General features: G+C 70.9%; 59 protein-coding genes (1 of these 59 running past the window's edge). 36 read left to right on the forward strand and 23 right to left on the reverse strand.

The genetic code is table 11. The features are described from left to right. The first annotated feature begins 436 nt into the window (after positions 1-436). The 6 genes from ACWF7A_RS24210 to ACWF7A_RS24235 all read left to right on the forward strand — a co-directional run bounded on the left by ACWF7A_RS24210 (position 437) and on the right by ACWF7A_RS24235 (position 6798). Positions 437-718, forward strand: a complete 282-nt coding sequence (locus tag ACWF7A_RS24210; protein WP_452252749.1) for a metal-sensitive transcriptional regulator — start codon at positions 437-439, stop codon at positions 716-718. Positions 719-735: 17 nt separating this feature from the next. Next, positions 736-1578: a hypothetical protein gene (locus ACWF7A_RS24215; protein WP_452252750.1), complete on the forward strand. Its 843-nt coding sequence runs from the start codon at positions 736-738 to the stop codon at positions 1576-1578. Beyond that, positions 1568-3769: a heavy metal translocating P-type ATPase gene (locus ACWF7A_RS24220; protein ID WP_452252751.1), complete on the forward strand. Its 2202-nt coding sequence runs from the start codon at positions 1568-1570 to the stop codon at positions 3767-3769. The genes ACWF7A_RS24215 and ACWF7A_RS24220 overlap by 11 nt, the downstream gene beginning before the upstream one ends. 62 nt (positions 3770-3831) lie before the next feature. Then, positions 3832-4692: an SGNH/GDSL hydrolase family protein gene (locus ACWF7A_RS24225; protein WP_452252752.1), complete on the forward strand. Its 861-nt coding sequence runs from the start codon at positions 3832-3834 to the stop codon at positions 4690-4692. 7 nt (positions 4693-4699) lie between these two features. Beyond that, the gene (locus ACWF7A_RS24230) at positions 4700-5527 is read left to right on the forward strand and encodes an SGNH/GDSL hydrolase family protein (protein ID WP_452252753.1); all 828 of its coding nucleotides are present in this window, start codon (positions 4700-4702) and stop codon (positions 5525-5527) included. Positions 5528-5841: 314 nt separating this feature from the next. Beyond that, complete coding sequence (locus ACWF7A_RS24235; protein WP_452252754.1) at positions 5842-6798, forward strand: class I SAM-dependent methyltransferase; 957 nt, start codon at positions 5842-5844, stop codon at positions 6796-6798. On the opposite strand, the gene ACWF7A_RS24240 is transcribed toward ACWF7A_RS24235, so the two are convergent. Beyond that, positions 6736-7086, reverse strand: coding sequence for a DUF4386 domain-containing protein (locus ACWF7A_RS24240; protein WP_452252755.1), 351 nt, complete (start codon positions 7084-7086; stop codon positions 6736-6738). The two genes, ACWF7A_RS24235 and ACWF7A_RS24240, sit on opposite strands and share 63 nt — an antisense overlap. 248 nt (positions 7087-7334) lie before the next feature. After that, complete coding sequence (locus tag ACWF7A_RS24245) at positions 7335-7946, reverse strand: TetR/AcrR family transcriptional regulator (protein ID WP_452252756.1); 612 nt, start codon at positions 7944-7946, stop codon at positions 7335-7337. Positions 7947-8029: 83 nt separating this feature from the next. On the opposite strand from ACWF7A_RS24245, the gene ACWF7A_RS24250 reads away from it, so the two are divergent. Genes ACWF7A_RS24250 through ACWF7A_RS24260 form a run of 3 tightly spaced genes read left to right on the forward strand, consistent with a single transcriptional unit; the run spans position 8030 to position 11431 of the window. After that, a complete protein-coding gene (locus tag ACWF7A_RS24250) occupies positions 8030-8887 on the forward strand; it encodes a metal-dependent hydrolase (RefSeq protein ID WP_452252757.1) in 858 nt (285 codons plus the stop codon). Between the two features lie 31 nt (positions 8888-8918). After that, the gene (locus ACWF7A_RS24255) at positions 8919-9815 is read left to right on the forward strand and encodes a PDR/VanB family oxidoreductase (protein WP_452252758.1); all 897 of its coding nucleotides are present in this window, start codon (positions 8919-8921) and stop codon (positions 9813-9815) included. A 2-nt stretch (positions 9816-9817) separates the two neighbouring features. Continuing rightward, a complete protein-coding gene (locus ACWF7A_RS24260) occupies positions 9818-11431 on the forward strand; it encodes an SDR family oxidoreductase (protein ID WP_452252759.1) in 1614 nt (537 codons plus the stop codon). A gap of 45 nt (positions 11432-11476) precedes the next feature. Here the strand turns inward: ACWF7A_RS24260 and ACWF7A_RS24265 are convergent, their stop codons facing one another. From ACWF7A_RS24265 to ACWF7A_RS24290, 6 genes are all read right to left on the reverse strand, one after another. Continuing rightward, positions 11477-11914 carry a tetratricopeptide repeat protein gene (locus ACWF7A_RS24265; RefSeq protein WP_452252760.1) on the reverse strand — a complete coding sequence of 146 codons (438 nt, stop codon included), beginning with the start codon at positions 11912-11914 and terminating at the stop codon, positions 11477-11479. 78 nt (positions 11915-11992) lie between these two features. Beyond that, positions 11993-13438 carry a carboxylesterase/lipase family protein gene (locus ACWF7A_RS24270; protein ID WP_452252761.1) on the reverse strand — a complete coding sequence of 482 codons (1446 nt, stop codon included), beginning with the start codon at positions 13436-13438 and terminating at the stop codon, positions 11993-11995. A gap of 79 nt (positions 13439-13517) precedes the next feature. Then, a complete protein-coding gene (locus tag ACWF7A_RS24275; protein WP_452252762.1) occupies positions 13518-14486 on the reverse strand; it encodes an NAD(P)-dependent alcohol dehydrogenase in 969 nt (322 codons plus the stop codon). A gap of 243 nt (positions 14487-14729) precedes the next feature. After that, on the reverse strand, positions 14730-15326 hold the full coding sequence (locus ACWF7A_RS24280) for a VOC family protein (RefSeq protein ID WP_452252763.1): 597 nt from the start codon (positions 15324-15326) through the stop codon (positions 14730-14732). Next, positions 15323-16666, reverse strand: a complete 1344-nt coding sequence (locus tag ACWF7A_RS24285) for a dihydrolipoyl dehydrogenase family protein (protein WP_452252764.1) — start codon at positions 16664-16666, stop codon at positions 15323-15325. Before ACWF7A_RS24285 ends, ACWF7A_RS24280 begins: the two co-directional genes overlap by 4 nt. Beyond that, positions 16666-17112 carry a VOC family protein gene (locus ACWF7A_RS24290; protein WP_452252765.1) on the reverse strand — a complete coding sequence of 149 codons (447 nt, stop codon included), beginning with the start codon at positions 17110-17112 and terminating at the stop codon, positions 16666-16668. The genes ACWF7A_RS24285 and ACWF7A_RS24290 overlap by 1 nt, the downstream gene beginning before the upstream one ends. A 105-nt stretch (positions 17113-17217) precedes the next feature. Here ACWF7A_RS24290 and ACWF7A_RS24295 point away from each other — a divergent pair, with 105 nt between their 5' ends. Beyond that, a complete protein-coding gene (locus ACWF7A_RS24295; RefSeq protein ID WP_452252766.1) occupies positions 17218-19875 on the forward strand; it encodes a helix-turn-helix transcriptional regulator in 2658 nt (885 codons plus the stop codon). 376 nt (positions 19876-20251) lie between these two features. Here ACWF7A_RS24295 and ACWF7A_RS24300 read toward each other — a convergent pair whose 3' ends face one another. The 3 genes from ACWF7A_RS24300 to ACWF7A_RS24310 all read right to left on the reverse strand — a co-directional run bounded on the left by ACWF7A_RS24300 (position 20252) and on the right by ACWF7A_RS24310 (position 22295). Further along, positions 20252-20998: an SDR family oxidoreductase gene (locus tag ACWF7A_RS24300; RefSeq protein WP_452252767.1), complete on the reverse strand. Its 747-nt coding sequence runs from the start codon at positions 20996-20998 to the stop codon at positions 20252-20254. Between the two features lie 75 nt (positions 20999-21073). Beyond that, positions 21074-21940 carry an RNA polymerase sigma-70 factor gene (locus tag ACWF7A_RS24305; RefSeq protein ID WP_452252768.1) on the reverse strand — a complete coding sequence of 289 codons (867 nt, stop codon included), beginning with the start codon at positions 21938-21940 and terminating at the stop codon, positions 21074-21076. 61 nt (positions 21941-22001) lie between these two features. Beyond that, entirely contained in the window at positions 22002-22295 is a 294-nt protein-coding gene (locus tag ACWF7A_RS24310; protein ID WP_452252769.1) for a hypothetical protein, read from the reverse strand. Positions 22296-22507: 212 nt separating this feature from the next. Between ACWF7A_RS24310 and ACWF7A_RS24315 the strand changes: the two genes are divergently transcribed. Beyond that, entirely contained in the window at positions 22508-23014 is a 507-nt protein-coding gene (locus ACWF7A_RS24315) for a DinB family protein (RefSeq protein ID WP_452252770.1), read from the forward strand. A gap of 6 nt (positions 23015-23020) precedes the next feature. Here the strand turns inward: ACWF7A_RS24315 and ACWF7A_RS24320 are convergent, their stop codons facing one another. Next, positions 23021-24325, reverse strand: a complete 1305-nt coding sequence (locus ACWF7A_RS24320) for an NAD(P)/FAD-dependent oxidoreductase (RefSeq protein ID WP_452252771.1) — start codon at positions 24323-24325, stop codon at positions 23021-23023. A gap of 20 nt (positions 24326-24345) precedes the next feature. After that, the gene (locus ACWF7A_RS24325) at positions 24346-25143 is read right to left on the reverse strand and encodes an IclR family transcriptional regulator domain-containing protein (protein WP_452252772.1); all 798 of its coding nucleotides are present in this window, start codon (positions 25141-25143) and stop codon (positions 24346-24348) included. A 109-nt stretch (positions 25144-25252) separates the two neighbouring features. Here ACWF7A_RS24325 and ACWF7A_RS24330 point away from each other — a divergent pair, with 109 nt between their 5' ends. Genes ACWF7A_RS24330 through ACWF7A_RS24355 form a run of 6 tightly spaced genes read left to right on the forward strand, consistent with a single transcriptional unit; the run spans position 25253 to position 30337 of the window. Next, positions 25253-25819, forward strand: coding sequence for a flavin reductase family protein (locus tag ACWF7A_RS24330; RefSeq protein ID WP_452252773.1), 567 nt, complete (start codon positions 25253-25255; stop codon positions 25817-25819). 2 nt (positions 25820-25821) lie between these two features. Continuing rightward, positions 25822-27366, forward strand: a complete 1545-nt coding sequence (locus tag ACWF7A_RS24335) for a 4-hydroxyphenylacetate 3-hydroxylase family protein (protein ID WP_452252774.1) — start codon at positions 25822-25824, stop codon at positions 27364-27366. 7 nt (positions 27367-27373) lie between these two features. Continuing rightward, positions 27374-28201 (forward strand): catechol 1,2-dioxygenase, encoded by an 828-nt coding sequence (gene catA / locus ACWF7A_RS24340; protein ID WP_452252775.1) that lies wholly within the window; start codon positions 27374-27376, stop codon positions 28199-28201. Then, on the forward strand, positions 28198-29316 hold the full coding sequence (locus ACWF7A_RS24345) for a muconate/chloromuconate family cycloisomerase (protein ID WP_452252776.1): 1119 nt from the start codon (positions 28198-28200) through the stop codon (positions 29314-29316). The genes catA and ACWF7A_RS24345 overlap by 4 nt, the downstream gene beginning before the upstream one ends. 2 nt (positions 29317-29318) lie before the next feature. Beyond that, complete coding sequence (gene catC, locus ACWF7A_RS24350) at positions 29319-29606, forward strand: muconolactone Delta-isomerase (protein WP_452252777.1); 288 nt, start codon at positions 29319-29321, stop codon at positions 29604-29606. Beyond that, positions 29603-30337, forward strand: a complete 735-nt coding sequence (locus ACWF7A_RS24355) for an adenylyltransferase/cytidyltransferase family protein (protein ID WP_452252778.1) — start codon at positions 29603-29605, stop codon at positions 30335-30337. Before catC ends, ACWF7A_RS24355 begins: the two co-directional genes overlap by 4 nt. Positions 30338-30341: 4 nt before the next feature. Here ACWF7A_RS24355 and ACWF7A_RS24360 read toward each other — a convergent pair whose 3' ends face one another. Next, positions 30342-30842 carry a methylated-DNA--[protein]-cysteine S-methyltransferase gene (locus tag ACWF7A_RS24360; RefSeq protein WP_452252779.1) on the reverse strand — a complete coding sequence of 167 codons (501 nt, stop codon included), beginning with the start codon at positions 30840-30842 and terminating at the stop codon, positions 30342-30344. 61 nt (positions 30843-30903) lie between these two features. Here ACWF7A_RS24360 and ACWF7A_RS24365 point away from each other — a divergent pair, with 61 nt between their 5' ends. Further along, positions 30904-31290, forward strand: a complete 387-nt coding sequence (locus ACWF7A_RS24365) for an LLM class flavin-dependent oxidoreductase (protein WP_452252780.1) — start codon at positions 30904-30906, stop codon at positions 31288-31290. On the opposite strand, the gene ACWF7A_RS24370 is transcribed toward ACWF7A_RS24365, so the two are convergent. Then, positions 31268-32620: a DUF2867 domain-containing protein gene (locus ACWF7A_RS24370; RefSeq protein WP_452252781.1), complete on the reverse strand. Its 1353-nt coding sequence runs from the start codon at positions 32618-32620 to the stop codon at positions 31268-31270. The two genes, ACWF7A_RS24365 and ACWF7A_RS24370, sit on opposite strands and share 23 nt — an antisense overlap. Positions 32621-32631: 11 nt before the next feature. Next, positions 32632-33204, reverse strand: a complete 573-nt coding sequence (locus ACWF7A_RS24375; RefSeq protein ID WP_452252782.1) for a hypothetical protein — start codon at positions 33202-33204, stop codon at positions 32632-32634. Positions 33205-33293: 89 nt separating this feature from the next. Here ACWF7A_RS24375 and ACWF7A_RS24380 point away from each other — a divergent pair, with 89 nt between their 5' ends. Further along, on the forward strand, positions 33294-34634 hold the full coding sequence (locus ACWF7A_RS24380; protein WP_452252783.1) for a cryptochrome/photolyase family protein: 1341 nt from the start codon (positions 33294-33296) through the stop codon (positions 34632-34634). Position 34635: 1 nt separating this feature from the next. Here the strand turns inward: ACWF7A_RS24380 and ACWF7A_RS24385 are convergent, their stop codons facing one another. Continuing rightward, positions 34636-35541 carry a trypsin-like serine peptidase gene (locus tag ACWF7A_RS24385; protein ID WP_452252784.1) on the reverse strand — a complete coding sequence of 302 codons (906 nt, stop codon included), beginning with the start codon at positions 35539-35541 and terminating at the stop codon, positions 34636-34638. A gap of 530 nt (positions 35542-36071) precedes the next feature. Here ACWF7A_RS24385 and ACWF7A_RS24390 point away from each other — a divergent pair. Beyond that, positions 36072-37301, forward strand: a complete 1230-nt coding sequence (locus tag ACWF7A_RS24390) for a hypothetical protein (RefSeq protein WP_452252785.1) — start codon at positions 36072-36074, stop codon at positions 37299-37301. Positions 37302-37387: 86 nt separating this feature from the next. Continuing rightward, on the forward strand, positions 37388-38050 hold the full coding sequence (locus tag ACWF7A_RS24395; protein WP_452252786.1) for a TetR/AcrR family transcriptional regulator: 663 nt from the start codon (positions 37388-37390) through the stop codon (positions 38048-38050). Between the two features lie 11 nt (positions 38051-38061). Here ACWF7A_RS24395 and ACWF7A_RS24400 read toward each other — a convergent pair whose 3' ends face one another. Then, entirely contained in the window at positions 38062-38811 is a 750-nt protein-coding gene (locus ACWF7A_RS24400) for a DinB family protein (RefSeq protein ID WP_452252787.1), read from the reverse strand. 170 nt (positions 38812-38981) lie between these two features. Between ACWF7A_RS24400 and ACWF7A_RS24405 the strand changes: the two genes are divergently transcribed. The 12 genes from ACWF7A_RS24405 (at position 38982) to ACWF7A_RS24460 (ending at position 48816) form a co-directional block, all read left to right on the forward strand. After that, positions 38982-39662: a response regulator transcription factor gene (locus ACWF7A_RS24405; RefSeq protein ID WP_452253003.1), complete on the forward strand. Its 681-nt coding sequence runs from the start codon at positions 38982-38984 to the stop codon at positions 39660-39662. Then, the gene (locus tag ACWF7A_RS24410; protein ID WP_452252788.1) at positions 39655-41331 is read left to right on the forward strand and encodes a sensor histidine kinase; all 1677 of its coding nucleotides are present in this window, start codon (positions 39655-39657) and stop codon (positions 41329-41331) included. The genes ACWF7A_RS24405 and ACWF7A_RS24410 overlap by 8 nt, the downstream gene beginning before the upstream one ends. 40 nt (positions 41332-41371) lie before the next feature. Beyond that, positions 41372-41911: a hypothetical protein gene (locus tag ACWF7A_RS24415; protein ID WP_452252789.1), complete on the forward strand. Its 540-nt coding sequence runs from the start codon at positions 41372-41374 to the stop codon at positions 41909-41911. Continuing rightward, positions 41908-42933, forward strand: a complete 1026-nt coding sequence (locus ACWF7A_RS24420; RefSeq protein ID WP_452252790.1) for a peptidoglycan-binding protein — start codon at positions 41908-41910, stop codon at positions 42931-42933. The genes ACWF7A_RS24415 and ACWF7A_RS24420 overlap by 4 nt, the downstream gene beginning before the upstream one ends. After that, positions 42930-43604 carry an ABC transporter ATP-binding protein gene (locus ACWF7A_RS24425; protein WP_452252791.1) on the forward strand — a complete coding sequence of 225 codons (675 nt, stop codon included), beginning with the start codon at positions 42930-42932 and terminating at the stop codon, positions 43602-43604. The genes ACWF7A_RS24420 and ACWF7A_RS24425 overlap by 4 nt, the downstream gene beginning before the upstream one ends. After that, on the forward strand, positions 43601-44788 hold the full coding sequence (locus ACWF7A_RS24430) for an ABC transporter permease (protein ID WP_452252792.1): 1188 nt from the start codon (positions 43601-43603) through the stop codon (positions 44786-44788). The genes ACWF7A_RS24425 and ACWF7A_RS24430 overlap by 4 nt, the downstream gene beginning before the upstream one ends. A 72-nt stretch (positions 44789-44860) precedes the next feature. Then, positions 44861-45232 carry a YciI family protein gene (locus tag ACWF7A_RS24435; RefSeq protein ID WP_452252793.1) on the forward strand — a complete coding sequence of 124 codons (372 nt, stop codon included), beginning with the start codon at positions 44861-44863 and terminating at the stop codon, positions 45230-45232. Further along, positions 45229-46422, forward strand: a complete 1194-nt coding sequence (locus ACWF7A_RS24440; RefSeq protein WP_452252794.1) for an RNA polymerase sigma factor — start codon at positions 45229-45231, stop codon at positions 46420-46422. Before ACWF7A_RS24435 ends, ACWF7A_RS24440 begins: the two co-directional genes overlap by 4 nt. Then, entirely contained in the window at positions 46422-47210 is a 789-nt protein-coding gene (locus ACWF7A_RS24445; protein ID WP_452252795.1) for a hypothetical protein, read from the forward strand. The genes ACWF7A_RS24440 and ACWF7A_RS24445 overlap by 1 nt, the downstream gene beginning before the upstream one ends. A 65-nt stretch (positions 47211-47275) precedes the next feature. After that, positions 47276-47611, forward strand: a complete 336-nt coding sequence (locus tag ACWF7A_RS24450) for a VOC family protein (protein WP_319985486.1) — start codon at positions 47276-47278, stop codon at positions 47609-47611. Positions 47612-47700: 89 nt separating this feature from the next. After that, positions 47701-48354, forward strand: a complete 654-nt coding sequence (locus ACWF7A_RS24455; protein WP_452252796.1) for a DUF4328 domain-containing protein — start codon at positions 47701-47703, stop codon at positions 48352-48354. 48 nt (positions 48355-48402) lie between these two features. Continuing rightward, positions 48403-48816 (forward strand): MarR family winged helix-turn-helix transcriptional regulator, encoded by a 414-nt coding sequence (locus ACWF7A_RS24460; RefSeq protein WP_452252797.1) that lies wholly within the window; start codon positions 48403-48405, stop codon positions 48814-48816. On the opposite strand, the gene ACWF7A_RS24465 is transcribed toward ACWF7A_RS24460, so the two are convergent. Then, the gene (locus ACWF7A_RS24465; RefSeq protein WP_452252798.1) at positions 48813-49751 is read right to left on the reverse strand and encodes an NmrA/HSCARG family protein; all 939 of its coding nucleotides are present in this window, start codon (positions 49749-49751) and stop codon (positions 48813-48815) included. The genes ACWF7A_RS24460 and ACWF7A_RS24465 overlap by 4 nt on opposite strands. Positions 49752-49883: 132 nt before the next feature. After that, a complete protein-coding gene (locus ACWF7A_RS24470) occupies positions 49884-50261 on the reverse strand; it encodes a winged helix-turn-helix transcriptional regulator (RefSeq protein WP_452252799.1) in 378 nt (125 codons plus the stop codon). A gap of 86 nt (positions 50262-50347) precedes the next feature. On the opposite strand from ACWF7A_RS24470, the gene ACWF7A_RS24475 reads away from it, so the two are divergent. Beyond that, positions 50348-50737 carry a RidA family protein gene (locus ACWF7A_RS24475; protein ID WP_452252800.1) on the forward strand — a complete coding sequence of 130 codons (390 nt, stop codon included), beginning with the start codon at positions 50348-50350 and terminating at the stop codon, positions 50735-50737. Between the two features lie 160 nt (positions 50738-50897). Here ACWF7A_RS24475 and ACWF7A_RS24480 read toward each other — a convergent pair whose 3' ends face one another. From ACWF7A_RS24480 to ACWF7A_RS24490, 3 genes are all read right to left on the reverse strand, one after another. Beyond that, the gene (locus ACWF7A_RS24480) at positions 50898-51329 is read right to left on the reverse strand and encodes a hypothetical protein (RefSeq protein ID WP_452252801.1); all 432 of its coding nucleotides are present in this window, start codon (positions 51327-51329) and stop codon (positions 50898-50900) included. Then, on the reverse strand, positions 51326-51649 hold the full coding sequence (locus ACWF7A_RS24485) for a hypothetical protein (protein WP_452252802.1): 324 nt from the start codon (positions 51647-51649) through the stop codon (positions 51326-51328). Before ACWF7A_RS24485 ends, ACWF7A_RS24480 begins: the two co-directional genes overlap by 4 nt. A gap of 84 nt (positions 51650-51733) precedes the next feature. Then, the gene (locus ACWF7A_RS24490) at positions 51734-52510 is read right to left on the reverse strand and encodes a Tat pathway signal sequence domain protein (protein ID WP_452252803.1); all 777 of its coding nucleotides are present in this window, start codon (positions 52508-52510) and stop codon (positions 51734-51736) included. Between the two features lie 142 nt (positions 52511-52652). Between ACWF7A_RS24490 and ACWF7A_RS24495 the strand changes: the two genes are divergently transcribed. Both ACWF7A_RS24495 and ACWF7A_RS24500 read left to right on the forward strand, forming a co-directional pair. Further along, positions 52653-53684: an FAD-dependent oxidoreductase gene (locus ACWF7A_RS24495; RefSeq protein WP_452252804.1), complete on the forward strand. Its 1032-nt coding sequence runs from the start codon at positions 52653-52655 to the stop codon at positions 53682-53684. Positions 53685-53799: 115 nt separating this feature from the next. Then, positions 53800-54962: the 5' portion of a BTAD domain-containing putative transcriptional regulator gene (locus tag ACWF7A_RS24500; protein WP_452252805.1), read on the forward strand. Its footprint extends 589 nt past the window's final position; 1163 of the gene's 1752 nt are visible here — the first part of the coding sequence; its start codon is at positions 53800-53802; the stop codon falls past the right edge of the window.

Here is a 54962-nt window from a genome sequence, read left to right on the forward strand (position 1 = left end):
TGTCAAGCGGACATGCTTTTCGTCCGCTTGACACCCCCTCAGGCATGTGGCTCGCTCTTGGCTCGGCTCGTGATGGGACCCCACCGCCAACGCAAGCAAACTACGAAACAGCCGGCCGCTCTAAGCAACAGGCGTGCCATCTACCCACGCATGGCGCTGGCCCCCTGATCAGATTGCCGGGGTCTGGGGCAGAGCCCCAGGGGAAGCACGCAAGGTGACCTGGCCGCCCGCAAGGTGACCACCGTCTTAGGTCGCCCCACGCAAAGGTCGCCCCACGCAAAGGTCGCCGCTCTCAAGGCGCCCCACCCCACCAGCCACCACCAGCAACAACACCCCCACCCTTTGACATACCCATACCCCCCTAGGGTATAAAGACACCAAGCCCACCGCTCCCCCGGACCCCCGGCCGCGCGACAGGCAAGGACAGGAGCGAGACATGCCCGGCTACGCCCAGGAAAAAGCCGCCCACCACCGCCGCCTACGCAGAATCGAAGGCCAGGTCCGCGGCCTGCAACGGATGATCGAGAACGACGAGTACTGCATCGACGTGCTCACCCAGATCTCCGCTGCCACCAGGGCGTTGCAGGCGGTCTCACTGGGGTTGCTCGAAGAGCACCTCAAGCACTGCGTGAGCCAGGCCATGTCCGAGGGCGGCACGACAGCATCCGACAAGATCGAGGAAGCGACCGACGCCATCGCCCGCCTGGTCCGCTCCTAACCCACAGGGAGAAGACCGTGAGAACCGGCTACAAGGTGGCCCTCTACACCACAACGCTGGCAGTGATCTTCGGCGGTACCTGGGCGGCGGGGGCGGCAGCCCCTCGACCACCCGCGCCCTCCGCGGCCCACGACGAGGCTCCAGCACATGGCGACACCCACAGCGGCAACGAGGCAAAGGTCCCACCCGGACTGTCCACCTCGGACAACGGTTACACCCTGCGCCTGATCGACAACAGCCGGCTGGCCTTCAGGATCGAGGACCGGGACGGCACCCCGGTGACCGGGTTCGACGTGGAGCACGAGAAGCGCCTGCACCTGGTCCTGGTCCGCAGGGACGGCAAGAACTTCCAGCACGTCCACCCGGAGATGGCTCCGGACGGCACCTGGTCGATCCCTGCGACCCTCCCCGAGGCCGGCAGCTACAAGATCTTCGCCGACTTCAAGCCGCACAACGGCCCCAAGACCGTCCTGAGCACCGACGTCCAGGAACCAGGCGACTACCGCCCGGCCACCCACCAGGACAGCCGCACGTTCACAGTCGACGGCTACGAGGTCACCCTCCAAGGCGACCTGACCACGACCAAGGCGTCAACGCTCACGGCGGAGGTCACCAAGAACGGCACCAAGGTGACCACCCTGCAGAACTACCTGGGCGCCAAGGGCCACCTGGTGGCACTACGCGCCTCGGACCTGGCCTACCTGCACGTCCACCCGGAACAGGGCGACCAGGTGAAGTTCGCGGTAGAGGTCCCCACGCCGGGCCGGTACCGCCTGTTCCTGGACTTCCGGCACGAGGACGAGGTCCGCACGGCCGAGTTCACCCTGACGACCCACGAGGAGGGCGGTCATGGCCACTGACACCATCGAGATCTCGATCGGCGGCATGACCTGCGCGTCCTGCGCGGCCAGGATCGAACGCAAGCTCAACAAGCTGGACGGCGTGGAAGCCTCGGTGAACTACGCCACCGAGAAGGCCAGGGTCAGCTACCCACCCACCCTGACCCCGGCGGACCTGGCCAGGGTGGTCGAGGAGACCGGCTACACGGCAGAACTCCCGACCGCCACCACAGAAGACTCGGAAGACTCAGGACCGGACCCCACGAGGTCCCTGCGAGAGCGGCTGATCACCTCCACCGTCCTGTCCGCACCGGTGGTCGCCCTGGCCATGATCCCGGCCTTCCAGTTCACCCACTGGCAGTGGCTGTCCCTGGTCCTGGCAGCACCGGTGGTCACCTACGCGGCATGGCCGTTCCACAAGGCGGCCTGGACGAACCTGAAGCACGGTGCGGCCACCATGGACACGCTGATCTCGATCGGCGTCGCCTCAGCGTTCCTCTGGTCGCTGTACGCCCTGTTCCTGGGCACGGCCGGCACCCCGGGCATGACCCACGGCTTCACGTTCACCATCGAAAGGACAGCGGGCACAGGCAACATCTACCTGGAGGTGGCCGCGGGCGTCACCACGTTCATCCTCGCGGGCAGGTACTTCGAAGCACGATCGAAGCGACGCGCGGGAGCAGCGCTGCAGGCGCTCCTGGAAATGGGTGCCAAAGAAGTAGCCGTCATCAGAAACAGCCGCGAGACGAGGATCCCCACCGGCGAACTGCAGGTCGGCGACCGTTTCGTGGTCAGGCCAGGCGAGAAGATCGCCACGGACGGCGTCGTCGAGGAGGGCAGCTCGGCGGTGGACGCGAGCATGCTCACCGGCGAGTCGGTCCCGGTGGAGGTGCGCCCGGGCGACAACGTCACAGGCGCCACGGTCAACGCGGGCGGACGGCTGGTCGTCAAAGCCACCAGGATCGGGTCGGACACCCAACTGGCGCAGATGGCGAAGCTCGTCGAACAGGCGCAGAACGGCAAGGCCGAGGTGCAACGCCTGGCCGACCGGATCTCCGCGGTGTTCGTCCCGATCGTGATCGCCCTGGCGGTGGGCACCCTGGGCTTCTGGCTGGGTACCGGCGGCGGCGCGGGCGCGGCGTTCACCGCCGCGGTGGCGGTGCTGATCATCGCCTGCCCGTGCGCCCTGGGCCTGGCCACGCCGACCGCGCTGCTGGTGGGCACCGGCCGAGGCGCCCAGCTGGGCATCCTGATCAAGGGCCCGGAGATGCTGGAGTCCACCCGCCGCGTGGACACCGTGGTGCTGGACAAGACCGGAACCGTCACAACGGGCCAAATGAGCCTGGTGAGCGTCCACACCGCCGAAGGCGAATCCGAAGAAGAAGCCCTCGAACTGGCCGCCGCCCTGGAGAACGCCTCGGAACACCCGATCGCCAGGGCGATCGTCAACGCCGCAGGTGACGTTCTGGAAGTCGAGGACTTCCAGAACGTAGAAGGCCTGGGCGTCCAGGGGGTGGTGAACGGCCACGCGGTGCTGGTGGGCCGAGAACGCCTGCTCGACGACTGGAGCGTCCGGCTCGACGAGGACCTCCGCGAAGCCAAGGAGGCGGCCGAACAGCAGGGCCGCACGGCGGTCCTGGTCGCCTGGGACGGCAAGGCCCGCGCAGTGCTCGTGGTCGCGGACACCGTCAAACCCACCTCGAAGCAGGCCATCGAGGGCCTGCGGGAACTCGGCCTGCGCCCGGTCCTGCTGACCGGCGACAACAGGGCCGCAGCCGAGGCGGTGGCGGCCGAGGTCGGCATCGACGAGGTCGTCGCCGAGGTGCTGCCGGCCGACAAGGTCGACGTCGTGAAGCGACTGCAGGACGAGGGACGGGTCGTGGCGATGGTCGGCGACGGCGTGAACGACGCCGCCGCGCTCGCCCAGGCCGACCTGGGCCTCGCCATGGGCACCGGCACGGACGTCGCGATCGAGGCCAGCGACCTCACGCTGGTCCGGGGTGACCTGCGGGCGGCCGTCGACGCCATCCGGTTGTCGCGGCGCACGCTCACGACGATCAAGGGCAACCTGTTCTGGGCGTTCGCGTACAACGTCGGGGCACTGCCCCTGGCGGCGCTCGGCCTGCTCAACCCGATGATCGCGGGCGCGGCGATGGCGTTCTCGTCGGTGTTCGTGGTGAGCAACAGTCTGCGGTTGCGCGCCTTCCGCTGACAGGACCCTCACGGGCGATCTCGTAGCCTCGGCACATCAGCTTCCGATGGACAGGAGTAGGTGTGCCGAGGTTCGCGCTGGTCGTGCCACCGGTGTTGGCGCTGCTGGTGGCGCTGGGAGCGTGCACCGCGACGCCGCCGCCCGCCTCCGCCCCGGTGCCCGCGCCCAGCAGCAGCGCACCGCCGACGGACGAGCAGCAGGTCCACGTGTCGATCGGCGACTCCTACGCGACGGGCTTCGCACCGGGCGGCAGGAACGAGAGCTTCGCCCAGATCGTCGCGAAGCAGGCGGACCTGAAGCTGATCAACCTGGCCTGTGACGGCGCCACGTCCGCCGACCTCGCCAGCAGGCCCGCCTGCGGGCCCGACGGCGGCGGCAAGACCCAGCTCGACGCCGCGGTGGAGGCGTTGCGCGGCAAGAAGGCCGGCCTGGTCACGGTGGTGATCGGCGGCAACGACCTGGCGCCGTGCGCGCTGTCGCAGGAGCCGCTGGAGTGCGCGACGAGGACCGTCGCGGACATCCAGACCAACGTCGCCGGCACGCTCACCGAACTGCGCGAGGCCGCACCGGACGTGAAGATCGTCGGGCTGACGTACCCGGACGTGTTCCTCGGCGCGTGGGTGAACCCGTCGTTCCCCAACGGCAAGAACCTCGCCCGGCTGTCCGTCACGATGTTCCAGGACTTCAACACCAAGATCGCGGCCCAGTACGGCAGGTTCGGCGCGAAGTTCGCCGACGTCACGAGCTCGACCGGCGGCTACGGCGCCCTGACCGAGCTGACCCAGGACCCGAAGTACGGCCAGATCCCGGCCTCCGTGGCCAAGGTGTGCACGCTCACCTACTTCTGCGACCGCACCGACGTGCACCCGACGCCCGCCGGTCATCAGGCCATCGCGGAGGCCGTCACCGCGGCCGGGCGTTGATCACGGCGTGCGGACGTTCCCCCTGGTGGTCAGCTCAGCGCTGGTGATGGCGCTCGCCGCGTGCGCACCGGAGCCACCGCTGAGCACCCCCGTACCGGCCGGGCAGCGGCTGTACGTGTCGCTCGGCGACTCCTACGCCACCGGGTACGGCCCGGAGGGCACCGGCGACAGCTTCGCCCAGATCGTCGCCGCCCGCTCCGGTCTCGGGCTCGTCAACGTCGCCTGCAACGGCGCCACCTCGGCCGACCTGCTCGCCGAAGAGGCCTGCGAACCGGAGGCCGGTGGCAGGACCCAGGTCGACGTGACGGTCGACGTGCTGCGCTCGGGCGAGGCCGACCTGGTCACGATGGTGATCGGCAGCAACGACCTGCTGGAACCGTGCGCGGTCGCCCAGGACCCGACGGAGTGCGCGACCGCGGCGATCAGCGACACCAGGACCAACATCGCCACCGCGCTCACGAGGTTCCGCGAGGCGGCGCCGGACGTGAAGATCGTCGGGCTGAGCTACCCGGACGTGTTCCTCGGCGCGTGGGTGAACCCGTCGTTCCCGAACGGCGAGGACCTCGCGCGCACGTCGGTGGCGCTGTACGAGGACTTCAACGGCGCGATAGCCGCGGAGTACGCGAAGTTCGGCGCGACGTTCGTCGACGTGACGGGGACGACCGGTGGCTACGGCGCGTTGACCGACCTGACCGAGGACCCGAGGTACGGCCAGATCCCGGCCTCGGTCGCCGAGGTCTGCACGCTCACCCACTACTGCGACGAGACCGACGTGCACCCGACGGCCGCCGGTCATCAGGCGATCGCGGAGGCCGTCATCGCGGCGAGCCGCTGAACTCCGCGCGCGCACCGTCGTCCCCTCCCCAGCAGGTGCCCGCGTTCGGCGGCGAGCATCTCGATCGCGCCTGATGTACCAGCTCAGCTCGTTGTGGTGCCGTGCCACGCCCATGCGCCGAACTCGTTCAGCCACTCGATCATTTCCTGCTCCTTCCGAGTGGCTTCCAGCGTTCGTCTTCCCACAGCCTGCGACCCTGAGACCGGCCCGCGAACCGGAGCTGGGTTTTCCCCGTATTACCCGAAAGACTCTGTTGATCAGCCGCTCCGCCTGACAGGCTCTGGAACCGTTGCCGCGACGAGGAAGAGTGTTCGATGACCGTGCTGCCGCACACCACTGACGCCCTGCACCGGCTCAGCGACGCCGTCGACGGCTTCCTGCGCAGTGAGAGGGAGTTCAACCTCACCGACCCGTCGGCGCACATGCTGGTCGGAGGCCGGCTGCGCACGCTCGGCGCGCAGATCGGCGCGAGCGTGCAGGCGGGCGTCCCCGACGAGGACATCGCCGCGATCGTCCAGCCCGCGCGGTCCGCGTGCTCGCGTTCGCCCTTCATGCGCGACGAGAACGAGTGGGCGCGCGGCTACCCCAGCGACTTCCGGCTGGTCGAGCACGTCATGGCGCAGGCGAACGAGGCCCCGCCGGGCACGCTGGGCTGGCACGTCGAGACGCACCTGCAGAGCTCGGCGATCACCCAGCAGCAGCGCAACCGGGTGATGCACCAGGCCCGGCTCATCAGCGACACGCTCACCGCGCAGCGCAACGGCCCCCGCTCGGTGCTGGTGATCGCCGCCGGCGCCGCCCCCGACCTTCGGCTCATCCCGCCGGGCATCGTGCGCCCTGGAGACAGGTTCGTGCTCACCGACGTCGACCCGGACGCGCTGGAGCTGGCCCAGAAGCGGCTCGGGCTGCTCAACGAGTTCACGACCGCCGTCCCCGGCAACGTGTTCCGCGCGATCCCGAAGCTCGCCGAGCTCGGCCCGTTCGACCTCGTGCTGGTCAACGGCCTCTACGACTACATGAACGACCGCGCGGCCGTGCGGCTGACCGAGGCCGTGCTGACCAGGCTCTGCCGTCCGGGCGGCACGTTCTACTTCTCCAGCATCAAGCCCGGCAACCCGTACAAGTGGACGCTCGAGCACCTGATGGACTGGTCCGTGATCGAACGCGACGACCGCGCCATCCGCGCGCTGTTGCCGGGCTGCGACGCGTCACTGAACCTCGACCCGACCGGGCTGGCGGTGCTCACGCACGTCCGGACCAGGAGGGGCTGACAGCCCGCGGGTGAGCAGCCAGACGGCCAGCACCATCTCGTTCAGCGCCAACGGCACGAAGAGCGCGCCGGCCTGCGTCTGTGAGAGGACGCCGAACAACACGAGCACGGCGCCGGCGAAGTAGGGCGCCACGGCGGCGAGCACCCACACCGAGATCCAACGCGGCACCAGCCTGGACCTGAACAGCAGGACGTTGAGCAAAACCACGCCGGCGCAGAAGTAGATCGCGCCGGCGTGGCCCCAGACTTCGTCGACCTGAACGCGCGCCGGCGGTGCCACGGCGGACATCAGGAAGACGACCTCGAGCGTCCTGGCGACGACCTACCCCATCGCCATGCCCTCGCCGTGTCGTGTGAGGACGGGGAACAACGTCGGCGCGATGAAGAGGGATCCAGCAACACGTGCTGTCATGGCGCCGATGCTCGTTCCCGGCGGTGTGCGGTCAGTGTGCGTGGCGTCGACGCTGGTCAAGGGGATGGTCACGGACGCGCCGGGGATGAGCGACCGGGAGGCGTTGCTCCACATGCGGTCGGTGCTCAGCGCAGGCCGTGGGCGATCCGGGTCACGAAGGCAGCCAGCCGGTCCGGCGTGAACTTCTCCGGGTCGGTGAGGACGAGGCGGCCGGACATCTCCGCCAGCGCGAGCATCGCGTGACCGAGCAGGGCCGAGTCGAGGTCGTCGAGGCGGTCCAGCTCCTTCAGGCCCAGGGCGGCCAGGTCCTCGATCTGGGCGAGGACACCCGCGCGGACGAGTTCGACCTGCGCGCGGAACTCGTGAGGGGTCCCCTCGGGCGGCAGCAGCACGAGGCGCCAACGGTCGGGGGCCTCGACGACGGCGGTCACGAACACTCGGACGGCGTCGGCGAAGGCGTCGTCCGGGGACCGGGTGGCGAAGTCGGTCGGCAGGGCGGCGAGGACCTGCTCGGTGGCGCGGCCCGCCTCGCGTTCGAGCAGGGCGCTGATGAGCTCGGCCCGGTTGGCGAACAGGTCGTAGAGCACGGGCTTGGTGACCTGGGCTTCCTTCGCCACGGACTCCATCGTGACGGTGTCGAAGCCGGCCGGGATGAGGCTCAGGGCGGCGTCCAGCAACTGCTCGCGGCGCTGCTCGGGCGGCAGGCGGCGGGCGTACTTCCGACGCGTTGTGTTCACGGGACCATATTGCTACGGTGGCGTAGCTTTCACAAAGCTACGCAGGCGTAGTAATTGGCGGCAGAGTCGGTGGAGGTACTGCGATGGAGCCGGACAACCTCGTTCTGCAGCCGCGTGACGTGCAGTTCGACTGGTCGACCCTGCCGATGCACTGGGTCCCGGACGAGCCCGTGGCCACGCACGTCATGAACGTCCTGCACCTGCTGCTGCCCGAGGGCGAGCGGTGGTTCGTGCGCACGTTCCAGCAGGTGGTGCCGCTGATCACCGACGACACGCTGCGCGAGGACGTGCTCGGGTTCATCGGGCAGGAGGCGATGCACGCCGAGGCGCACAGCGAGGTCCTCGACCACCTGCTCGCCAACGGTCTCGACCCGCGGCCGTTCACGCGCCAGATGGAGCACGTGTTCCAGCGGATCCTCGGCCCCGGGCCCGGCCTGACCGAGGCGCAGGCCCGCGAGCAGCTGATCGAACGGGTCGCGATCGTCGCCGCGGTCGAGCACTTCACCGCCTACCTCGGCGACTGGATGCTGAACGCCGACGCGCTCGACCGGGCGGGCATCCACCCGGTGATGCTGGACCTGCTGCGCTGGCACGCGGCCGAGGAGGTCGAGCACCGCAGCGTCGCGTACGACCTGATGTGCCACCTGGACCGCCGGTACGTGCGGCGAGCGCGGACGATGCTGCTGGTCGCGCCCGTGCTGTTCGGCCTGTGGGTGCGCGGCGCGCGGTTCATGGTGCGCGCGGACCGGACCACGAGGGTCCGGCTCACCTGGCGCGAGGCGATGCGGGCCGGGCGGCGCGGGCTGCTGCCGAAGCTGTCGGAGATCTTCCGGGCGTTCCTGCGGTACTTCCACCCCGCCTACCACCCGAGGCAGGAGGGGTCGACGGCGCAGGCGATCGCGTACCTCGCCTCCTCCCCCGCCGCGCGCGAGGCGCACTGATGCGCCGCGACTCGACCGGGAGGGTGCTCCGATGCTGCGAGGCCTGACCCGGTTCGGCACCCTCTACGACGCCGCCGTCACCCGGTTCGGCGGGCGCGCGCGACCCGGCGTCGCGCGGGATGCGTTGTGGCTCACCGTCGTCGAACGCACCCAGGTCGCGGACGGCGTGGTGAGCCTCCGCTTCGGCGGCGCCGCGCTGCCCGCCTGGCAACCCGGCTGCCACGTCGACCTGCACCTGCCCTCCGGACTGCGCCGGCAGTACTCGCTGTGCGGCGACCCGGCCGAGGACACCTACCGGATCGCGGTCCGCGAGGTCGGCGCCGGCTCACGCGAGGTGCAGGCGCTGCGGATCGGCGACCGGATCCAGGTGCGGGGGCCGCGCAACGCGTTCCCGTTCGCCGGGCTCGGGCCGGTCGTGTTCGTCGCGGGCGGCATCGGGATCACCGCGATCCTGCCGATGGTGCACGCGGCCGCGAAGGCGGGCCTCGACTGGCGGCTCGTGTACTGCGGCCGGTCGGAGGCGTCGATGCCGTTCCTGGACGAGCTGCCGTCCGGCCGCGTCGACGTGCGGATCGGGCGTGGACCGCAGCTGCTCGGGGATGCTTCGCCTCGTGGCGCCGTCTACTGCTGCGGGCCGGCGTCGATGCTGGAGCAGGTGCGGGCCGAGTTCTCGTCGCGCTGGCTGCACTTCGAGCGCTTCAGCCCGCCGCCGATCGTCGACGGGCGGCCGTTCACGGTCGAGCTGCGGCGCAGCGGGGTAGCCCTCGACGTGCCGGCCGACCGGTCGGCACTCGACGTGATCAGGGATTTCCGGCCCTCCGTCGCCTACTCGTGCCGTCAGGGGTTCTGCGGCACGTGCGACGTCGGCGGTGTGCGGATCTGCGTGGACCGGCCCAGTGGTGACAGGCTCGTTCTGGAGGAACTGTGAAGGTGCGTTCCGGGGAAGTCGAACTCGCCGTGCAGGTGCGCGGCACGGCCGGCCCGACGGTGGTCCTGGTGCACGGGTACCCGGACACGCACGAGGTCTGGGACCGAGTGGCCGCCCTGCTGGAGAAGGACTTCCGCGTCGTCACCTACGACGTGCGCGGGGCCGGGGAGTCGACCGCGCCGTCCACTGAGGACGGCTACCGGCTCGAACGGCTGGCGGCGGACCTGTTCGCGGTGATCGACGCGGTCAGCCCGGACGAGCCCGTGCACCTGGTCGGGCACGACTGGGGGTCGATCCAGTCCTGGGAGGCCGTGACCACGCCCGGTGCGCGGATCGCCACGTTCACGTCGCTCTCGGGGCCGTGCCTCGACCACATGGGGCACTGGTCGCGCAAACGTCTGTCGGTCGCTCATCTCCGGCAGTTCTTCCGGTCCTGGTACATCGCCGCGTTCCACGTGCCGGTGGTGGCGCCGTTGTTCTGGCGGTTCTACCTCGGGCCGCGCTGGGGTGGCGTGCTGCAGCGGGTGGAGGGGGTGAAGGTCGAGCCCGCGCGGACGATCACGTCGGACGCGGTGCGCGGGATCTCGTTGTACCGGGCCAACATCCGGCAGGTCATGCGGTCGCCGCGGCAGCGTCTCGCGCCGATGCCGGTGCAGGTGGTCCAGCCGATCCACGACCGGTACATCCGCACCGAACCGCTCGACCTCGAACGCTGGGTGCCGTCGCTCACCCGCCGCAGGATCGCGGCAGGGCACTGGGCTCCGCTGAGCCACCCGGAGCCGGTGGCGCGGATGATCAGCGAGTTCGTCGGGGACTCCACGCCGAAACGCGAGCTCGTCGTGATCACGGGTGGCGGCAGCGGCATCGGCCGGGCGACGGCGGTGGCGTTCGCCGGTACCGGCGCGAAGGTCGTGGTGTCCGATGTGGACTTCGCCGCGGCGAAGGAGACCGCCGGGCTGGTCGACGGGCACGCCTACGAGGTCGACGTGCGGTCCGAGGAGGCGGTGCGGGCGTGGGCGCTGCAGGTCGCGGACGAGCACGGGGTGCCGGACGTGGTCGTGAACAACGCCGGCATCGGCCACTCCGGGTCGTTCCTGTCGACCTCGACCGAGCAGTGGCAACGGGTGCTGGACGTCAACCTGTGGGGCGTCGTGCACGGCTGCCGGGCGTTCGGTGAGCTGATGGTCGAACGCGGGGAGGGCGGTCACGTCGTGAACCTGTCCTCGGCGGCGGCCTACCTGCCGTCGAAGATCCTCTCCGCGTACGCCACCAGCAAGGCGGCGGTGTTCATGCTGTCGGACTGCCTGCGGGCCGAGCTCGCACCGCACGCGATCGGCGTCAGCGCGATCTGTCCGGGGGTGGTGAACACGAACATCACCGCGACCACGACGTTCTCCGGCGTCAGCTCCGAGGAGGAACGCCGCAAGCAGGACCGTGCGTCCCGGCTCTACGCCCGGCGCGGCTTCGGTCCCGAGGGGGTGGCCACCCAGATCGTGCGGGCGGTGCGCCGCAACAAGCCCGTCGTGCCGGTGACGGCCGAGGCCAAGGCCGCACGGCTCGCCAGCCGGGTCGCGCCGGGCCTGCTGCGCGCGTTCGCCAAGCTGGACGTCGGGTAGAACAGGTCGAGGGCGGCCGGTGGGGCCGCCCTCGTTCTCACACTGCTAGACCTCGGCCAGGTCGCCACCGAAGGCGGCGGCCAACCGGAGCCACGGCGCGGCCTCCTCGGGCCTGCCCTGCCGCTCCAGCGTGCGGCCCAGCAGCAGGTGGGCGTAGTGCTCGACCGGGTCGCGGTCCACGATCACCCGGAGCCGCGCCTCGGCCTTGCCCAGCTGCGCCGAGTGGTAGTAGGCGCGCGCCAGCAGCAGGTGGAGGTCCGTCTGGAACGGCACCTCGCCCGCGACGGCGGCCAGCAGCTCGGCGGCCTTGATGTAGTCGCGGGACTCGAACAGCAGCTGCGCCCGTTCCCACTTCTCGGCGGGGGTCTCGACGTGACCGGCGTCGAACAGGTGCCGCACCGTCACCCAGCGATCTGCCGCCACCTCACCATTCGGCTGGTAGGCGTTGAACATCGTGCTGTCGTGCACGGAGAACTCGTTCATCGGAGAACCTCCCTTCCGGACCCGTACAACGCCGCGCGGACGCAGGTATTCCCGGTCAGAACCGGGGGGCCCAACGCGTTACCGCGCAAGGAGAAGCGCGTCGAACGAGTGGTACCGCCAGATCATCCGCGACCGCTCCTCGGGGTAGGCCACCACGTCGTCTCGGACGTCGAACACCCGCGTCAGCCGCGCGGCGGAGTAGGCGGGCCATCCCGGATCGCCGTCGGCGGCGAAGCCCGTCCACGCCGCCCGCATCCGTGCGGACACCTCCCGCACGACCGGTGTGATCTCCCCGAGCACCGCGGCCGACTGCCCCCGGTCCAGGGTGCCGAACACCAGCGGCACGTCCATCCCGTGGCACGCGCGGAACGCCTCGGTCGGCTCGAAAGCCACGACGTAGACGTGCGCCCTGCCCCCCGCGGCCACCTGTGCCTCCGCCAGCTTCAGCGACGGCATCCGGAACAGCCAGTCCGAGCAGACCGTCTCGAACAGCTCCTCCGGCTCCAGGTCCGGATACGCGAGGCCGGGAGCGAACACCTCCAACGCCGCCGACGCCTGTTCTGCCGTCACGGAGCCCACCAGGCCCTCCAGCACGGACAGGAGCCGCTGCTCGTGCACCGTGTGCCCCACGAGCAGCTCGACATCACGCCCGGCGCCCGCCTTCAGCGCCTCCCAGGGCGTCGCCGGCAGCACGTCCCCGTCGACCACCGGCGCGAACGGGATCATCTTCTCGGCGACCGGCCCCCACCGCGTGAACTGCCGCATCTTGGCCATCACCTCGTCACCCGCCGCCGGCAGCAGGTCGGGCTCCACAGTGGACAGATTGGCGACGGTCGGGCGCAGCCCCAGTTCGGCGGCGCACACTGCGGCGATGTCGGCGGCCAGCGCGGGACTGAAGAACGTTCCCGGCAAGCTGCTCGCGATCGCGCGGTGGAACAACCCGGCGGCACGCGGCATGGCGAGCAACGCAGCCACCGAGCCACCACCCGCGGACTGGCCGAAGACCGTCACACGGGCCGGATCACCGCCGAACGCGCGGATGTTGTCGCGCACCCACTCCAGCGCGGCGACCTGGTCCAGCAGCCCGCGGTTCGCCGGAGCGCCCTCGATCAGCGCGAACCCCTCGACGCCGACGCGGTAGTTGAACGTCACCAGGACGACCCCGCCCGACGCGAGCAGCGCGCCGTCGTAGTCGGGCAGCCCGGACATGCCGACCGTGTAGGCGCCGCCCTGGATCCACACCATCACCGGCAGGTCACCGGCCCCCTGAGGCGACCAGACGTTCACCGTCAGCCACTCGTCACCGGCCGTGCCGATGCCGTCCATGCCGAACACCGCGGCCTGCGGTGGCGGTGGCCCGAACTCCAGCGCGTCCCGCACGCCGTCCCACGCCACCACCGGCTGGGGCGCGGCGAACCGCGCGGCCCCCACCGGCGGTGCCGCGAACGGGATGCCGCGGAACACCGCCATCCCCTGCTCGGCGCTGCCGCGAACCGTTCCGCCGGTGACCTGTACCTCGACCATGCCGGAATCGTCGGCGCACTCCCCGCGAGAACGCCAGGGATTTACCGCTCACCGGTCCGGGGCCGGGTCTCGGCGCCGCTCAGGCCGTGACGACGACCTTCGCTCGCGCGTGCTCCGACTCGACGTGCCGGATGGCGTCCGGTGCGTCGGTGAGCGGGTAGGTCCGCTCGATCACCGGCACGAGCCGCCCTGACTCGGCGAGCTCCCGCAACGCGGCCAGGTTCTCCTTGCTGGGCTTGGTCTCCAGCACCAGGAGCCGGTGCCGGGAGAACGACGAGAGCAGCCTGCCCTGGATGATCAGCCGGTACGGGCCGAACAGCGCTCCGCCGGTGAAGCTGCCGCCGCCGGAGAGCACCAGCGTGCCGTCCTCGGCGAGCGATCCCCGCAGCTCGCCCATCGACCTGTTCCCCACCAGGTCGAACACGAGGTCGTAGCGCTGCCCGGAGCGGGTGAAGTCCGTGGTCCGGTAGTCCACGACGTGGTCGGCGCCGGCCGCGCGGACCTGCTCGACGTTGCGCGTGCTGCACACTCCGGTCACGATCGCCTTGCGCGCCTTGGCGATCTGCACCGCCATCAGCCCGACCCCGCCGGACGCGCCGTTGATCAGCACCTTCTGCCCGGCCCGCAGGTCCTCGAGCCCCGACCACGCGGTGTTGCCGGCCAGCGGGAGCGCCGCCGTCTGCTCGAACGTGAGGTTGGACGGCTTGTGCTGCACCAGGTCCGCGCGCACCCGGACGTACTCGGCGAAGGACCCCTCGGCCTCCCCGAACACCTCGTCCCCGACCTGCACCATGCCGCCCACGCCCGGCCCGGTCTCCTCGACCACGCCCGCGAAGTCCATCCCCCGGATCCGCGCCTTCGGTCCCTTCCACCCCATGAACAGCCTCGCGAAGTACGGGTCACCGCGCATGAAGTGCCAGTCGGCGGCGTTCACCGACGACGCCCGCACGCGGACCAGCACCTCGCCTTCGCCGGGCACGGGCCGTTCGACCTCCCGCAGCTCCAACACGTCCGCGGAGCCGTATCTGTCCTGGACGATCGCCTTCATCGGGCCCTCCCTCGCTTGCGGGAGAAGGTAAGCGGCGGTGACCGCCCGGCGCATCAGGGACGGCCCCTAGGGACACCACCCGAGGCCACGTCACGGGCGAACTCCTGGGCCCTGGCGACGTCCTCGGCGTACCGGTCCGGACGCCTCACCGAACCTCGTCACCGCGGCACGAAGCGCGCGGAACGCCAAGGGACTCGGCGTTCCGCGCAGCGCTCTGACACTTCTTCGTCCACCCGCCCGGACCTACTGCGGAAGCTGTTCGCCCGTCTGCTCCTTGACCATGTACTCGGCGTACCACTCGGGCCAGTTCTCGTCGTACTCGCCGCCGTTGCGCTTCTCGTGCTCGCCGTGGGCCACCGCGGCCCTGCGCAACGCCGCCGCGAGGTCGGTGACCGAGTCGTAGGACGTGTCGTCGGCGGTGACGCGGCCGGGCAGGCGGGTCGTGACCTCCTGCAGGATCCACGTGTTGCCGTCCGGGTCGGCGAGCTCGGCGCGCGTGACGTAGCTGCGGCGCTCGGGGTCGGCACCCTCGACGGGGCCGTCCGGGCCGCCGTGGAACAGCGGGCCGACCTTGATCCCGGCCGCCAGCAACGCCTCGTGCGTCTCGACGACGTCCGCGACGATCAGGAAGTGTCTGCCCGAACCGGGTTCCGCGGTCGTGACGCCCTCACCGAAGTGGATGGACGCGTTGGAACCGTGCGGGGTGAACTGCACGACGTGCGACGGGGTGACGTCCTGGCGCCAGCCGAGCCGGGTGTAGAACTCCGTGGCGCGGGCGACGTCCGTGACGGGGATGACGGTGACTTCGAGCTTCATGTCGATCTCGTCGAGGTTCTTCACTTCGCTACTTCCTTTGCCAGGTCGCGGAGCGCGTTGAGGAACGCCTCCGAAAAGGTGGGGAACGGCTGGATGACGTCGAGCAGCACGGACAGCGGGACCTTCGCGCGGATCGCGACGGTGGCCTGCTGCAGCCACTCGCCCGCCTCCGGGCCGACGGCGTAGGCGCCGGTCAGGACCTCTCCGTCGGACACGAGGGTCAGGAATCCGGGCTTGGTGGCGTACTCACGGGTGTAGGTGGCGGTGCGCGCGACACCGGACAGGTGGGCGGTCGCGGTGTACTTCCCTTCCGCCGCACCGACCGCGGCGACCTCGGGGGAGGTGAACACGACGCGGGGAACGGCGCTGTAGTCCACCTTGGACGGTGTGCCGAGGATGTTCGCGGCGGCCACGCGGCCCTGGTACTTGCCGACGTGGGTGAGGTTCCACTGGCCCGTCACGTCGCCGACGGCCCAGATGCCGTCCGCCACGTTCATCCGCTCGTCGGTGGTGATGCCACGCGGGTTCGCCTCGACGCCCACGGTCTCGAGACCGATGCCCTCGACGCGCGGGCGGCGGCCGGTGGCGACGAGGAGCTCGTCTCCGCGCAGCCGCGTGCCGTCCGGGAGGTCGAGCACGTACTCGCCGTTCTCGAACGAGGCCTTCTGGGCGTGCACACCGAGGTGGAGCTCGATGCCCTGCGCGGACAGCGCTTCGGTGAGCGCCCGGCCGGCCGCCTCGGGTTCGCGGGGCAGCACCCGGTCGTTGCCCTCGACGAGCGCGACCTCGGAACCGAGGCTCAGGAACGCCTGCGCCATCTCGACACCGACGGGTCCGCCGCCGAGGATCAGCAACCGCCGCGGGATCTCCTGGACGCCGGTGGCCTCGCGGTTCGTCCACACGTCCAGGTCGGCGAGGCCAGGGATGGGCGGGATGAACGCCGACGAGCCGGTGGCGAGCACGATGTGGTCGGCGGTGTAGGTCCGGTCGCCGACCGCGACGGTGCCCGGCCCGGCGATGCTGCCGTGGCCGCGCAGGACGTCGATCCCGGCGCTCTCGGCCCAGCTCTGGCCGCCGGCGTCGTCGTAGGACGACACCATGAAGTCACGCCACTCCAGCACCGCTTTCGCGTCGATCTCGCCGGTGACCGCCTCACGGGCGCCGGGGACCTCGCGCGCCGCCGCCACGGCCTCACCGGCGCGCAGCAGGGTCTTGGACGGGATGCACGCCCAGAACGAGCACTCACCGCCGAGCAGCTCGCGCTCGACCAGGGCCACCCGCAGCCCGCCCCCGGCGACGGCGGCGGCGAAGTGCTCGCCGGGGGATCCGCCGCCGATGACGATCACGTCGTAGTCGCGCGCCATCACACACGACCCGGCAGGCGCGTCGTGACCTCCTGCAGGACCCAGCCGTTGCCGTCCGGGTCGCTGAACGAGGCGAACGAGCCGTAGCTGGTGCGGGCGGGGTCCGGGCCACTGACCCGGCCCGCGGTGCCGGCGTGGTGGAAGACACCGGTCTTGTCGTGGAAGATCTCGCTGACCTGCACCCCGCGGGCGAGGAGGTCGTCGCGGGCGGCCTCGATGTCGTCGACGATCAGGTGCATGCCCTCGGCGCTGCCCGGCTCGGCGTTCGAGACGCCGGTACCGAAGATGATCGACGCGGGCGAGCCGGTCGGCGTGAACTGGACCAGGCGGTAGCCCTCGTCGTCGGCGAACTCGGCGTCGAAGCGCCAGCCCAGCACCTTGTAGAAGTGCACCGCCCGGTCGATGTCGCTCACCGGGATGACGGTCACCTCGAACTTGTAGTCCATCGGGTTCCTCTCCTTCGTTCGTCGATGACATGAGACTGCTCCCGCAAGGGGGTCGCTCGAACCCGTGGAACACCCTGGTCACTCCCTGGCCCGTAGGCTCGGCCCGTGTCGGACGAAGGTCTGCTCGGCAGACGTGCTGAGGGCGAAACGCTGGAACGACTGCTCACGCGGGCGCGCTCCGGTGCTGGTCAGGTGCTGGTCCTGCGCGGAGAGGCCGGGATCGGCAAGACCGCGCTGCTCGACCAGGTGTCGACGCGGGCCTCGGGTTTCCGGGTGGCCCGGGCCGCGGGCGTCGAGTCCGAGAGCGCGTTCCCGTACGCGGGGCTGCACCAGCTGTGCGTGCCGTTCCTCGACCGGCTGGACCGGCTGCCGCCACCCCAGCGCGAGGCGCTCGGCACGGCGTTCGGGATGGCCTCCGGGCCCCGGCCGACGCGGTTCATGGTCGGGCTCGCGGTGCTGACGCTGCTCGCCGAGGTCGCCGACGAGCAGCCGCTGGTGTGCCTGGTCGACGACGCGCAGTGGCTCGACTCGATGTCGTCCGCGGTGCTCGGGTTCGTGGCCCGGCGCCTGCTCGCCGAACGGATCGCGCTGGTCTTCGTGCTGCGTGACGGCAACGACTACCTCGACGGGCTGCCCGAACTGCTCGTGCGGGGCCTCGACGACGCCGACGCCCGCGCGTTGCTGGAGTCGGTGATCAAGGGCCCGGTGGACGGCCGGGTGCGCGACCGGATCGTCGCCGAGGCCCGCGGCAACCCGCTCGCGTTGCTGGAGCTGCCGCGCGAGGTGGCGGACGGCCTGGACGCCGGGCCGCTGACCAGCCGCATCGAGCAGAGCTTCGTCCGGCAGATCGCACCGCTGCCCGCCGACACCCGGCTGCTGATGCTGACCGCCGCCGCCGAACCGCTCGGGGACGCGACGCTGCTGTGGCGGGCCGCGGGCCTGCTCGGCCTGGGTGCGGACCCGGCGGCCGCCGCCCTGGAGACCGGGCTCATCGAGTTCGGTGCCCGCGTCCAGTTCCGGCACCCGCTGGTGCGCTCGGCCGTCTACCGGTCGGCGTCCGCGGTGGACCGGCTGCGCGTGCACCGGGCGCTCGCCGACGTGACGGACCCGGCCATCGACCCGGACCGCCGTGCTTGGCACCGGGCGCAGGGCACCGCCGCGCCGGACGAGGAGGTCGCCTCCGACCTGGAGAACTCGGCCGGTCGCGCCCAGGCCCGCGGCGGGCTGCTGGCCTCCGCCGCGTTCCTAGAACAGGCCGCCGTGCTGACCCCCGAACCGGGCCGCCGAGCATCCCGCGAGCTCGCCGCCGCACGGGCCAAGCGGGACGCGGGCGCGCTGGACGCCTCGTTGCGGCTGCTGTCCGCCGTCGAGGCCGGGCCGCCCGACGAGCAGCGCAGCGCCCAGGCCGAGCACCTGCGCGGGCACATCGCGTTCGACCAGCGCCGGGTCGCCGACGCCGCGCCGCTGCTGTTCAGCGCGGCCCGCCGGCTCGCGCCGTTCGACGCCGACCTGGCCCGCGAGACGCACCTCGAAGCGCTCTCCGCCGCGATCTGGGCGGGCGCGCCGCTGGCCGACGCCGCCCGCGCCGCTCCCCCGGCCCGCACCCCCGCCTGCGCCCTCGACCTGGTGCTCGACGCGCTGACGACCCGCATCACGTCCGGGTACGCGGCGGCCGTCGAACCCATGGCCCACGCGCTGGACGCGGTGCGGGTGCTGAAGGTCGGCGCCGACGACATCAGCCGCGCGCCGTGGCTGTTCGGCAACCGCGCGGGCGGCATCGTCGCGACGGAGATGTGGGACTTCGACACGCGCAGGGCGTTCGCGCAGCAGCAGGTCCGCCTGTCCCGCGACGCCGGCGCGCTCGTGCAGCTGCAGTTCGCGCTGAACTTCCTGGCGGACAACGAACTCCTCGCCGGCGAACCCGCCGCCGCCCAGGCGTTGATCGAGGAGGACCAGCGCATCTCGGAGGTCACCGGCACCCCTCCGGTCGGCTACGCGCTGCTGCTGCGGGCCGCCTACCGAGGCGAGGACCTGGCCGGTGCCGCCCGCGCGGAGGCGGTGGCGGCGGGCCAGGGCCGGCTTGCGGTGATCGCCGACTGGACCGCCGCGATCCTCCACAACGGACTGGGCCGCCACGACCTGGCCCGCGACGCCGCGGTGCGCGTCTGGGCGTCCGACACCCTGGTCTACAGCTGCCTGATCACGTCCGAACTCGCCGAGGCCGCCTCCCGCACCGGTGACACCGCCCTGGTGTCCGAGGCGCTCGACCGTTCCGCGGACTGGGTCGAGACGCCGTGGTCACTGGGGCTCAAGGCCCGGCTGCGGGCGTTGGCCGGGGACCCGTCGGCGTTCGCCGAGTCGGTCGCCTTCTTCGAGCAGACGGCCTTGCGCGGCGAACTGGGGCGCGCGCATCTGCTGTACGGCGAGTGGTTGCGGCGCGAGGGGCAGCGGGTCGAGGCCCGGGAGCACCTGCGGAGCGCGCACGAGGTGCTGACGGCGGCCGGCATGCCGACGTTCGCGGACCGGGCGACGCGGGAGCTGCAGGCGACCGGCGAGACGGCCCGCAAGCGGACCGCCGAGCCGACGGACGAGCTGACCGCGCAGGAGTACCAGATCGCGCGGCTGGCGCGGGAGGGGTACTCGAACCCGGAGATCGGCACGCGGCTGTTCATCAGCCCGCGCACCGTGGAATGGCACCTGCGCAAGGTGTTCGGGAAGGTGGGGGTGACTTCGCGCCGCCAGTTGCGCGACGCGAAGTTCTAGGCGCTGTCCTGCAAGTTCGTTCGGTGAAAGGCGCGGGCGAGAGACCCGGAGGCGGTGCCGCCGCGACGCCCTCATACCGGGCGTATCCGGGCGTTGCGGCGGTGCCGCCTCCGGGTCCCTCGGCCGCCACTGTCGCCCAACGAGACTTGCAGGACAGCGCCTAGCCGCCGAGGGTCAGCCGAGGACCCACGACCTCCGCCGTCGAACCGAGTCGTCGTGCCGTCGATCGTCGCGGACCCGGCCACCACGCCCGCGTCGTTGATCGCCGAGGCTTCCTGCTCGGTGGTGCCGGGAAACCCGGGCAGCTCGACGGCGGTGGTGCTCGCGCGGGCCGGTGTGGGTGAGTGCGGCCGTTCGACCGCACTCACCGACGAACTCAGTTACCCGCGGCCAGCCAGTCCCGCAGGCTCGTCGGCTGCAGCTGCGCGCCAGGGTTCGGCACGAGCTGCTTGCCCGTCAGGAACGTGCCGAAGTACTTGGCCTGCGGGTCGCCCACGACCTCGCGCTCGTCCTCGCGCTGCACCAGCACCGTGCGGATCCAACCGTCCATTGTGAACTCTTCCGGCCCGCCGATCTCGAGCACGCCGTTGACGGGCTCGGTCGCGGCGGTCCGGCCGACCACCGCGGCGACGTCGGAGGCCGCGATCGGCTGGACGCCGCCGTGCGGGAGGTGCACGACGCCGTCCTGCTCGGCCGAGTTCGCGATGGCACCCGCGAACTCGAAGAACTGGGTGGCGCGGATGATCGAGTAGGTGAGGCCCGACTCCTTGATGAGCTTCTCCTGCGCCACCTTCGCGCGCAGGTAGCCGGACTCGGGCAGCTCGTCCGTGCCGACGATCGACAGCGCGACGTAGTGGCCGACACCCGCGTCGGCCGCGGCCTTGGTCAGGTTCGTCGTGGCCGTGGTGAAGAAGTTCATGACGTCGTCGTCGGCGAACGACGGCGAGTTCGACACGTCCACCAGCACGTCGGCGCCCTTCAGCACCTCCTCGACGCCCTCTCCGGTCAGCGTGTTCACGCCGCTGTTCGGGGACGCGGGCACGGCGTCGTGGCCGTGCTCCCCGAGCCGCTTCACGACCTGGCTGCCGATCAAACCGGTGCCGCCGATGACAACGATCCTCATGGGTTCATCCCTCTCGTGTTCCCTGCGGGGGTGTTCACGAGCTAAGACAGGACAGCCCTCGAAGTTGTGACAGGCCTACTGGAACGCACCCAGCTTCGACGGGTTGACCAGCCACAACACCTGGTCGATGCCTTCCGAGGACGCTGTCACGGTGATCACGGCGTAGGTGCCGTCGTCCTTGCGCAGCCGGACCGCGTCGAGCCCGTTCGCCTCGACGAACGACGCCTGCGCCCCGGCCCAGAAGGTCGGAGCCCACCCCGAGATGATCTTCGCCAGGGAGGCCGCGCCGAACAACGGTCGACCGGCCGCCCGGATCGCGCCGTTGCTGTCGGACCAGCTCACGACGTCCTGCGCGAACAGCTTCTCGAGCGCCGCCAGGTCGCCCGCCTGCGCCGCCGCCACGAACGCCTCCAGCAGCTTGCGCTGGTCCGCGCGCTCGACGGGCACGCGCCGTTCGTCCGCGAGGTGCTTGCGCGCCCGGCTGACCAGCTGCCGCGTCGCGACCTCGCTGGTCTGCACGATCTCGGCGATCTCCTTGTACGGGTAGTCGAACGCCTCGCGCAGCACGTACGCGGCGCGTTCGGTCGGGGTCAGCTTCTCCAGCAGCATCAGCACCGCGAGCTCCAGCACGGCACCCTGTTCCGCGCCCACCTGCGGGTCCGCGGAGGTGTCGACGGGCTCGGGGAGCCACGGGCCGACGTAGGTCTCGCGACGGGCCCGCGCGGTCTGGGACTCGTTGATCGCGAGCCGGGTGATCGCGGTGGCGAGGTACGCCTCGGGGTTGAGCACGGCGGTCCGGTCGGCGAGCTGCCAGCGCAGCCACACCTCCTGCACCAGGTCCTCGGCGTCGGCCACGCTCCCGGACATGCGGTACGCGATGCCGAACAGCCTCGGCCGGGCCGCCGCGAACGCCGACTCGGCCTCGTCGAGCTGCCGGGTCATCCACCACCCCTCTCGTCACGGCAACGTTAGCGCCGATCGGAGAGAGGGGTGATGTGGCGCCTCACACGGGCCGCGAACAGCTCCGGCGCAGCGGGCCGTACTCGCCGGCGTGGCTGAACAGCGAGTTGTCGTCGCCCACGACGAACAGCTCGGAGACGAACGTGACGCCGCCGGGGTAAGGCAGTTCACCCAGGAAGGTCGTGTCTCCCCAGACCGCCTGATGACCGGCCATTGTGGACTGTTCACCGGTGATCAGCCCGCTCGCGTTGACGGCGAACGAGGTGCCGCCGTCCTCGACGTGGTAGCCGACCACCCTGCCACCGCGGATCGCCTCCGCGTAGGTGTACCCGCCCACCGCAGGTGCGCAGCTCGTGGACGACCCAAGGCTTCCCGCCCGTCCACACGATCAGGTCGTTGGTGTTCTCCCCCGGCCGCAACTAGGTTGCACGCGGCTGTCGGTGCCGTGCACCTTGGCGAAACGCGGTTCACACCCGTCGGGCACGGCCACGCGGGACCGCCGCCACCGGTTGCCCGCCTCACTCGAACGGTCCAAGGCAAACTGATCACGTGACCACCGAACGCCCCAGCCCTCCCCTGCGGGCCGGCGAACGCGAGACCCTGCGCGCGTTCCTCGACTTCCACCGCGCCACCCTCGCGATGAAGTGCGACGGCCTGTCGGACGACGACCTGCGCCGCCGCTCGATGCCGCCGTCCACGCTCACGCTGCTCGGTCTCGTCCGGCACATGGCCGAGGTGGAGCGGACGTGGTTCCGCAAGGTCATCAACGGCGAGGACGTCCCGCTGGTGTGGTCCGGCACCGGCGACTACCAGGTCGCCTACGACGCCTCGGGTTCCACGCGGTCCGAGGCGTTCGAGGCGTGGCGGACCGAGGTCGAGCACGCACGCCGGATCGAGCGCGAGGCCGAGTCGCTGGACGTGACGGGCTACCAGCCGCGCTGGGGCGAGCAGGTGTCGTTGCGGCTGGTGATGAACCACCTCTGCCACGAGTACGCGCGGCACAACGGCCATGCGGACTTCCTGCGCGAGGGCATCGACGGCGTCACCGGGGCGTGACGTACCTCAATGCCCCGCCGCCGCGGGTGGCAGGTCGGCCTGCGCCAGCGTGATCCCGCGATCCGGCACGACGCCGAAGTGCGTGATCTGCCGCCCCGCGCCCAGTTCCGTGATCCAGTTCGCCGCCGTCCGGAACCGCCCGTACGGCAGGTCCATCAGGTGGTAGCCGCGGGTCACGGCCTTGGCCGGCAGGCTCGTCAGCGGCACGCCCAGCGGGTTCGCGACCGCCTGCCAGCCGCCGAGGTCGACGACGAACCCCAGGTCCTTGTGCCGGTACTCGCGGGGCGTGCCGTGGCCGAGCGACGCCGCGATGTTGTGCGCCGCGGTCTTGCCCTGGCGTTCGGCGTGCTGGGCGGTCATGGCGGTGATCTCGCCGGGTCGCACCAGATCCGGCACGGCGGCCGCGTCTCCGGCGGCCCACACGTCGTCGCAGACCTTCAGGTACGTGTCCGTGTCGACGCGGCCGTTGGTCGCGGGCCTGTTCAACGTGCCGACCAGCGGGTCGGGCCGGACGCCGACGCACCACACGACGGTCCGCGTCGGGATCTCGCTGCCGTCGGAGAGCCGCGCGCACGTCGCGGTCATCTCCTCGAGGCTGGTCTCCAGCTTGACCTCGGCACCTCGCTCGATCAGCACCTTCTTCGTCGGCCCCGACAGCCTCGGGTCCAGGCCGGGCAGCACGCGCGGGGCGATGTCGACGAGGATCCACCTCGGCGGGACGTCCTTCAGCCCGGGCAGGTGCCGCCAGGCGTCCTGGGTCAGCAGCTGCGTCTGCGCGAGTACCTCCGTACCCGTGTAGCCCGCACCCACCACCACGAACGTGCAGCGCGCACGGCGTTCCTCGGGGTCGTCGGACTGGTCGGCCAGCTCCAGCTGCCGCAGCACGTGGTCGCGCAGGTGGATGGCCTCGGCGATGGTCCGGAAGCCCTTCGCGTGCTCGGCCACACCGGGGATCGAGAGCAGGCGCGTGACGCTGCCGGACGTGATCAGCAGCCGGTCGAAGGACCTCGAGGACGAGCGGCCCTCGACGTCGGTCACCTGGACGCACCTGCCGGCGAGGTCGATGCCGGTGGCCGCGCCCAGGACGAGCCTGGTGCGCTTGAGCTTGTTGCGCAGCGGCACCGCGACCCGGCGCGGGTCGAGCACACCGCCCGCCACCTCGGGCAGCAGCGGGATGTAGAGCATGTAGTCGACGGGGTTGATCGCGACCAGCTCGGCCGCGTCCTCGGGCAGCGTGCGTTCGAGCGTGCGCAGACAGTGGAATCCGGCGAACCCGGTGCCGATCACCAGGACCCGCGGCCGAGCGGACATCCGTCCTCCTCGAGTAGCCGTCAGTAGAAGCCCTCACGCCGGGCGGAGCCCTTGTGGCCCAGGTCGGCGCTGATCCGTTCCGCGGCGTCGAGCAGCAACGGCACCACCTCGCCGCGGACCTCCTCCACAGATGATCGCCCCACGGAGGTGGAGGACGCGAGCGCGGCGACCACCTCCCCGGCGCGGTCGCGGACGGGCGCGGACACCGAGAGCAGCCCGATCTCCAGCTCCTCCGCCACGATCGACCACCCGTCCGAGCGAACCTGCCGCAGTGCGGCGCGGAACGCGTCGCCCCCGGTGACCGTGTGCCGGGTGAGCGCGGGCAGACCTCCCGCGACGACCTCGTCGACGACGGCGTCCGGTGCCCAGGCGAGCAGCACCCGCCCCATCGACGTCGCGAACGCCGGGACCCTGGTGCCGACGGACACGTTGATGCTCATGATCCGCCGGACCGGCACGCGGGCGACGTAGACGACGTCGCGTCCGTCCAGTTCGGCCAGTGACGCCGACTCGCCCGTCCTGGCCGACAGCTCCAGCAGGTGCGGCTGGGCGATCTCGATCATCGCGTGCGACGCCGAGTAGTGCTGCCCGATGCTCAGCACCCGAGGCGACAGCGTCCACTTCGTGCCGTCGTTGCGGACGTAGCCGAGCCGTTGCAGCGTGAGGAGAATCCTGCGCACGGCCGGGCGCGAGAGGTTCGTCGCGGCGGCGAGCTCGGCCAGGGTCGGGCTGACCCGTTCCTCGTCGAACGCGAGCAGCACCGCGAACCCGCGCTCGATGCTCTGGATGAAGTCGCGCTCGTCCGGCCCGCTGGTCATCGCCCCATCTTTCCGCACCACCACCGTTGACACGGCCGCACCGCCGGTGCACCCTCATGTAACCGCAAAGCGTACAGCTTGTACGCTTAGCGTACAGGAGGAGCGGGAGATGACTCTGGATCACCGCACAATCCGCAACGGGTTCGGCAGGTTCGCCACCGGCGTCACCGTGGTGACCTGCCGCAACGACGACGGAGAGCCGCACGGCGCGACCGTCAACGCCTTCACGGCCGTCTCGCTCGAACCGGCGCTGTGCCAGGTCACGCTGACCCGCGAGTCCAAGGCCTGCCGGTTCCTCGACGACAAACCGTTCGCCGTCAACGTCCTCGCCGCCGACCAGATCGACGCGGCCTGGACCTTCGCGGGCCGTCCCCAGGGGCGACCCGCACCCCGCTGGGCCGACGGGCCGACCGCCCCCGTTCTGCTCGGCACCGCCGCGACCATCTCGTGCCTGCCCTGGCGCACGTACGACGGCGGCGACCACCTGATCGTCATCGGGGAGGTCGCACACCTCAGCACCAGCGACGCCGATCCGTTGCTGTTCTTCGGTGGTGCGTTCCGCGAGATCGCCGGACGCACCGCGGACCACTGGATGAGCTCGGTCGACTGCCCGGACATCGGGTGGTTCGGCTCCGGCTTCGCCCCACTGCGAACCACTTCAACCCTGAAGGGTTAGGCATGACCACGCAGCAGCAGCAACGCACGACCCGGCCGATGACCGGCGAGGAGTACATCGAGTCCATCCGGGACGGACGCGAGATCTTCCTCGGAGGCGAGAAGGTCGGCGACGTCACGACCCACCCCGCGTTCCGCAACTCCGTCCGGATGACCGCCCGTCTCTACGACGCGCTGCACGACCCGGACAAGCAGGCCGTGCTGACAGCGCCGACCGACACCGGCAGCAGCGGCTTCACGCACCCGTTCTTCCGCACTCCCCGCAGCAGCGCCGACCTCTACGCCGACCGCGCCGCCATCGCGGAGTGGGCTCGCATGACCTACGGCTGGATGGGCCGCAGCCCCGACTACAAGGCCGCGTTCCTCGGGACCCTGGGCGCCAACGCCGACTTCTACAACCCCTTCGCGGACAACGCGAGGCGCTGGTACCAGGAGTCGCAGGAGAAGGTCCTGTACTGGAACCACGCGATCATCAACCCGCCCGTCGACCGCGACCGCAACCCCGACGAGGTCAGCGACGTGTTCATGCACGTCGAGGAGGAGCGCGACGACGGCCTGATCGTGTCCGGCGCGAAGGTCGTGGCCACCGGGTCGGCGATCACGAACTACAACTTCATCGCGCACTACGGCCTGCCGATCAAGAAGCGCGAGTTCGCGCTCGTGTGCACGGTGCCGATGGGCGCGCCGGGCATGAAGCTGATCTGCCGCAACTCCTACTCCGCCAACGTCGACAAGACCACCGGCCCGTTCGACTACCCGCTGTCGTCGCGGTTCGACGAGAACGACACGATCTTCGTGCTGGACCGCGTGAAGATCCCGTGGGAGAACGTCTTCATCTACGGCGACGCCGAGAAGGCCAGCACGTTCTTCCCCGGTTCCGGGTTCCTGCACCGCTTCACGTTCCACGGCGTCACGCGGCTGTCGGTGAAGCTCGACTTCATCGCCGGCCTGCTGCTGAAGGGCGTGGAAGCCACCGGTGTCAAGGACTTCCGCGGCATCCAGACCCGCGTCGGCGAGGTCATCGGGTGGCGCAACCTGTTCCACGCGCTGTCCGAGGCGATGTGCGCTCGTCCCGACGAGTGGGTCGACGGCGCGGTGTTGCCGCACCTGGACTTCGGCCTCGCCTACCGGTGGTTCATGACCGTCGGCTACCCGCGGATCCGCGAGATCATCATGCAGGACATGGGTTCCGCGCTGATCTACCTGCCGTCGTCCGCGAAGGACTTCATGTCCGACGAGACGCGGCCGTACCTCGACAAGTACGTGCGCGGCTCGAACGGCATGGACGCCGTCGAGCGCGTGAAGCTGATGAAGCTCATCTGGGACTCGATCGGCAGCGAGTTCGGCGGCCGGCACGAGCTCTACGAACGCAACTACTCCGGCAACCACGAGGGTGTGCGCGCCGAGATGTTGTTCGCCGCACAGCAGTCCGGCATGGCCGACTCCATGAAGGGGTTCGCCGAGCAGTGCATGGCCGAGTACGACCTGAACGGCTGGACCGTTCCCGACCTCTTCAACCCCGGCGCGACCTCCCTCAACGGAAGGTGACCTCCCGATGACTGCCGTTCACTCCCCCACCGCAGCTGACTCCGGCGCGTCCGCCAGCGCCAATTTCCGCTCCACCACGCGGTCTTCCGTCGAGGTCTCGCCCGAGCGGGTGTCCACTGTGGCCACCGCCGTGCTGCGGGGCGTGCACGAGGCGATCCGCGCCCACGCCGTCACCTACGCCGAGTTCCAGGCCGCGAAGCAGTGGCTGATGGACCTCGGCGAGGGCGGCGAGTGGCCGTTGTTCCTGGACGTGTTCGTGGAGCACGTCGTCGAGGAGGTCGCCGCACGCACGCAGGACGGCACCAAGGGCAGCATCCTCGGGCCGTACTACCTGCCGGACCAGGTGTCGCTGCCCGCTGTGGCGACGCTGCCGATGCGCGCCGACGAACAGGGCTCGCCCTTGGTGTTCTCCGGGCGCGTGACCGACCTGGCGGGGCTGCCGCTGGCCGGGGCCGAACTGGACGTCTGGCACGCCGACTCCGAGGGCTACTACTCGGGGTTCGCACCGGGCATCCCGGACGGGAACCTGCGCGCGGTCGTGACGGCGGACGCGGAGGGCCGGTTCGAGATCACCACGGTGCAGCCCGCGCCGTACCAGATCCCGACCGACGGACCGACCGGGCGACTGATCGACGCGGCCGGCTGGCACCCGTGGCGGCCCGCGCACCTGCACCTCGTCGTGCGCGCTCCTGGGCATCGGCCGATCACCACGCAGCTCTACTTCGCGGGCGGTGAGTACGTCGACAGCGACGTCGCCGAGGCCGTGAAGCCCGAGCTCGTCCTGACCCCGGCCGACCAGCGCGTGTCCTACGACTTCGTGCTCGAGCCGGCATGAACGATCTCGTGATCGACGGCGTGGACACCGTTCTGCTCGACGTCCCGCTCGTCCGGCCGCACCGCTTCGCCCGCACCGGGATGGACGCGCAGCCCGTGCTGCTCGTCGAAGTCCGCACCGCGGGCGGGGCGGTCGGCCTCGGCGAGGGAGTCGTGCCGGGCGGGCCGTGGTGGGGCGGTGAGTCGGTCGAGACCATGAAGGTGGTCGTGGACCAGTACATCGCCCCGCTGCTGCTGGGCCGCCGGGTCGACGACATCGCGGGGATCCTGCGGGCCGTCAACGACGTGGTGAACGCGAACCTCTACGCCAAGGCCGCGGTCGAGGTCGCGCTGCACGACGCGTGGGCGCGGTCGCTGGGCGTACCGGTGCACACGCTGCTCGGCGGGCTCGCGCGGACGTCGATCCCGGTGACGTGGGCGCTCGGCACCGAGCCTGCGGACGTCGTCATCGACGAGGCGATGGCGAAGCTCGATCTCGGGCACCGCAGCTTCAAGCTCAAGATGGGCGCGCAGGACCCGGCCGACGACGTGCGCCGGGTGTGCGTGATCGCGGAGAAGCTGCGGGACGTCGCGGGCGTGCGGATCGACCTCAACGCGCGCTGGGACCGGCTGACCTCGTTGCGCCACCTGCCGATGCTCGCCGACGCGGGGGTCGAGCTGGTCGAGCAGCCCGTACCGGGGGCCGAGGTCGAGTGGCTCGCGGAGATCAACCGGGCGCTGCCGATCCCGGTGATGGCGGACGAGTCGCTGCGCACGCCGTCGGACGCCCTGCGGCTCGCGGGTCTGCGGGCGGCGGACGTGTTCTCGTTGAAGACGACCAAGTCCGGTGGGCTGCGCGCCACGGCGGCCATCGCTTCGATCGCGGCCGCGGCGGGTATTCCCTGTCACGGCGGCACCTCGATCGAGAGCCCGGTCGGCACGGCGGCGTCGCTGCACCTCGCCTGCGCCTCCCCGGCGGTGACGTGGGGCAGCGAGCTGTTCGGGCCGTTGCTCATGCGCGAGGAGCTGCTGGCCACGCCGCTGCGCTATGACGGCGGCGACCTGCACCTGCCGGTCGGCCCGGGGCTCGGCGTCGAGCTGGACCCCGCGGCCGTCGCGGCCTTCACCAGGAGGTGACCGTGCTCTTCCACGTGCGGATGGACGTTTCCCTGCCCCACGACATGGACCCCAACGACCGCGCCGAACTGGTGCGTGCCGAGAAGGAACAGGCGCTGGAGCTGCAGAAACTGGGCGTGTGGCCGCATCTGTGGCGCGTCGTCGGGCAGTACAGCAACATCAGCGTCTTCGACGTGCCGTCCAACGACGAGCTGCACGCGTTCCTGTCGTCGTTGCCGCTGTGGGAGTACATGAAGGTGCAGGTGACGCCGCTGGCGACACATCCGTCCGATCTGGCGGCCCAGCCATGACGGCCGTCCGGGAAGGTCTGGTGTGGCGGTCGGTGGCGGACGTCCCGCCGGACTGGCCGGGGTGCGTGGTCACGATCGGGGTGTTCGACGGCGTCCACCGCGGGCACGCCCACCTGATCTCGGCCGCCCGGGAGGTCGCGGGGTCTCGGCCGGTGGTGCTGGTGACGTTCGACCCGCATCCCGCCCGCGTGCTCGGGCTGGCGCGCGACACGTCCACCCTGAGCACCGTCGACCGGCGTGCCCAGCTCGGGCACGCCCTGGGGGTCGAGGCGATCCTGGTGCTGCCGTTCACCCGCTCGCTCGCCGCGCTGTCACCCGCCGCGTTCGTGTCGGAGGTGTTGGCCGGGGCGCTGCACGCCGAGGCCGTGGTGGTCGGGACGAACTTCACGTTCGGGCACCGCGGGGCCGGGACCGTGGAGACGTTGCGGGAGCTGGGACTTCCGGCGTTCGGCGTCGACCTGGTGGACGGGTGTTCGTCGACTCGGGTGCGGAAGTTGGTGCGGGACGGCGACGTCCGCGCCGCCGCGGCCGTGCTCGGGAGGCCGCACCGGGTGGACGGTGTGCTGTCCGACGGTGTCGTCACCGTGCCACCGGGGACCGCGTCGCCGCCGGACGGGCAGTACCTCGGGACGCTCGGTGATCGGCTCGTCCGGCTGGTCGTGGTGTCCGGGGCGGTGCTGGTGACCGGATCTGACGGGCCCGCCGCGGTCGAGTTCCTGGACCGGCTCTGACCGGTCAGAAGAGGCGGCCGTCCTCCTCCGCGGGAGGTTCTTCCAGCTCCAGCAGGAACCGCTTGCGCGTCAGGCCGCCCGCGTACCCGGTGAGGCTGCCGCGCGCGCCGACCACGCGGTGGCAGGGAACGATGATGCTGATCGGGTTCCAGCCGTTGGCGTTGCCCACGGCCTGAGCGCCCGCCGGGTCGCCGAGCTCGGCGGCCAACTGCCCGTAGGTTCGGGTCTCTCCGTAGGGGATCGCCGTCAGGAGCTTCCACACGCTGCGCTCGAACGCCGAACCGCGAGGCGCCAGGTCGAGGTCGAACTCCCGTCGCTGCCCGGCGAAGTACTCGTCCAGCTGGCGGCGCGCCTCGTCGAACCCCGTGTCCGTGCGCGGGCCGAGGTCGGTCAGGCGCGGGGTGCGCAGGTGGCCGTCGAAGTAGAGGCCCAGCAGCGACTCGCCCTCCGCGACGAGGGTGAGCGGTCCGACCGGTGAGTCGACGACGGTGTGGTGCACGTGCATCCTGGGGTGCTCCGGTGGTGCTCGGTGTCCGGGATCAGGCCGCCACCGTAGCCTCCCGCAGATGGGGCCGCGGTCGTCGGTGCTGGACACGTCGCCGATCGTGCGGGGCTCGACGCCGCGCGAGGCGTTGAGCACCACCGTCGATCTCGCGGAACTGGCGGATGAGCTGGGGTTCCACCGGTACTGGGTGCCGGAGCACCACGGCATGCGCGGGGTCGCCAGCGCCGCGCCGGCCGTGCTCGTCGCACACCTCGCGGCGGTGACCTCACGGCTGCGCGTCGGCCCGGCCGCGGTTGCGCGCGGGCTCCAGGCCGTGCTCGACGAGACCGGCACGCCCGAGCTGATGATCACCTCGCCGATCCACCACCACGCCGACCGCCGCCGCAGCTACGAACCGGTCGTCTCTCTCGCGCCCGACCTCACCGTCACGCCGCCGAGGCCTTCCTGACGATCCCGCTCGCCATCGTGGCGAACACGATGTCGTGCAACGGTTTCTGCGCCAGCCAGTACACCCGGCCGAGCAGCCCGTCGGCGGTGAACGTGACCTTCTGCCGGTAGCGCGTGCGGTCGCCCTGACGGTCGACGCGCATGTCGAGGAGCGTGTGTCCGGGCATCTTCATGTCCGCGCGCAGCACGAGCCGCCTCGCCTCGTCGTCGCGGTGGACCACGGTCCAGAAGTCGACGACGTCGCCCTCCGCGATCTCGGGTGCCCGGCCCCGGTAGAGCCCGACGCCGCCGAAGAGGTGGTCGATCGCTCCCCGGACCGTCCACACCAGAGGGATCGTGTGCCAGCCGTCGTCGCCTCCCAGGGTGTTGACCGCGCTCCACACGTCCTGCGGTGACGCGTCGGTGAGCACGGTCCGTTCCTCGGTGAAGACCTCGCCGTCGGTGTGGACGGTCTCCTGGCCGGTCGTGGCGCGGATGGCGTTGTCGACGCTCGTCATGCCGGCGGGAGGCGGCGGCAGCACGTCGGTGGCGGACGGGCCGGACTCCGACAGGTCGTGGTCCAGCGACGCGAACAGCGGTTCCGCGACCATCGCCGACACCGGCGTCACGAGCCCGGCGACCTGGGCCGCGAGCTTGTGCGACCACAGGGGTGAGGGCAGCGGCAGCCGGACCGGCAGGCCCAGGACCCGCGCGCACCGCTGCACCAGTTCGAGGTAGCTGAGCTTCTCCGGGCCGACGACGTCGTACACGCCGTCGACCGGTTCGGTGAGGTGCGCGGCGGCCACCAGGAAGTGCACGACGTCGTCGACGGCGACCGGCCTGCTGGAGTTGTGCATCCAGGACGGTACCGGCACCCACGGGATCACGCGTGCGGACGACCGCAGCAGCTCGAAGCTCGTCGAACCGGCGCCGATGATCATCGGGGCCTGCAGGACGAGTGCGGGCACCGGACCGGCGGTCACGACGTCGCCGACCTCGGCCCGGGAGGCGAGATGATCGGAGAGGCCGGAAGAACCGGGACGCGGTCCGCCGACGTAGACGATCTGGCGCACCTCGGCCTCCGCCGCCGCGGCCACCAGCACGGCGGCGGCCCCGCGGTCGACGTCGGCGAAGTCCGGCCGGTCCAGCGAGTGGACGAGGAAGTACACGACGTCCTGGCCCGCCAGCGCCTCCCGGACCGCGTGCGGGTCCGTGGCGTCGCCGATGTGCACCATCACGTTGGTGGGGAACCTCGTCGACTGGGCGCGGTCGCGCACCAGGACGGCCACCTCGTGGTCGTGCGCCAGGAGCTCCGGCACGAGACGGGAGCCGAGGTGGCCGGTCGCGCCCATGACGAGACACCTCATCGGATGCCGGTCCGGTTCTGCAACGCGCCGACCTTGGTCCCGTACAGGAAGAACACGGCCATGAACACCTCGATGCGTTGCTGCGACGTGAGTTCGTCCAGGTCGACGGCGATCTCAGTCTCCCGGACGTCCGTGCTGCGCGCGAGTCGCCGGTTGAACAGCGCCCGCGCGGTGTCCTGGCTGCGCTCGTCCACGTCGGCGTGGAACAGCCGGCGCAGGTCGCAGTCGGAGGGCAGCGGGTGGTGGACGAGATCCGCGGGGTAGCGGGCGTTCATCACGCGGGCCGCGGTGTTGAGGGTGTGGGCGACGAGCTCCGCTCCCCTGCCGAAGTGGTCGACCACCGCGACGAGCTCCTCGAGGGTGGCGACGTCCTCCTCGATGCTGACCGGTGTGCTGGTGTCGAGGTCGAGCCGTTCCATCGCCATCGCGACGTTCTCGAGGACCTGGCCCGGATCGACGACGAACTGGTCGCCGACGTGCAGGCTCGCGCGGTGGTGGTGCGGGTCGAGTAACTCCTGCGCCTCGCGGTCGAGGTGCTGAGGTTCGCCGTGGTCGATCGTCACCCGCATGACTTGCCCGTTTCCGAGTCCGCGCAACCGTCGAACCACGAACAGGTGACGCGCGGTTGCGGGCCCGGTCCGCCGGGTACCGCTGTCCGATGAGGACGTCGATCGCCCTGTTCACCCGTGACCTGCGGGTTCACGACAACCCGGTACTGCACGCCGCGTCCACGGCGGACCGGTGCGTCCCGTTGTTCGTGGTGGACGACGCGATCGTCTCGTCGTCGTTCTTCAACGCCAACCGCGCCTCGTTCCTCACGGACTGCCTGGCCGACCTGGACGCGGCGCTGCGGGAACGCGGCAGCAGGCTGGTGGTGCGCCGGGGAGCGCTCGCCGACGAGGTCGCCCGGATCGTCCGGGAGCACGACGTCACCGAGGTGCACGTCGCCGCCGACGTCAGCAACCACGCCCGCCGCCGGGAAGAGGCGCTGCGCGAGCTCGGCGTCGACCTGCACGTGCACGACGCCTCGATCAACGCCGTGCCGCCGCTCTCCCTCACCCCGTCCGGCGGCGGTGACCACTTCGCGGTGTTCACGCCCTACTTCCGCAAGTGGGAGACCGTGCACCGGCGCGGTGTCCTGCGCGCACCAGCCACGTTGACCACGCCCAGGATCAGCACCGAACTGCCGGACCTGAACGCCGGAACCCCGTCCCCGGACGTCGCCGCGGGTGGCGAGACCGTGGGCCGCAAGCTGATGACGAGCTGGGCGCGCACGGGCGTGGACGACTACGCCGAGGTGCACGACGCGATGGCCGACGACGCCACCTCGCACCTCTCCCCGCACCTGCACTTCGGCACGGTGTCGGTGACCGAGCTGCTGGACCGCGTCGGCACCGCGTCCGAGGGTGCCCGCGCCTACACCCGCCAGCTGGCGTGGCGCGACTTCCACCACCAGGTGCTGGCCGCCCGCCCCGAGTCCGCCACGAAGGACTACCGCACCCGCGACGACCGCTGGCGTCGCTCGGAACGCGACTTCGAGGCGTGGCGGGACGGCCGCACCGGCTACCCGATCGTCGACGCGGGGATGCGCCAGCTCTCCCAGGAGGGCTGGATGCACAACCGCGCCCGCCTGGTCACGGCGAGCTTCCTGTGCAAGACCCTGTACCTGGACTGGAGGCGCGGCGCCCAGCACTTCGTCGACCTGCTGGTGGACTGCGACCTCGCGAACAACCAGATGAACTGGCAGTGGGTCGCGGGCACGGGCACCGACACCCGGCCGAACCGCGTGCACAACCCGGTGGCGCAGGCGAAGCGCTACGACGCCGACGGCGCGTACGTGAAGCGCTACCTGCCCGAACTGGCCGACGTGGACCCCGCGCACGTGCACGAACCCTGGACTCTGCCCGAGGAGGAGTTCAAGGCGCTCGACTACCCGGCGCCGATCGTGGACCTGCGGGAGGCGGCCGACAGGTTCGCGGCGGCCCGCCGCAAGCGCTGAGCTAGCTCCACTGCGCGCGCTGGTACAGCGGCGCCGTGATCTTCGTCGTGAACTGCGCTCCGCCGAGGTGCCGCAGGCACTGGCCGATCGGGCACTCCCGGCCGTTCACGTCCTGGAAGAAGCTCTGGACGTTCACGCCCACGACCGCGTTCCCGCTGATCCGGGGTCCGCCACTGGAGCCGCCGCCCATGTCGCAGGGCACACCCCACAGGTTCTCCCTAGAGCTGCCGGCGTTGAGGGCGGAAACGCCCCAGCACTGCGCGAGCCGCTGACCGGTGAACTCCGGCCGGCCCTGGTGACCGGGCTGCCCGGCCGAACGCGGGTACCCGTACTCGCGCGCGAACCGGTCCGCTGGCCGGTCGAACGCGATGTGCTCGCTCACGGGCGACGGCCTGTCCAGCACCAGGAACGCCTGGTCGAACTCGGACCGCTGGTCGTCGGTGATCCACGTCTGGTGCACGATCGCCCTGCGCACCACGTACTCGCCGAACGGCCGGGCGCCGTCGCGGAACCCCGGCACGAACAGCATCTTCGAATGCCACTGGGGGTCGAAGCCCGCCAGGTTCGCCGTGTGAACGCAATGCCCGCCGGTCACCGCGGTGCGCCTGTTGGCGCTCACCACGACCGTCGCCGTGCAGCTCGAGTCCTCGCCGTCGCGGTCGACGAAGAACAGGCGGCCGATGCTCCGGCTGGTCGGGGCGGGGGCGCCGGTCGAGTCGTCCACGGCGGGCGTTCCGGGTGGTGCGGACGGTCCGGTCGGCATCGCCGCGACGCGTTCGGGGGTCCAGTAGGCCGCCACGCCGTTCGTGTCGAGATCGTGCACGACCACGTCCGAACCGGTGGGGGAAGCCGCTGCCACGCCCGGCACGCCGAGGAGCAGCAACGCGACGACACTCAGTATTCGCATGGAGCCGACCGTGGCAGTCAGTCTTGCGGATCCTGTGCGGAAGGAGTCCTCATCCCTTGCGGCGGCGGCACGAGTGAGCTGCTCCGCCCCAGGGCTGGAGTGCCTGCGGCGGGTGTCGTACCAGCGCTCGGTGTATTCGAAGATCGCCTGGTGCGCTGCCGAGGCGCCGGAACAGGTGATGCGCTTCCCGCACGAGATCCCGGCCGGCGAGGGCCAAAGACTCTGTGCGGGGCCCTCGACCTCGTACAGAGTTTGATCAGGTTCGGCCGGGGAACGCGGTTGTCACGTACTGACGGCCCCGGCCGAGCCTCCAGACTCCCCGCGACCAGCGGTGCCGGCCGGTTCGCCCCCTGAGCCCGTCCGGCTCAGCGAGGCCCGCTGACGACCAAGGCGCCGGAAACCGTTGCCTGCGCGTGGTTTCCACCTCGATCCGACTTCGCGGCGTTCGAGCGAATCTGGCCCGGCGGCGGTAACGGACGATCAAGCCGACCAGATCCTGTCCATGGTCATCCGACGGCAGGAGATGGTGCATGAAGATCGAACGGCGCAAGTGGGTCCGGGCCGTGGGCGAGGACGCCGCGCCCGCGCTGCTCAAGTTGCTCGAAGCCGGAGGCTTGGCCTTCGACCCGGTGGAAGACCGGATCAACCCCGTCTACCGCGAGTACACCGACGAGCTGCCGGAGGAGGACTTCCGCCAGGTCCTGGAGATGCTGGCCAAGGCGAGTCCGCAGCTGCTGCCCCAGGCCGACTACGCGAAGGTCGAGACGGACTTCAAGCGCCGCACCGACAAGCAGTGGCTCGCCGAGCAGGCCAAGCTGGCCGAGGAGCGCAGGCAGGCGCAGGTCGCGACCGAGCAGCGGTTGTCCGAAGCGGGGTTGCACGCACTCGGCGGTTCCGGGACGACGTGGGCCGCGCGGGCGACGCAGATCAGCGCGTGGTGGGCCGAGGTCAAGCGACGGGAGGCCTTGGAGGACTGGGCGACTGTGTTCACCGCCAACCGGATGACCGCACGCCAGGTCAACGCCAGGGGCCGCGGTGGCACGTTCGGCATCATGAACCGGCACGACCGCAAGGACCCCGCGAAGGAGCGGCAGATCTACCTCGACCGGGCACCGGGCGGCATCCTCGCCCGCACCGACCCGGCCAACTTCTTCTCCGGCCCCGGCAGCGCCAACCGCAAGGACGAGCTGGGCCTGCACGACCTCAGCGGCACCCTGCTGACCTCGGCCCGTCCGATCCTGAAGCAGCTCAAGCCCTACGACGAGGCCGTGGTCGTGTTCACGCCCGCGCCCACCGAGACCGACTCCCAGGTCTTCGCCGCCCTCTCCTCGCTGGACAAGCCCGACGCCGACAGGTTGCGCGAGTACCGCAGCAAGTTCACCCGCCTGCGCTTGGCGCAGAGCAGCGACATGGGCGCGGTGTTCGTCGACGACAACGTCGACCCGAAGGCCCCGGTCCGCGCCCGGTACGGCGTCAACGGCCGGGTGCTGCTCCCCGGCGGCGCCATCGTTCCGATCGACAAGACCATGCTGGCCAAGCGCCACACCGACGCGCTGGAGCACAGCACGATCCTCAGCAACGACCCCAAAGCGCTCGTCAACGAGGTCGTCATCGTCTACCGGCAGCACGCGGCGGCCGACCTGTTCCCGTTGTTCACCCAGTGGGACAAGGACACCACCAGCTACCGCGTCCTCGACCGGAAGACGCTGGCACGCACCGGTGCGTGGATCTCCGACGCCGGCGTCTGGCACGCGGCCTAGAAGTGACGTCCGGGGAGGCCTGCCTCCCCGGACGAAGCCACCTCGTCGTGGAAGATGTCCGTCCCCTGCCACACCATGCGCGGGCCGTGCCGCAGGAGCGCGAGCAACCGCGGCGGGAAGTGGACGCGGCGCCCGGAGATGTCGTGGCCGGGGGGCGCGGGTCGGGAATCACGAAGGACGGCCTTCCGGGTGGTGACGCGCTGGACGCGGTCGGCCTGGTGAAGTCGAACGTGCTGCGCTACTTCGGCACCCGCGAGGAGATCTACCTGCAGCTCACGATGCGCAACGGCACCGAGTGGGCGGACGCGGTCACCAGCGGGCCGCGCGACGCCGCGGGCGTCGACCAGATGGCGGGCGTGCTCGCGGACTCGTTCGCGCGACGGCCGTTGTACTGCGACCTGATCAGCCACGCGGAGACGATGCTGGAGCACAACGTCTCGCTCGACGAGCTCCACACCTGCAAGCGGTGGGCGATCGGCACGTACGCGCGGGTGGGCGGGCAGGTCGCCCGCTCGGGCCACGAGCTGACCGAGGACGCGTCAGTGCTCTTCGCGGCGGGGGGCGTTCGTCGGCAGGCTCCACCCGGTCACCCACCCCCGGCGGCCCCGGCCGAGCTGTTCGCCAGGAAGCCGGAGATCGCCGCCGTGTTCCCGCCGTTCGGACCGGCGCTGCGCCACTTCGTCGCGGCGACCGCCACGGGTCTGCCCGCAGTGCGCGGCGAGTCGGCACACGGGCTCAGTCAGCACTGACGACGGACGGGCTACCGCGCCTCGATGGCGTCGAGGTCGCGGGTGGCGTACCGCAGGTGTCCCCACTCCTCCTCGAGGATCGTGTGCAGGCACGACAACGTGGACACCGTGTGCTCGGCGCTCCACGGGTTCGTGCGCGGCACGGCCAGCGCCGCCTCGTCCGCCGTGGCGAGGAAGTCGCGCACCATCGCCACCCGCCCCGCCCTGACCTCCAGGACCTCGGCGTAGGGCGGGGTGCCCGGGGCGAAGACCGACGGGTCGTAGCCGTCGGTCTCGTACTCGGCGTTCGGCACGCCCAGCGGGTGGTAGGGCTTCTCGACTCCCAGCACCGCGCCGCGCAGCCACGTGTCGGTGGCCATGATCAGGTGGCGGACGGTCTGGGCGAACGACCACTCGCCGTCGACCGAGACGTCCACGGTGCCGGGCGGCATCTCGGCCGCGCGGCGCAGAGCCGCGTCCCAGGCGGCCTCGACCTTGCTCCACGCGCCGCGCACCGCGTCCGGGTGGGCGGCACGCCGTTCGTCACGGCCGGGGAAGCGCCGGTTGAGCTCGGCGTCGACCAGCGGGGCCACGTCGACGCCGTTGACCAGCAGGGTGCCGTGGCCGTCGAGCAGCCACGGGGCGTCGATGTCGGCACCGCCGATGTCCACGGCCCGCATCACGGCACCGGAGAGGTCGGTTCGTGTGAACCTCGCGCCGTGCAGGCTCACGTCGGTGAACGTGGCACCGCGCAGGTCGTCGGACTCGCTGAAGGTGGGCATGGGTGCGACCATTTCACAGCCGCACCCCGTGTCGCCTGTGTTGCACGGACACCCGTTCACACCACTAGGTAGCGGCATCCCCGAGAAGGTCCAGTTGTGCGGATCCTGTGCGGAAGGAGTCCTCGTCCCGTGCGGCGGCGGCACGAGTGACTATGTTGCGACGCATGGGCATGTGCGTGCTGGTGGCCGAGGACAACGTGATGCAGGCCGACATGCTCGGGCGGTACCTGCGCCAGGAGGGCTACCGGGTGCGGATCGTCCACGATGGAGCCGCCGCGCTCGACGAGGTCCGCCGCGACCCGCCCGACCTGCTCGTCCTCGACGTGATGATGCCGAAGCTCGACGGGCTGGAAGTCGTGCGGACGTTGCGCAACGAGACGGACGTGCCGGTGCTCATGCTCACCGCGAGGTCCACAGAGGACGATCTGCTGCACGGGCTCGACCTCGGCGCCGACGACTACGTCACCAAGCCGTACAGCCCGCGTGAACTCGTGGCGCGCGTCCGCACGTTGCTGCGCCGGGTCCAGCGCCCGGTGACGAACGCCATCACGCTCGGCGATCTGCGCGTCGACGCCGACCGCCACGAGGTGGAGGTGCGGGGCGGCGCGGTCGAGTGCACCGCGTCGGAGTTCCGGATCCTGCACACGATGGCGGTGAGTCCCGGCCGCGTGTTCAGCCGCGCGCAGCTGCTCAGCGCCGTGCACGGGCTCGACGGCTACATCACCGCGCGCACCATCGACGCGCACGTCATGAACCTGCGCAAGAAGATCGAGGTCCACCCGCGCAGGCCCGCGTACCTGCTGACCGTGCACGGCGTCGGCTACAAGCTGGTGGACGGCTCCGGTGCATAGCGTCCTGGCGCGGCTGCTGGCCGCGTCCGTGCTCGTCGCCCTTTGCTCGATCACCGCGACCGCGTGGCTCGCCGCCCAGAGCACCTCGACGTCGATCCGGCAGGAGTTGGGCAACGCGCTGGCGGGCGACGCGGCGACCTACCGGGAGCTGGTGACGTTCGCCGTCGAGCACCGCGACTGGAACGGCGTCACGCTGCCGCGGTCCAGGAGCCGGCTGATCCTCACGACGGCCGACCGGAAGGTCATCGCCGACACCGGCGCGAACCTCGACCCCGGTCAGCTGCCCGCCCTGCCGTCCGCGGTGGTCGACCCGCTGGAGCTGGACCTCGCGCTGGCCCCGGACTCCCCCGCCGACCGGATCGACGCGCGGATCGCGGGCCCGTTCCAGCTCACCGACCGCGAGAAGGGGAGCCTGGCCGAGGACGCGCAGCTGTTCCAGGCGCGGTGCCGTGGCGCCGCGGAGCAGCTGAGCACGGCGACCACGCCCTGGGGGCGTCCGATCGTGAACGTGGACAGGACAACCGCCGCTCCCACCACCACCGCGTGCGAGGAGGTCGAGACCCGGCTGAGCACGCTCACGCTCGGCGAGTCGGCCGCGTTCAACGACCTCGGCCTGCGCCTCGACGAGTGCCTGCGCCAGCGCGGACTGCCCGCCGAGGAGCTCAGGATGAACGCGAACTGGCAGCCCGTCGCGGGCGGCTCCGAGTGCCTCGCGAGCGCGCGCCGGGCCCAGCTTCGGCCCTACGTGGCACCGCCCGCGCTCCTGTTCGTCACCGACCCGGCCGGCAAGACCACCCAGGCGACCGTCGTGAACTTCGACGTCGGCCGGATCGCGCTGGTCGCCGGGATCGTGCTGGTCCTCACCGTCGGTGTGAGCGTGCTGGTCGCGCTGCGGATGACGAGGCCGTTGCGCACGCTCACCGCCGCCGCGGAACGGTTGCGGCATGGCGACGACGCGCAGGTCGACATCCGCTCGCGCAGCGAGATCGGCCAGCTCGCGCGGGCGTTCAACGACATGGCGGCGCACCGCGCCCGCACCGACGCCCAGCGCAAGGCCATGACCAGCGACATCTCGCACGAGCTGCGCAACCCGCTCGGCACGATCCGCAGCTGGCTCGAGGGCGCGCGCGACGGCCTGGTCGAGCTGGACCGCCCGACGCTCACGTCGTTGCTCGACGAGGCGCTGGTGCTGCAGCACCTGATCGACGACCTGCAGGACCTCGCGCAGGCCGACGCCGGCGAGCTGCGGCTGCACCCCGAGGCCGTCGACCTGCGGGAGCTGTTCGACCAGCTGGCCGCCGCCCATCCCGGGCTGGTCGCCGAGGGCGGCGGCGTCGTGACGGCGGACCCGGTGCGGCTGCGGCAGGTGCTGACGAACCTCGTCACGAACGCCTTCCGCCACACGCCGGCGGACGGGACCGTCCGGCTGTCCGCGCGGGACGGCCGGATCGTCGTGAGCGACACGGGGTCCGGGATCTCCGCCGAGGACCTGCCGCACGTGTTCGACCGGTTCTGGCGCGCGGACCGCTCCCGCACCCGTGACACCGGCGGCAGCGGGCTCGGGCTGGCGATCGTGCACGCCCTGGTGAGCGCGCACGGGGGCACGATCGCGGTGGAGAGCGAGGTCGGGCGCGGGACGACGTTCACGATCACGCTCCCGGCACGCTGAGCGCACATCTTCCTCACAACCGCCCGGCAGCATCGCCGCCATGAACCCCAGGCTGGTGATCGGCGCCGCCGTGCTGCTGCTGTCCGCGTGCAGCCAGGCCGCGGCCCCTCCCTCGAACGTCGCGTCCCTGCAGTCGTCCGAGGTCGTCGCCCCGTCCTCCAACGCGGCCGCGCCACCGTCCGACGGTGAGCAGCCGCGGTTGCGCATGGACATGACGGAGGAGGAGAAGAAGCGGTTTTACGACGCGCACACCTTGTGCCTCGCCGAGAACGACCCGAACGCGACGGGAACCGGCCCCGGACCCGCGGGCACCCTGCGGCCGGCGCAGTACAGCGACGAGGCGTGGAAGGCGTGCGCCAAGAAGTGGCCGCTGCCGCCCTGGGAGATGGACTCCGACAACCCGACGTTCAAGGACAACTGGCACAAGAACGTCCAGTGCCTCAACAGCCGCGGCATGAAGGTCATCGAGACCGAGCCCGGCAGCTGGACCTACGACGGTGAGCAGACCCTGCCGCACGAGGAGCGCCTGAAGATCGAGAAGGACTGCGAGCAGGAAGTCTTCGGCGGAGGCCGTAAGTGAAGAGGTGGATCATCGGCGGAGTCGTCGTCGTGGTCCTGGTCGCGGGCGTCGTGGCGCTCACCTGGACGCGCCGCGCCCCCGCCCGGACCGCACCACCCCCGGCGCCGAAGACCGTCGCCGTGGTGAAGACCGACCTGACCGACGTGCGGGAGTTCAAGGCCACGCTCGGTTTCGGCGCCTCGCAGGAGGTGACGGGACGCCGTCCCGGCACCCTCACGTGGCTCCCGGCGCCCGGCGCGTCCGTCGATCGCGGCGGCACTGTGTACAAAGTGGACAACCGGCCGGTGTGGTTGTTCTTCGGTGACACGCCTTTGTGGCGCAAGCTCGACAAGGCCGGCGTCAAGGGGCCGGACGTGAAGACCGTGAAGGACAACCTGGGCGCGCTCGGGTACGAGCTCGGCGGCGGCGCCCCGGACGAGCTCACGCAGGCCACCGTCGACGCGGTCAAGCGGTGGCAGAAGGCGGAGAAGGTCGAGGAGACCGGTGTGCTCGACCCCGGTGACGTCGTGGTGCTGTCCGGGAAGGTCCGCGTCGAGGCGGTCACCGCGAAGCTGTCGGCGTCCGGCGAGGGCCCGCTGATGAGCGTGACCGCGACGGGCAAGGCCGTCGACGCCTCGATCGACGCGCGGCAGGCCGAAGTGTTCAAGAAGGACCTGAAGGTCACCGTCGTGCTGCCCAACGGCACCGAGACCACCGGAACCGTGCGGTCGGTGGGCACGGAGGCCAAGTCGGAGAAGAACGGCAACGGCGAGGAGACCCCGGTGATCGCCGTGGACATCGGCCTGGACACCGAGGTCGGCGAGTTCGACTCGGGCCCGGTGCGCCTGCGGCTGACGAGCACCGCGCGGCAGGGAGTCCTGGCCGTGCCGGTGACCGCGCTGCTGGCGTTGCGGGAGGGCGGGTACGCGGTGCAGACGGCACAGGGACTAGTGGCGGTGAAGACGGGTCTGTTCGCCGGTGGCCTCGTGGAGATCAGCGGCGGTGGCGTCAGCGAGGGCATGCAGGTGGTGACGACGTCGTGACCCCGGTCCTGCAGATCGTCAACGCCGTCAAGGAGTACGCGGGCGGCGTGCGCGCCCTGGACGGTGTCTCCCTGACGTTGCACGCGGGTGAGGCCGCCGCGATCGTCGGTCCGTCGGGGTCGGGCAAGTCGACGCTGCTCCACCTGCTCGGCACCCTCGACCGCCCGTCGAGCGGCACGGTGATGCTGGACGGGCACGACATCTCCACGCTGTCCGACCGGCGGCTGTCCGCGTTGCGCGGGCGGCGGATCGGCTTCGTGTTCCAGCAGTTCCACCTCGCGGACGGGCTCACCGCCATCGACAACGTCGCGACGGGCCTGCTCTACGCCGGCACCCCGCGCAGGTGGCGCGCCGCGATGGCGACCGAGGCGCTGACCCGCGTCGGCCTCGGGCATCGGCTCCGGCACCGTCCGCACGAGCTGTCGGGTGGGGAACGCCAGCGCGTCGCGATCGCCCGTGCCGTGGTGAACCGCCCCGCCCTGGTGCTCGCCGACGAACCGACCGGGGCGCTGGACACGGCCACCGGTGGCGCGGTGCTGGACCTGCTGCTCGACCTGAACCGCGAGGGCACCACGCTCGCGGTGATCACCCACGACCGGGAGGTGGCGGCCCGGCTGCCGCGCCAGGTGGAGATCCGGAACGGCCGCATCCGGGCGGAGGTGCCGGCGTGAGCGACGTCAGACCCACCCGGCTCGGCCCCGCCGACCTCCTCCTGCTCGGCCTCTCCCCGCTGCGGACCCGGCCGATGCGGGCCGTGCTGTCCGCGCTCGGCATCTCGATCGGCATCGCCACCCTCGTCGTGGTCACCGGCATCCCGGCGTCGAGCCGTGCCGCGCTGATGGAGGAGCTCGCCGCGCTGGGCACCAACCTGCTGCGCGCCGAGGCCGCCACCGGTCTCGGCAACGAGCCCGCCTCGTTTCCGCCGGACTCCACCGCGATGGTCGAGCGCATCGGACCTGCCCACGACGTCAGAGCCGTCGCGAACACCCACGCCGTGATCCGCCGTTCCGACCGGATCCCGGACTCGGAGACGTCCGGGCTGACGGTGCTCGCGGCCAGGCTCAACCTCCTCGACACCCTCCACGGCCAGGTCCGGACCGGCACGTTCCTCAGCCAGGCCACGTCGGCGTTCCCGACCGTCGTGCTGGGCGACGTCGCGGCGGCACGGCTCGGCGTCACCGCGCCGGACGCGCAGGTCAGGATCAACGACACGTGGTTCACGGTGATCGGGATCCTCGCTCCCCTGCCGCTCGCGCCGGAGGTCGAACGGTCGGCGCTGGTCGGCTGGGAGTCCGCGGAGACCCTCGGCTTCGACCAGCGGCCCACCGTGCTCTACCTGCGCGCGGACGAGCCGGCGATCGACGACGTGCGGGCCGTCCTGCCGCAGACCGTCCACCCGCAGCAGCCCTCACAGGTGCGGGTCAGCCGCCCGTCCGACGCGCTCACGGCCAAGAGGCTCACCGAGAACACCTTCTCGGCGCTGATGCTCGGCCTCGCCGGGGTGGCGTTGCTGGTCGGCGGCATCGGGGTCGCGAACACCATGGTGATCTCCGTGCTGGAGCGAAGGCGCGAGATCGGGCTGCGCCGCGCGCTGGGCGCTCACCGGGGGCAGATCAGGACGCAGTTCCTGACGGAGTCGGTCGTGCTGTGCGTGCTCGGCGGTGCCGCGGGCGTGGTCCTGGGGCTCACCGGCACGGCGGGGTACGCGTTCGTGCACGACTGGCCTGCGGTGATCCCGGCGGGGATGGTGCTCGCGGGGCTCGGGGCGGCCGTCGTCACGGGCGTGATCGCCGGGGTCTACCCGGCCGTGCGGGCCTCACGGCTCACCCCGACGGAGGCGCTCGCCGCGCCGTGAGAAACACCGCGTGCTCGAATGTCGACTTCCAGAGGTCTCGTTCGTCCTCGGAACGACGACTGGAGGGCACGCATGCACTACATGTTCCTGATCTACAACTGCGAGGACCGCCCGCACCCCGGTGACCCGCGGTTCGAGGAGATCCTGACGCGGGTCAACGCGTTCGCCGACGAGTGCCGGCGCCGGGGCGCGTTCGTGGCCGGCGACCCGCTCAAGCCCGTGACGACGGCGACGACCGTGCGGGTGCGGGAGGGCAAGGCGCTGCTCACCGACGGGCCGTTCGCGGAGACCCACGAACACCTCGGCGGCTACTACCTGCTCGACTGCCGCGACCTCGACGAGGCGCTGGAACTGGCCGAGATGATCCCGCAGGCGCACTTCGGCGCGACGATCGAGGTGCGCCCCGTCGACCACATCCCCGGCCTGAACCACGGGGTGGCATGAGCGACCTCGCGTCGGCCGCGGTCGAACGTGTCTACCGCGAGCACCGCACCCGGATGCTCGCGGCGCTGGTGCGGGCGCTGGGCGACTTCGAGCTGGCCGAGGACGCGCTGCAGGAGGCGTGCTCGCAGGCGTTGCGGAGGTGGCCGCGCTCCCAGGTGCCGGACGACCCGTTCGCCTGGCTGCTCACAGTCGCCCGCAACCACGCCCTGGACCGGCTCCGGCACGCCCGGATGGCCCGCACGAAGCTGCCCACGCCGCCCGCTCCTGTGACCATGACGGAGAAGCAGCTCGTCGACCTGGGCGACGAACGCCTCTCGCTGATCTTCACCTGCTGCCACCCTGCCCTGGCCGAGGACGCACGGACAGCGCTGACGCTGCAGGCGGTGGCCGGGTTCACCGCCGCGCAGATCGCCCGCACGTTCCTCGTCGCCGAACCCGCGCTGGCCCAGCGCCTCGTCCGGGCCAAGCGCAAGATCCGCGATGCCGGGATCACGTTCGAGGTGCCCGCCGACCACCTGCTGCCCGAACGGCTGCGGGGCGTGCTCGGGGTGCTCTACCTGATCTTCACGCGCGGCTACACGACCGCGGACGCCTCGGTGCGGCTGGAGGCGTTGCGGCTGGGCAAGCTCGTGGCCGCGTTGATGCCCGACGAACCGGAGGCGCACGGCCTGGTGGCGTTGATGCTGCTGCACAACTCGCGCAGTGCCGCGCGGTTCACGTCCGAGGGCGATCTCGTGCTGTTCGAGGACCAGGACCGGACGCTCTGGAACGCCGACGAGATCTCGGAGGGCATGGCGCTTCTCGACCGCGCGCTGCGGTTCGGCTCGCCCGGTCCGTACGTGCTGCACGCCGTGATCGCGGCTCTGCACGTGCAGGACCCGGTCGACTGGACGCGGGTGGCCGCGCTGTACCGCGAACTTCTCGTGGTGGCACCGACTCCGGTGGTCGAGCTCAACCACGCGGTCGCCGTGGCGATGGCGGAAGGCCCCGCCGCCGGGCTGGAGCTGATCGGCCGGATCACCGGGCTCGACTCGTACCACCTGCTGCACTCCGCCCGCGCCGACCTGCTGCGCCGCCTGGACCGGCGGGCCGAAGCCGGTGCGGCGTACCACCTCGCCCTGGAGCTGGCGGTGAACCCGGCCGACCGCCGGTTCCTCGCCGGCCGGCTGCGTTCCCTGGAGGTCCCCTGATGAGGCTCGGCGTGCTCGACCACGGCCACCGCCTGCCGGCCCGGATGTTCTTCGGGATGACCGGGCTGGTGTCCCGCGTCCCGATGTCCGACGTGCCGAAGACCCTGTTGTACCGCCCGGACTTCTTCGGCGCGGTGTTCCTCGACCTGAGCGCGAGGGCGATGCGCGGGCCGTCGTTCTGGACGGCCGGGGAACGCGAGTACATGGCACAGCGCACGGCCGAACGGCTGCGGTGCCCTTACTGCGCTGTCACGCACACCGAACTGGTCAGGATCGCCGGTGACCCGTCGCCGTTGCGCCCGGAGCTCGTCGCGGCGCTGGACTTCCTGGAGAACCTCACGCCTGTCGACGTTCCGCGCGAGGCGTTGGGCGACGCGTTGGACGTCAGCCTGGTCTGGCAGGTGGTGAACAGGCTCGCCAACGCGTTCGGGTTCGCGCTGCTGCCCGGCCAGCTGGAGTCCGGAACGCGTTCCCTGCACAGGTTCGGCTACCGGTTCCCGCGGTTCCTCACCGGCCCGGGCACGGGTTCCGCCGCCGAGCTCCGCCGGACCGTGCTGGAGGCTCCCGCCCACACGCCGCCCGCACTGCGGCGGGCGGCCGCGGCGGGTGACGCCTGGGGTTCCTACGCGGCAACGGTTCGCTCCGCCTCCCACCGCCTCACCGACAGCGATCTCCTGCTCCTGCGGCAGGAGCACACCGAGGACGAGATCTTCGAGGTGACGGTCGCCGCCGCCGTCGGTGCCGCTCTCGACCACCACGACCGGGGCAGGAGAGTTCTCGGCGACTGATGTCGAGTTCCGGTCCCCTCGCTCGTCCTCCGCTCGTCAGTTCCCCCACCGAAGGAGCGATCGAGATGTCCGGACAGGTCAACTGGTTCGAGCTTCCCGCCGAGGACACCGCGCGGGCGAGGGCGTTCTACGCGGGTGTGTTCGGCTGGGAAACCAGCCTGATGGGCGAGGACTACCACGTGGTCACGAACGGCGCGGCCGGTGCGATCGCCGTCAGGGACGCCCAGCTCACCCAGCCGCGGATCTACTTCCACACCACGGACATCGACGCGTCCGTGCGCAAGGTCGCCGAGCTCGGCGGCAAGAGCGACGACGTGCAGACCGTGCCGGACGTCGGCCGCATCGCCCACTGCTCGGACGACCAGGGCACGCCGTTCAGCCTGTACGAGCCACAGGCCTGACCCGAGTGGCCCGCCACCAGGCGGGCCACTCAACGGATTCTCCCCTCGCCACGTTCTAGGCTGGCAAGGCTCATGAACTGGGGAGGAACATGGAGCACTTCAGATCCGTGCGCGGGCTGGGCGTCACGGCGTCGGTCCTCATCGGGCTCGCGGCGGTGGGCAACGTCGCCGAGGCCGCCGCAGACTGGCTGACCTACACGGCCGTCCAGGACTACCGTGCCGGTGACCGCACGGGGACCGCACTCTCCATCCACGACACGTTCCGGATTCTGACGGATCTGCCGTTCGCGGTGATCACGCTCTCGGCGATCGCCGCGTTCATCGTGTGGCTGCACAGCGCGCGCACCAACGCCGAACGTCTCGTCCCCGCCGAGGAACACCGCCACGGCCGCGCGTGGGTCTGGCTGGGCTGGTTCGTGCCCGTCGTGAACCTGTGGTACCCCAAGGCCGTCGTCGACGACGTCTGGCAGGCCAGCGACCCGCGGTTGCTGGGCGTGCCGATGCGGGAACGACCACTCCACTCCACGACCAGGAAGTGGTGGACCGCCTACCTCCTCATGTGGCTGCTCGACCTCGCGAGCTTCCGCACCTACGACAACGGCGTCCTCACGACCGAGTCGTATCTGGTCGCGGCGGTGCTCACGACGATGTGCGCGTTCGTCGGCCTCGTCGCCGCGTTCCTCGCCGTTCAGGTGGTGCGGCAGATCTCGGAGTTCCAGCGCACACCCCTGGTGACACCGTGATCGTCCGTCCTCTTCGGACCTGGGCGCGGCCGGGCTAACATCATCCGCATGCCAGACGTCGGCGTGCTCTCCGCGCACCTGCTCTCGGGGTTCCAGAAGGAGCTCTTCACCCGCCTCGCCGAGGCGGGCCACGAGCACCTGCGCCCGCGGCACGGCGCCGTCATGGCCTACATCGCCACCGACGGCACACGGGCGAGCGAGCTCTCCGAACGCTCCGGCCAGCACAAGCAGGTCGTAGGCACCCTGATCGACGAGCTGGAACGCCTCGGCTACGTCACCCGCCAGCCCGACCCGGCGGACCGCCGCGCGAAGCTGGTCGTGCCCACCGACCTCGGACGTGACCAGATGGCGCAGGCCAGGAGGATCATCGCCGAGATCGAGGGCCGCCTCGCCGACCTCGTGGGCGCACACCGGTTCGCCGAGTTCAAGCAGGTGTTCGAGGAGATCACCGGCGGCTACTAGCCGATCGCGATCTCGTCGCGGTGGGCGGCGAGGAACTCCTTGAGCGTCAACCAGTCCGGCACGAGCTCGCGCGTCTGCCCGGTGTCGCGGCGCGGCAGGATGTGCGTGTCGAACTCGGTGTAGTACTGCAGCATGTTCCCGATCTCCACCGCCTCCCGGAAGCCGAGCGCCCGGAAGTCGTTGTGCGACAACGGCTCGTACGTGACCTCCTCCCCCAGCACGTCGCTGAAAGCCCGGGCCACCTCCTGCCCGGTGAGGTGTTCGACACCGAGTCCGATCGTCTGCCCGATGGTCTCTTTCGGCTGCTTGAACACGCTCACGACCGCCTTGCCGATGTCCTCGGAGGCGATCCCGGAGATCCGGCTCTCCCCCATGGGCAACGAGAGCCGGAGCTTCCCGTCCGCCGCCCGATGCGGCGCCATGCCCTGCAGCAGGTTGTTCCAGTAGAACGACATGCGCACGTACGTGGTCGGCAATCCGGCCTGCTCGAACAACGCGTCCGCCTCGCCACCCTTCACGTCGAAGTGCGGCACCTTGTACTTCTCGTCGAGCGTCGGCATCCGGTCGTCGTCGAGCGAGATCACCTCACGCGTGTCCTCCAGCGTCGACCACACGACGTGCTCGACACCTTCTGCGGCAGCGACGAGGTTCCGCACCTCTTCCAGCTCCTTGGCCGCCGACATGTGCGTGAAGAACGGCGTCACCAGGTACGCGCCGTACGCCCCGCCGAACGCCTTCCGCAGGCTCTCCACGTCGTACAGGTCGGCCTGCACGACCTCGGCCCCCAGCGCGGCGAGCCTCTGGGCTGCCGCCGACTCCGGGGTGCGGGCGATCGCGCGAACCGCGAACTCGCCGTCGGCCAGCAGTGCCCGCGCCACCGCCCCGCCCTGCTCGCCGGTGGCGCCCACCACAGCAATGATCTTCTTGTCACTCATGCCTTCCACCATATAGTCACTTATTGGTGACTATCAACTTAAGTGACCAAGTCGTTTGGGTGTAACCCGCGCCACAGGACTCCCTGACACCTTGCGGAGGTATGTGGCCGCACTCCTTCGCGAGCCGCTACCTCAAGCGTCGAACTTCTGACGAGCGTCCTCGATCTCCCCGAGATACCGCGAAGTCCAAGCACACATCGCATCCACCGTCGCCCGCAAAGCCCGCCCGGGCTCGGTGAGCGTGTAGTCCACCCGAGGCGGCACCGTCGGGTGCACGAAGCGCGACACCAGCCCGTTGCGCTCCAACAGCCGCAGGTTCTGGGTCAGCATCTTGTGACTGATGCCGTCCACCTCGGTCTTGAGCTCCGTAAACCGCTTGGTCGAGTCGCCGATCGTCTCGACGATCAGCAGCGCCCACTTGTTGGCGATGTCGGAGAAGATCTCGCGCGCCAACGAGTCCGCGCGGGCCAGATCGCCGCTGAGCTGCTTGCTCACCTCGAGGTGCCTCACTCTCGGAAAAGTGCGTTCTTCCAGGTCAGCACTCACTCTCCTACGGTGAGCGAGTAACCACAAGAGAGCCAACAGGAGAACGCACGATGCCAGTCACGCTCATCAACCCCGACGCGCTGCCGCAGATCGACGTCTACCACCACGTCGCGGTCGCCAGCGGCAGCAAGACGATCTACCTGGCCGGCCAGGTCGCGTGGGACAGCGAGCCCGACCTCGCCCTCCAGACCGAGCAGGCCTACATCAACGTGCACACCGCGCTCGAGGCCGCGGGCGCGAGCTTCAAAGACCTCGTGCGGGTGCGGGTGTACGTGCCGAACTGGACGCCCGACAAGATGCCGGAGCTGCTCGAAGGCATCGAGAACGCGATGAAGAAGGTGGGCGAGACCGCGACGCCGCCCGCCACGTTGATCGGAGTGGCAACGCTCGACGTGCCCGAGCACCTCGTCGAGGTCGAGGCCACGGCGGTGATCGACTAGGCGCTGTCCTGCAAGTTCGTTCGGTGAAAGGCGCGGGCGAGAGACCCGGAGGCGGTGCCGCCGCGATGCCCTCATACCGGGCGTATTCGGGCGTTGCGGCGGTGCCGCCTCCGGGTCCCTCGGCCGCTACTGTCGCCCAACGAGACTTGCAGGACAGCGCCTAGGCCGAGCGGAACTCCACCAGGCCCTCGACCACCGCGACGGTGGCCGCGGCGCGACCGGCCGGGCTGTGCCGGTCGGGGCCGTGCTCCGGGAGGCGGGTCTTGTGCACGCGCACGCTCGTGTCGTAGGCGCGGACGTGGTGCGGGCACTCGCAGGTGCCCGCCAACGAAAGAGGGCAGGTGAAGGCGGTCCGCACCAGGTCCACGTCTGCGGTGGAGAGGATGGCGGACCAGACCATGACCTCGTCCTCCTCGCCGAACACCACGAAGCCGTCGTAGCTGAACGACCTCAGCTCGCCGACCGCGCAGGCGCGGCAGTAGAGCACTCGGGTGTAGTCGTGTGAGCGTTCGTACGGGCCCGCCTCGTGGACGTTGACCACGAGGTCCTGCCGGCCCGAGCAGATCAGGCAGAGGTCGGACCAGGTGCTCATCTGCGCAGGCTCATCAGCAGGGCCAGGCCGGCCGACAGCGCGATGAGCGCGCCCACGACCAGCTGGTTGAGCCAGACGAGGGCGGTGCCGCCGTCCGCCCGCATCAGCGCCACGACGATCAGCCAGCCGGCCAGGACGATCGTCAGTGGTCTGATGAGCGGCACGTCGAGCGGTGCCATCGCGCGGACCATGCCCAGCAGCATGATCACGACGGCCAGGCCCATGGACACCCAGTACGGGCGGAACGCGTGCAGCGACGCGCCGAAGTGCAGGACCGGTGGCGCGGCGATCAGCCACACACCCGCCAGGAAGGCGGCCACACCGGCCCTGCTCTCGGCAGTTCGTCCGTGAAGATCCCCCACAAGAGTGATTCTCACCTCTGGAGGGCCGCGAGGGAACACCCTCTATTCGTTCCGGTACGCCTTCATGTTGCGCAGCAACAGATAGGTGTCCTGCAGTTGCGCGGAGTCGCCGAGGCCGCGGTAGATGCCCCACTTCGGATGCGCCTGGTCACCACCCAGCCACGTGTCGAAGCCGGAGCGGGACGCGGTGACGACCGTCGTGCCGCCGTCCTTCAGCGAGTAGCGCAGGCTGCCGGAGTCGGCGACCTTGATCTCGATCTCGACGTCGATCCACTTGGCGCGCAGCGGCGCCAGGGGCGTGCTGCCGAGCTTCGCCTGCCCCGCGCCGAACAGTCTCATCTCGACGGTCTCCACCGAACCCGAGCGGAACAACGACATCGTGACCACGGGCGAGTCCACGCCGGTGTGCTTGACCTGGAAGATGTGCGTGAAGCTGGTGGTGCCCTTCAACGACGGCGGGATGTACATCTGGTAGTTGAAGCGCCAGGTCTCGCCCTTCTTCATGTCGTGCCGGGTGCCGCCGGTCCTGATCGCGCGCACCTCGTTGCGCTGCCGGTCGGAACCGTCCCGATCGGACTTGTGCATCAGGAACCGGTACTGGTCGCTCTCGGCGAAGATGTGCGTGGCCGAGGGATGCGAGTTCGAGCGGTCGTCCTCGATGCCGACGAACGCGCCGAGGCCCGCCGAACCGGGGTTCGGGGCCCACTTCTGCACGAACGCCATCGCACCCACATCAGCGGAGGCCACACCCGCGGCCAGTGGCGTGGCCGCGACGGCGAGGGCTCCTCGCATCACGGTGCGGCGGTTGAACAGCTCCATCGGTGTTCCTCCTCGAACCAGGGCGGCGATTCGAGGCAGCGGTGAGAACACGATGCCACACTTGTGGAGGAACGGTGCAGATCCCGTGAAGGTGTTGCCGGAAACGAAATTCCGGCGGCGGATCGGTTCTAGGTTCACATCCATGGACACCGTGGACGTGCTAGTCGTCGGCGCCGGGCTGGCCGGCCTCAACACCGCGCGCCTGCTCGCCCAGGCAGGCCTCGACGTGGCCGTCTGCGAGCGCAGGACGAGCCTCGAGACCGGCATCCGCACGACCGGGATCTTCGTCCGCCGCACCCTCGAGGACTTCGACCTGCCGCACCTCGGCCCCGCTGTCCGCCGCGTGCTGCTCTACCCGCCGTCGCACGAGAAGCCCGTCGAGCTCGTGAGCGACCGGGACGAGTTCCGGGTCGGCGACATGGAGAGCATCTACACCGCGGCGGTCCAGCAGGCCGAACGGGCCGGCGCGCGGGTCCACCTGAACTCCGGCTATCCCGGGAGGTCCACGAAGGCCCGCTTCACGATCGGCGCCGACGGCGCCCGCTCCACAGTCGCGAAGAACCTCGGCCTCGACGTCAACCGGCAGCTGATCACCGGCATCGAGGAGGTCTACCCGGTCAGGACCGGCTCGACGCCGACGTTCCACTGCGTGGTCGACCCGCGGCTCGCACCCGGTTACATCGCCTGGGTCATCGACGACGGCGAGCACGCGCACGTCGGCCTCGCGGGCCGCGCCGACCGGTTCACCGCGCCGCTCCCCCAGCTGCTGCACCGGTTCCGGGAAAGCTTTCCCACACCCGAAGCCGCCGGACCGGTGAAGCGCCGGGGCGGGCCGATCCCGGTCGGCGGCCTGCTGCGCAGGATCGTGTCACCGCAGGGACTGCTGGTCGGCGACGCGGCCGGTGCGGTCTCCCCGCTCACCGCCGGCGGCCTCGACCCGTGCATGCGGATGTCCGAGCTCGCCGCCTCGGTGACGTTCGACTACCTGCGCAGCGGCAACAAGTACGTGCTGGAGCACTACGACGGCGCGGCGATGCGGCGGCGCTACCTGCTGCGGTCGCAGCTGCGGCGTGGCCTGTCGCTCGTCCAAAGCCCGAGCGTCGCCGAGCTCGCGTTCACGATGCTGCGCACGAGGCCCGGAAAGGCCGTGGCCAGGCGAATCCTGTTCCACTAGCGGGCCGCGCGATTCCATTTGAGTGATCCACACGCGAAAGGCCGAGGATGGCCGAACCGCGTGCGGCGAGTTCGGCCGCTGTGCCACCCTGATCGGCGGGGGAGGTACTGGAGGCATGTGGTACTTCAGGTTGCTGGGTTCGTTGCGGGTGGAGAGAGAAGGGGCGGAAGTGTCGATCGGCACCCCGCAGACGCGGACGGTGCTCGCGCTGCTGGTGTGGCGCGCGAACGAGGTCGTGCCGGTCGGCAGGATGTCCGACGAGCTGTGGCGCGACGCGCCGCCGTCGTCGGCGAAGGTCCAGCTGCAGGGCATCATCTCGCGGCTGAGACGGCTGCTCGGCAGGGACCGGATCGAGACCGCGGCCAGCGGCTACGTCCTGCGCGCCGAGCCCGCGGAGCTCGACGTCGAACGGGTGCGCGAGGACCTGGCCAGGGCGCGGGAGCTCATCGCGAACGGTGACGTGGCGCTCGGCGCGACGCGACTGCGGGAGGCGCTGCGCCGGTGGGACGGGCCCGCCGACCCGGAGCTGGCGGAACCGGTCGCCGACCGGCTCACCGAGCTGCGCATGACCGTCCTGGAGGAGCGCGTCGACGCCGACATCCAGCTCGGCGGTGGCGCCGACCTGATCGGTGAGCTGACCGCGCTGGTGGCGGAACACCCGCTGCGCGAACGGTTGCGCGCCCAGCTGATGATCGCGCTGGCCCGTTGCGGGCGCGTGCCCGAGTCGCTGGAGGTGTTCCACGCGTTCCGCCGCACGATGGTCGACGAACTCGGCGTCGAACCGTCCGCGCACCTGATCACGTTGCACGCCGGGATCCTGCGCGGTGAGCAGGACGTGCGGCCGGCGTTCCCGGTGCGGCGCGGGCCATCGCGGCCGAGGCAGCTACCACCGGCGCTGCCGGACTTCGTGAGCCACGACGACCTGCTCACCGAGCTGGCGGACGTCCTCACCGCGCCGGAGCGCGACTGGCCACCGCTCGTGGTCGTCACCGGCACACCGGGTCTCGGCAAGACGTCGTTCGCGGTGCAGCTCGCTCACCGCGTGCGCGAGCGGTTCCCCGACGGTCAGCTCTTCGCGACGCTGCGAGGGGACGACACGACTCTGGTGCTGCAACAGTTCCTGCGCGCGCTCGGCGTGCCGGCGGACCTCGTCCCGGACGGCGGGGAGGAGTGCTCGGCCCTGCTGCGCGACCTGGTGACCGGTCGCAGGATCCTGCTGGTCGTCGACGACGCCGCCGACGCGAGCGAGGTCCGCCCGTTCGTCCCGGCCGAACCGGG

Source organism: Lentzea sp. NPDC055074, assembly GCF_053608005.1.

Bases quoted from the DNA above. Each gene is read 5' to 3' on its own strand.
- ACWF7A_RS24210 (WP_452252749.1), top strand. From the start codon at position 437: ATGCCCGGCTACGCCCAGGAAAAAGCCGCCCACCACCGCCGCCTACGC.
- ACWF7A_RS24220 (WP_452252751.1), top strand. From the start codon at position 1,568: ATGGCCACTGACACCATCGAGATCTCGATCGGCGGCATGACCTGCGCG.
- ACWF7A_RS24235 (WP_452252754.1), top strand. From the start codon at position 5,842: ATGACCGTGCTGCCGCACACCACTGACGCCCTGCACCGGCTCAGCGAC.
- ACWF7A_RS24240 (WP_452252755.1), bottom strand. From the start codon at position 7,086: ATGTCCGCCGTGGCACCGCCGGCGCGCGTTCAGGTCGACGAAGTCTGG.
- ACWF7A_RS24250 (WP_452252757.1), top strand. From the start codon at position 8,030: ATGGAGCCGGACAACCTCGTTCTGCAGCCGCGTGACGTGCAGTTCGAC.
- ACWF7A_RS24255 (WP_452252758.1), top strand. From the start codon at position 8,919: ATGCTGCGAGGCCTGACCCGGTTCGGCACCCTCTACGACGCCGCCGTC.
- ACWF7A_RS24265 (WP_452252760.1), bottom strand. From the start codon at position 11,914: ATGAACGAGTTCTCCGTGCACGACAGCACGATGTTCAACGCCTACCAG.
- ACWF7A_RS24270 (WP_452252761.1), bottom strand. From the start codon at position 13,438: ATGGTCGAGGTACAGGTCACCGGCGGAACGGTTCGCGGCAGCGCCGAG.
- ACWF7A_RS24275 (WP_452252762.1), bottom strand. From the start codon at position 14,486: ATGAAGGCGATCGTCCAGGACAGATACGGCTCCGCGGACGTGTTGGAG.
- ACWF7A_RS24285 (WP_452252764.1), bottom strand. From the start codon at position 16,666: ATGGCGCGCGACTACGACGTGATCGTCATCGGCGGCGGATCCCCCGGC.
- ACWF7A_RS24290 (WP_452252765.1), bottom strand. From the start codon at position 17,112: ATGGACTACAAGTTCGAGGTGACCGTCATCCCGGTGAGCGACATCGAC.
- ACWF7A_RS24300 (WP_452252767.1), bottom strand. From the start codon at position 20,998: ATGAGGATCGTTGTCATCGGCGGCACCGGTTTGATCGGCAGCCAGGTC.
- ACWF7A_RS24305 (WP_452252768.1), bottom strand. From the start codon at position 21,940: ATGACCCGGCAGCTCGACGAGGCCGAGTCGGCGTTCGCGGCGGCCCGG.
- ACWF7A_RS24320 (WP_452252771.1), bottom strand. From the start codon at position 24,325: ATGTCCGCTCGGCCGCGGGTCCTGGTGATCGGCACCGGGTTCGCCGGA.
- ACWF7A_RS24325 (WP_452252772.1), bottom strand. From the start codon at position 25,143: ATGACCAGCGGGCCGGACGAGCGCGACTTCATCCAGAGCATCGAGCGC.
- ACWF7A_RS24330 (WP_452252773.1), top strand. From the start codon at position 25,253: ATGACTCTGGATCACCGCACAATCCGCAACGGGTTCGGCAGGTTCGCC.
- ACWF7A_RS24335 (WP_452252774.1), top strand. From the start codon at position 25,822: ATGACCACGCAGCAGCAGCAACGCACGACCCGGCCGATGACCGGCGAG.
- catA (WP_452252775.1), top strand. From the start codon at position 27,374: ATGACTGCCGTTCACTCCCCCACCGCAGCTGACTCCGGCGCGTCCGCC.
- ACWF7A_RS24345 (WP_452252776.1), top strand. From the start codon at position 28,198: ATGAACGATCTCGTGATCGACGGCGTGGACACCGTTCTGCTCGACGTC.
- ACWF7A_RS24355 (WP_452252778.1), top strand. From the start codon at position 29,603: ATGACGGCCGTCCGGGAAGGTCTGGTGTGGCGGTCGGTGGCGGACGTC.
- ACWF7A_RS24360 (WP_452252779.1), bottom strand. From the start codon at position 30,842: ATGCACGTGCACCACACCGTCGTCGACTCACCGGTCGGACCGCTCACC.
- ACWF7A_RS24365 (WP_452252780.1), top strand. From the start codon at position 30,904: ATGGGGCCGCGGTCGTCGGTGCTGGACACGTCGCCGATCGTGCGGGGC.
- ACWF7A_RS24370 (WP_452252781.1), bottom strand. From the start codon at position 32,620: ATGGGCGCGACCGGCCACCTCGGCTCCCGTCTCGTGCCGGAGCTCCTG.
- ACWF7A_RS24375 (WP_452252782.1), bottom strand. From the start codon at position 33,204: ATGCGGGTGACGATCGACCACGGCGAACCTCAGCACCTCGACCGCGAG.
- ACWF7A_RS24380 (WP_452252783.1), top strand. From the start codon at position 33,294: ATGAGGACGTCGATCGCCCTGTTCACCCGTGACCTGCGGGTTCACGAC.
- ACWF7A_RS24385 (WP_452252784.1), bottom strand. From the start codon at position 35,541: ATGCGAATACTGAGTGTCGTCGCGTTGCTGCTCCTCGGCGTGCCGGGC.
- ACWF7A_RS24390 (WP_452252785.1), top strand. From the start codon at position 36,072: ATGAAGATCGAACGGCGCAAGTGGGTCCGGGCCGTGGGCGAGGACGCC.
- ACWF7A_RS24400 (WP_452252787.1), bottom strand. From the start codon at position 38,811: ATGCCCACCTTCAGCGAGTCCGACGACCTGCGCGGTGCCACGTTCACC.
- ACWF7A_RS24405 (WP_452253003.1), top strand. From the start codon at position 38,982: ATGTGCGTGCTGGTGGCCGAGGACAACGTGATGCAGGCCGACATGCTC.
- ACWF7A_RS24415 (WP_452252789.1), top strand. From the start codon at position 41,372: ATGAACCCCAGGCTGGTGATCGGCGCCGCCGTGCTGCTGCTGTCCGCG.
- ACWF7A_RS24435 (WP_452252793.1), top strand. From the start codon at position 44,861: ATGCACTACATGTTCCTGATCTACAACTGCGAGGACCGCCCGCACCCC.
- ACWF7A_RS24440 (WP_452252794.1), top strand. From the start codon at position 45,229: ATGAGCGACCTCGCGTCGGCCGCGGTCGAACGTGTCTACCGCGAGCAC.
- ACWF7A_RS24445 (WP_452252795.1), top strand. From the start codon at position 46,422: ATGAGGCTCGGCGTGCTCGACCACGGCCACCGCCTGCCGGCCCGGATG.
- ACWF7A_RS24450 (WP_319985486.1), top strand. From the start codon at position 47,276: ATGTCCGGACAGGTCAACTGGTTCGAGCTTCCCGCCGAGGACACCGCG.
- ACWF7A_RS24455 (WP_452252796.1), top strand. From the start codon at position 47,701: ATGGAGCACTTCAGATCCGTGCGCGGGCTGGGCGTCACGGCGTCGGTC.
- ACWF7A_RS24460 (WP_452252797.1), top strand. From the start codon at position 48,403: ATGCCAGACGTCGGCGTGCTCTCCGCGCACCTGCTCTCGGGGTTCCAG.
- ACWF7A_RS24465 (WP_452252798.1), bottom strand. From the start codon at position 49,751: ATGAGTGACAAGAAGATCATTGCTGTGGTGGGCGCCACCGGCGAGCAG.
- ACWF7A_RS24475 (WP_452252800.1), top strand. From the start codon at position 50,348: ATGCCAGTCACGCTCATCAACCCCGACGCGCTGCCGCAGATCGACGTC.
- ACWF7A_RS24480 (WP_452252801.1), bottom strand. From the start codon at position 51,329: ATGAGCACCTGGTCCGACCTCTGCCTGATCTGCTCGGGCCGGCAGGAC.
- ACWF7A_RS24490 (WP_452252803.1), bottom strand. From the start codon at position 52,510: ATGGAGCTGTTCAACCGCCGCACCGTGATGCGAGGAGCCCTCGCCGTC.
- ACWF7A_RS24495 (WP_452252804.1), top strand. From the start codon at position 52,653: ATGGACACCGTGGACGTGCTAGTCGTCGGCGCCGGGCTGGCCGGCCTC.